This window comes from Mycobacterium barrassiae, from assembly GCF_025822765.1.
Classification (GTDB): Bacteria; Actinomycetota; Actinomycetes; order Mycobacteriales; family Mycobacteriaceae; genus Mycobacterium; species Mycobacterium barrassiae.
Map to the genome: position 1 here is coordinate 1 of NZ_JACKUK010000016.1, position 56,942 is coordinate 56,942.

A 56,942-nucleotide genomic window follows, 5' to 3' on the forward strand; every position below is an offset into this window, starting at 1 on the left:
TTGGTGTAGTGGTGTGTTCTGGACCCGAAGCGGAGTGATCTACCCATGGCCAGGGTGAAGCGCGGGTAAGACCGCGTGGAGGCCCGAACCCACTTAGGTTGAAGACTGAGGGGATGAGTTGTGGGTAGGGGTGAAAGGCCAATCAAACTCCGTGATAGCTGGTTCTCCCCGAAATGCATTTAGGTGCAGCGTCGCATTTTTCTTGTTGGAGGTAGAGCTACTGGATGGCCGATGGGCCCTACTAGGTTACTGACGTCAGCCAAACTCCGAATGCCGANAAGACAGACAGTGNGGCAGTGAGACGGCGGGGGATAAGCTCCGTGCGTCGAGAGGGAAACAGCCCAGATCGCCGGCTAAGGCCCCTAAGCGTGTGCTAAGTGGAAAAGGATGTGCAGTCGCGAAGACAACCAGGAGGTTGGCTTAGAAGCAGCCACCCTTGAAAGAGTGCGTAATAGCTCACTGGTCAAGTGATTGTGCGCCGATAATGTAGCGGGGCTCAAGCACACCGCCGAAGCCGCGGCAGCCNAGACAACCAGGAGGTTGGCTTAGAAGCAGCCACCCTTGAAAGAGTGCGTAATAGCTCACTGGTCAAGTGATTGTGCGCCGATAATGTAGCGGGGCTCAAGCACACCGCCGAAGCCGCGGCAGCCAATTTGGCTGGGTAGGGGAGCGTCCTGCATCCGGTGAAGCCACAGAGTGATCTCGTGGTGGAGGGTGTGGGAGTGAGAATGCAGGCATGAGTAGCGATAAGGCAAGTGAGAACCTTGCCCGCCGGAAGACCAAGGGTTCCTGGGCCAGGCCAGTCCGCCCAGGGTGAGTCGGGACCTAAGGCGAGGCCGACAGGCGTAGTCGATGGACAACGGGTTGATATTCCCGTACCCGTGTATGAGCGTCCCTGATGAATCAGTGGTACTAACCACCCAAAACCGGTTCGACGGATCCCTTCGGGGTGATGCGGACTGGGGCTGCGTGGGACCTTCACTGGTAGTAGTCAAGCGATGGGGTGACGCAGGAAGGCAGCCGTACCAGTCAGTGGTAATACTGGGGCAAACCTGTAGGACGAGACATAGGCAAATCCGTGTCTCATATGTCTGAGAGGTGATGCATAGCCGAGTGAGGCGAATTCGGTGATCCTATGCTGTCGAGAAAAGCCTCTAGCGAGCGCATACACGGCCCGTACCCCAAACCAACACAGGTGGTCAGGTAGAGAATACCGAGGCGTACGAGTGAACTATGGTTAAGGAACTCGGCAAAATGCCCCCGTAACTTCGGGAGAAGGGGGACCCCCATACCGTCAACACCCTTGCGGTGGGTAGCGGGAGGGGGTGGCACAAACCAGTGAGAAGCGACTGTTTACTAAAAACACAGGTCCGTGCGAAGTCGCAAGACGATGTATACGGACTGACGCCTGCCCGGTGCTGGAAGGTTAAGAGGACCCNAGCGGGAGGGGGTGGCACAAACCAGTGAGAAGCGACTGTTTACTAAAAACACAGGTCCGTGCGAAGTCGCAAGACGATGTATACGGACTGACGCCTGCCCGGTGCTGGAAGGTTAAGAGGACCCGTTAACCCTTCGGGGTGAAGCGGAGAATTTAAGCCCCAGTAAACGGCGGTGGTAACTATAACCATCCTAAGGTAGCGAAATTCCTTGTCGGGTAAGTTCCGACCTGCACGAATGGCGTAACGACTTCTCAGCTGTCTCAACCATAGACTCGGCGAAATTGCATTACGAGTAAAGATGCTCGTTACGCGCGGCAGGACGAAAAGACCCCGGGACCTTCACTACAACTTGGTATTGGTGCTCGATACGGTTGTGGAGTCGTTGTTGAAATACCACTCTGATCGTATTGGGCCTCTAACCTCGAACCGTTTATCCGGTTCAGGGACAGTGCCTGGCGGGTAGTTTAACTGGGGCGGTTGCCTCCTAAAAAGTAACGGAGGCGCCCAAAGGTTCCCTCAACCTGGACGGCAATCAGGTGTTGAGTGTAAGTGCACAAGGGAGCTTGACTGCGAGACGGACATGTCAAGCAGGGACGAAAGTCGGGACTAGTGATCCGGCACCCCCGAGTGGAAGGGGTGTCGCTCAACGGATAAAAGGTACCCCGGGGATAACAGGCTGATCTTCCCCAAGAGTCCATATCGACGGGATGGTTTGGCACCTCGATGTCGGCTCGTCGCATCCTGGGGCTGGAGCAGGTCCCAAGGGTTGGGCTGTTCGCCCATTAAAGCGGCACGCGAGCTGGGTTTAGAACGTCGTGAGACAGTTCGGTCTCTATCCGCCGCGCGCGTCAGAAGCTTGAGGAAACCTGTCCCTAGTACGAGAGGACCGGGACGGACGAACCTCTGGTCCACCAGTTGTCCCACCAGGGGCACCGCTGGATAGCCACGTTCGGACAGGATAACCGCTGAAAGCATCTAAGCGGGAAACCCCCTCCAAGACCAGGCTTCTCACCCATTNGGACGAACCTCTGGTCCACCAGTTGTCCCACCAGGGGCACCGCTGGATAGCCACGTTCGGACAGGATAACCGCTGAAAGCATCTAAGCGGGAAACCCCCTCCAAGACCAGGCTTCTCACCCATTAAGTGGGATAAGGCCCCCCGCAGACCACGGGATCGATAGACCAGACCTACACGCACCGCAAGGTGTTCAGGGAACTGGCACTAACCGGCCGAAAACTTACACACAACCCACCTCGCAACCACACACACATCCACAAACATCACGACACCCACCCCACCACCAAAAACACCCACGGGGCAATGCTCAAAAGGATTCCCACCCAGCGTGGGTCACTTTGACAAGTGAATAACGTTACGGCGGTCCATAGCGGCAGGGAAACGCCCGGACCCATCCCGAACCCGGAAGCTAAGCCTGCCAGCGCCGATGATACTACCCAACACGGGTGGAAAAGTAGGACACCGCCGAACACAAATTTGTTGGGGGGCACAGGCATTCGTGGGGCTGTTCCGTCCTAGAACAAGGTCGGAGCAGCGCCGACTCGCTTCTTCTCCATGTCGAGAAGCGCCCGTTTACGATCGAGTCCACCGCCGTATCCGGTGAGGCTTCCGTTGGAACCGATCACCCGATGGCACGGCACGATGATGCCGATCGGGTTGTGACCGTTGGCCAGTCCGACCGCGCGAAACGCACCAGGCGATCCGATCTGCCTGGCGATCTCACCATATGAGCGCGTCTCCCCGTAGGGGATCGTCAGCAGGGCGGCCCATACCCGACGCTGAAAGTCGGTACCGACCAGATCGAGAGCGAGGTCGAAATCGGTTCGCGCCCCAGCGAAATAGGCCTCGAGCTGTTCGACGGCATCGGGAAACGCATCGTCATCGACCTTCCAACCGTCGCGGCTCGGCTCGTAGGTCTGGTCGACCATCCGCAAGTGCCGCAACCGCCCGTTCTTGCCGGCCAAGGTGAGCAGACCGACCGGGCTGTCGACAGCGCGAAATTGCAGAGTTTCCATCATTTCTCCTTTGGCGGCCACTCGTTGACCGCGTGATCCAAAGCTGTCCACAGATGTTGGGTCGCATATGACCGCCATGGCCGCCACCGCATGCTGTGCTCAGTGAGTGGCCGCGGCTCGGCCGGCAAGCCACGCTGCTGCGCCGCCACGCGCACTCCAAGATCGCTGGCGGGGAACGCATCTGGATCACCGAGCCCGCGCATCGCGATCACCTCGGCCGTCCACGGTCCGACCCCGGGCAGCTCCATCAGCTGCGTGCGGGCGCGGTCCCAGTCGCATCCGGCGTCCAGCACCACATCACCGTTGGCCAGCGCCCTGATCATGGCGATCAGCGACCGCTGGCGGGACTTCGGAAAAGCAAGATGCACGGGATCGATCTCAGCAAGGTCTTCCACCGCGGGGAACACGTGTGTGAGACCACCATCGACATCGGAGACCGGCTGACCGTAGGCAGTGACGATGCGGTGGGCGTGGGTACGGGCTGCCTTCATCGACACCTGCTGCCCGAGCACAACCCGCAGTGCCAGTTCCTGTTCGTCGACGGTCCGCGGTATCCGCTGCCCCGGTGCCTTGGCCACCAACACGCTGAGGTCGGTGTCGGCACTGAGCGCGTCAACGACCGCCTCGGGATCGGCGTCGAGGTCGAGCAGGCGCCGGCAGCGTGCGATCGCCGCGGCCAGATCGCGGAAGTCGTCCAGCACGATCTCGCATCGCACGTGGTCGGGTTGTGGTGTGAGACTAACGATTCCGTTGCCATTGGCCAGCCTCACGGTCCGTCGATAGCTGCCGTCGCGTACCTCTTCGACACCGGGTACCGCGCTGGCCGCCAGATGGCCGAACAAGCCCTCGTAGGCGAACGGCGTGCGCACCGGCAGTCGTAGGGACAGCGTTCCCGGCGCACCGTCACTGCGGCTGAACTTCGCGCGCGCACGTTGGCGCAACGCGGTCGGAGTCAGATCACATACCGCTCGGACCGTGTCGTTGAACTGCCGGATGCTGGAGAACCCGGCAGCGAACGCAACGTCGCTGAACGGCAACTCGGTCGTTTCGATGAGCACGCGGGCGGTCTGCGTGCGCTGCGCTCGCGCCAGCGTGAGCGGATTCGCCCCGACCTCAGCCTGCAGCAGACGCTCGAGTTGGCGTGTGGTGTATCCGACGCGCGCAGCGAGGCCGGTGACACCTTCACGGTCGACGGTGCCGTCGGTGATGAGTCGCATCGCCCTGGCGACCACGTCGCCGCGCATGTTCCACTCCGGTGATCCGGGGGAGGCGTCCGGTCGGCACCGCTTGCAGGCGCGGAAACCGGCCTTCTGTGCGGCGGCGGCGGTGGGGTAAAACCGCATGTTGCGTGCGTAGGGCGGGCGGACCGGGCAGCTGGGCCTGCAGTAGATCTTCGTGGTGAGCACGGCGGTGACAAACCAGCCGTCGAACCGGGCGTCCTTCGACTGGACGGCCCGGTAATAGCGGTCGAAATCCTCGTGCATGGCTCCCACAATTACACGCGCGCACCGACAACACTGGCGGAAAACCGACATGGTCGTCGTTGGGTGCGTCCGGTGCGAATCAGCCTGGTCGGGATCTCAATGCTTGACGACGGGTCAGCGTCGAACGTGGGCTACGCTGGGCCCCTTTGGACTGGCACGCTACCTGTCCGGAAACAGCCCAGACGCCTGAAACGGCGGGCCACCGGTCTCAAGGCCCTAACGATCTCGTCAATTGTCGGCATCGTCACTCGCACAATAGGACCCGCTGTGTTCTGGTGTATGGCGATGTCCACTCGTGTGCTGTCCATCCTTCGTTTGTCCGCCGCCGCCGCGGCATTCGCAGTGCTGGCCGGTGTCGAATGGGGCGCGGCCAATGCGGCGCCCACCGCCGACAATCAGGGATACGTCAACTCCACCGCGCGATGCGCCTCACCCAGCGAGACCGTCGTCTTCGGCAGCACGGAATCATCGCGGGTGGCGATATGCGAGGTCGACGGCGAGTACGTCTACCGCGGCGTCCGACTCCGTGACGGCGCAAAGTTGGTTATCCCCGCCACCAAGTCGGGCGATGGCTACACCGCCGAGAACAACGGCATCACGTACACCGTCACCGAGGATTCGTTGGTCGTCAGCACGGGCTCGCGGGTGATCCGTGAGGAAACGATGATCGACTTCCACACCGCGCAGATGACCGAGGTGGGTGCATCACCGCCAGAGGCCCAGACATCAACGCCCACAACGCCATTGCCGCCGCCTCTGCCCGCCGAAGTCGGCGGCGAAGCCAGCTGATCTGACTACCCGCGCAGTTCTCCCCGGAGATACTCGGCGCGGCATGCGCGACGGGCGAGCTTGCCGCTGGTCGTGCGCGGGATGGCGCCCGCGGGGACGAACCGGACATCGGCGACAGCGAGGCCGTGGACCTCGGCGACGGCCGCTCGGATCGCGACGGCGGCGGCGTCCGCGTCAGTGCGGCGGCTGCCCGACGCACGCTCAGCGACGATGACGACGCCTGCGTCGGTGGCGAACGCCGCGACGTAGCCCCGTCGCACGATCGGTGAGGCGGCCTCGGCGGTGCACTCGATGTCGTGCGGATAGTGCTGCAGGCCGTCGACCAGGATCACGTCCGCGCGGCGGCCGGTGATATACAGCTCGCCGTCGACATATACCCCGAGATCGCCGGTGCGCAGCCATGTTCCATCCGTCGACACGCCCTCGGTGTGACTTCCCGACTCCAACCGCGTACGAAGATTCGCGTCGAACGTCTGTCGTGACTCCTCGGGCCGCCCCCAGTACCGCCGCGCGGTGTTGTCGCCGTGCAGCCAGACCTCGCCAACCCTCCCATCGGGGAGTTCGGCGTGGGCGTCGGGATCCACGATGGCGGCCCACTGGCTTCGAGCGACCTGCCCGCAGGACACGTGTGGGACGGCCCCGACTGCATCTGCGGGAACACGGACCGCTCGGCCTTCAGCCAGCTGCCGTCGATCGAGGTAAGCGACCGTCGGGCGGGCCGACGGAGCGATGGTCGACACGAACAGGGTTGCCTCGGCGATCCCGTACGACGGTTTGATCGCTGTGGGCGGCAAGCCGTACGGAGCAAACGCGTCACTGAACGCGGTGATGGCATCGATGCTGACGGGTTCGGAGCCGACGATCATCACCACATTGCCGAGGTCGAGATCCTCGCCGGGCCCGGGTAACCCGCGCTGGGCGGTGTACTCGTAGGCGAAGTTCGGTGCCGCGGTGACAACCCGCCCATGCCGCGACCCGTCGGCAAGCGCACGAATCCAACGCTGCGGCCGGCGAATGAAGGCCGTCGGCGACATCAGCGTCGAATGACCGCCGTACACCGCCGGGAAGCCGATCATCGACAACCCCATGTCGTGGTACAGCGGTAACCAGCTGACGCCGTGGGTATTTCGGTCAAGCAGGTCGATCGAAAGGATCATCTGCAACAAGTTGGTCCCGACCGCGCGGTGGGTGATCTCCACACCGACCGGCGGACGCGTCGACCCGGAGGTGTACTGCAGATGCGAGACATCGTCCACCTCGAGGTCGACGGCGACGAACGCGTCGGCGGCGTCGTCTGGAACGTCGTCCACCGCGATGACGGGCAGTGAACGCGTGAATGCGAAGTGGGCGAGGAAGTCTCGTACCTTTTCGACCGACGCGCTCGCCGTCAGAATGGCCGTGGGCCGCGCATCGCGCAGCGCCGTTTCGAGGCGTTCGGCGTGGCCGTGAAGTTCCGGGGCGAACAACGGCACCGCGATCGTGCCCGCCTTCACGGCCGCGAAAAAGGCCGCGACGTACGCGAGGCCCTGCGGCGCCAGGATGGCCACCCGATCTCCCCTGGATGTCACCTGTTGCACCCGGGCGCCGACGGCACGCATCCGGCGGCCCAACTGGTTCCAGGTCAACTCGTCGGGCGCTCCACTGTCCGACACCGCGAAATCCAGGTACCGATAGGCGACCGCGTCGCCGACGTTGGCGATGTTGCGGTCGATGAGCGATATCAGCGTCACTCCGGGCGGCAGCACGATGCCACCGTCGGCATCGAGACAGTCCTCGATCTGCAGCAGGCCCTCGCCGGCCATCGAACCGCGCACGCCCCAATCTTAGTTAGCGTGACGGCAAGTATCACTTACCTGACAGGTCGATGTGACCAAGCGCGCACGGTCAGACGGGCAGCGCGAGCCGAGTCGGTTCGTCGTATCCGCGCAACGTCACCGAATCGCCGAGGGTCCAGTGCGCACGCTCTTCTTCGTCTGCATTCGAGACCGCCTCGGACGACGCCAGCAGGTGTCCGGGTACCTCTTTGGCGAGTTCGCAGAGTCGCGCGGCCTCGTTGACCGGGTCGCCGATCACGGTGTATTCGAAGCGTTCGTGCGCGCCCACGTTGCCGGCGACCGCCTCGCCGGCCGCGATGCCGATGCCGGCTTCGCATTCGGGTGCCTCGTCGCGGATCCGCCTGGCGATCGCCCGCCCCGCGGCCAGTGCCTCGCCTTCCGGATTGTCGAGATGATTGGGCGCACCGAACACGGCCAGCGCGGCATCACCCTCGAACTTGTTGACGAACCCGTGGTGGCGATCGACTTCGTCGACGATGACCGCGAAGAACCGGTTCAACAGGTCCACCACCTCGGTCGCGGGTCGACCGGTCACCAGCTGGGTGGACCCGATGATGTCGACGAAGATCACCGCGACGTGGCGCTCCTCGCCGCCCAACTTCGGGCGCTGCTGTTCCGCCGCCGCGGCCACCTCACGGCCGACATGACGACCGAACAGATCCCGAACACGCTCGCGCTCACGCAATCCCGCGACCATCGAGTTGAACCCTCGCTGCAGCTGGCCGAGTTCGGTGCCGTCGAACACGACCACGTTGGTGCGGAGGTCGCCTTCCTCGACGCGGGTGAGGGCGTCGCGGACCACGCGCACCGGAGTGACGGTGAGCCAGGACAGGATCCACATCAGAATCGCTCCGAAGAGCAACGCGAACAGCGCGAGAATCATGACGGCGACGGTGAACTGCTTCGGTGTGACGTTCTGCTGGAACAACGTGATCCCGGCAGCGAGGAAGATGCCGAGTACCGGTACGCCAGAGCCAAGAGCCCAGACCAGCATCGTGCGGCCCATCAGCCCTTCGGTGAGACGACGCGGCGGCTCACCCGCCTCGAGCGCCTGAGCGGCGACCGGCCGCAGGGCGAACTCGGTGAACAGGAAGCAACTGGCTGAGACGACGATGCCGGGGAAGCTGACGCCCAACAGCCATTTCGGGATGTAGTCGGTATCCACCTGCGCGTACAACGCGGTGAGCACGATGGTGCCGACGCCCCACAGGAACAGCAACACGCGGGTCAGCCGCCAAGGGGCGAGGAAGGTGTTGCGCTCGTCCTCGCGCGTCGGTTGTCGCTCCTCGATCGCCCAGCGCACATTGTTCATGACGCGAGTAGTCGCCCAGACCACCCCGACGATCAGCGCGGTCAAAACGTAGATCGGTACCGCGATGAACGTGATCCAGCGGACCTCCGGCTCGAACACGCTGGGCGTCGGAAAAGCGACGATGACGACCAGCGCCGCTACTGCGATTCCGATCAGATTCGCCGTGACGATGAAGACCGTCAAGATGATCTGGATGCGGACTCGTCGTCTGCGTTGACTCTCGGAGACCCGGCCCAGCACCCACGAGCCGTATTCGGGTGTCGAGGAAAGACGGCCGCCCTGCCGTGTCACCCGTTCCAGCAGGCGACCGAGCCGCTGCGGCACCGACTTGTTCACCGTCATCGTGCCCTCAGCGTAAGTTGCCGCGCCGCCGCCTAAGGTGGTTCGGGTGCGTCTCGTGATCGCCCAGTGCACTGTCGACTACGTCGGACGCTTGACGGCTCACCTGCCGTCCGCCCGGCGCCTGCTGCTCATCAAGGCCGACGGATCGGTCAGCGTCCACGCCGACGACCGCGCCTACAAGCCGCTGAACTGGATGTCTCCGCCCTGCTGGCTCACCGAAGAGTCCGAAGGACCCGTCCCGGTATGGGTGGTCGAGAACAAGGCGGGGGAGCAATTGCGCATCACCGTCGAGTCCATCGAGCACGACTCCAGCCACGAGCTCGGTGTCGACCCGGGGTTGGTCAAAGACGGCGTCGAAGCGCATCTGCAGGAGCTGCTGGCCGAGCACGTCGAGCTGCTCGGCACGGGCTACTCACTGGTGCGTCGCGAGTACATGACCGCGATCGGTCCCGTGGATCTGCTGTGTCGTGACGAGAACGGGCGCTCGGTCGCCGTCGAGATCAAACGGCGCGGCGAGATCGACGGCGTCGAACAACTCACGCGGTATCTCGAACTCCTCAACCGCGACACGCTGCTGGCTCCTGTCGCCGGCGTGTTCGCCGCCCAACAGATCAAGCCACAGGCGCGGACCTTGGCTACTGATCGTGGGATTCGTTGCGTGACTTTGGATTACGACAAGATGCGTGGCATGGACAACGACGAGTTCCGGCTCTTCTGAGCATGCCTCGGCGCCGGACACCGCCGCGCAAGCGACGAGCCGTGCCACCACTGCCCGCGAGCAGGCGGATCGAATCCGGCCCGGACGGCTACGACTATGAAGTGCACCCGGTCGCGGCCGCGCGTGCGACCAAGACCTACCGCTGCCCGGGGTGCGATCACGAAATACGTCCTGGGACCGCGCATTTGGTCGTGTGGCCAGCCGATCGCGGCGAGCAGGCGTCAGAGGACAGGCGACACTGGCACACCCCGTGCTGGGCGCATCGGGCTACCCGGGGTCCAACCAGGAAATGGTCTTGATGTAAGCGTCAGTGATCGGCGGCGGGCTCGACGAGTTCGATCAGCACACCGCCCGCATCCTTGGGATGGATGAAGTTGATCCGCGAGTTCGAGGTGCCGCGGCGCGGGGCGTCATAGAGAAGGCGAACGCCGTCTGCGCGCAGGCGCTCCGACAGGGCGTCGATGTCGCTGACCCGGTACGCAAGCTGCTGGAGCCCGGGGCCGCGCTTGTCGATGAACTTCGCAATGGTCGAGGTCTCGTCGAGCGGGGACATCAACTGGATCTGGGCGCTGCCGACGGGCGCGCCACGCACCGACAGCATGGCCTCGCGGACACCCTGCTCCTCGTTGACTTCCTCATGCAGGACGATCATGCCGAGGTTGTCGTGGTACCACTTGATGGCGACGTCGAGATCGGGGACTGCGATGCCGACATGGTCGAGCGCGGTCACCAACGCACTTGCGAGGATCGGACGGGCATCAACCTGCTCGGCAGTCATGAGCCAACGGTAACGTTTAATAGATCGGTTGCATATGCGTAATCGGTCACATCGGTCGGCAGGACCCCCGGAGGAAAAGAATGACGACGTCGGTAATTGTTGCTGGAGCTCGTACGCCGGTCGGCAAACTCATGGGGTCGCTCAAAGACTTCTCGGGTAGCGATCTGGGGGCCATCGCGATCGCCGGTGCGCTGGAAAAAGCCAAGGTCCCGGCCTCGGCCGTCGAATACGTCATCATGGGCCAGGTCCTCACCGCCGGAGCCGGGCAAATGCCAGCCAGGCAGGCGGCGGTCGGCGGAGGCATCGGCTGGGACGTGCCGTCGCTGACCATCAACAAGATGTGCCTGTCGGGTATCGACGCCATCGCACTGGCCGACCAGCTGATCCGGGCCGGCGAGTTCGACGTCGTGGTCGCGGGCGGCCAGGAATCGATGACCAAGGCGCCGCACCTGCTGATGGACAGCCGCGCCGGTTACAAGTACGGCGACGTCACCGTTCTCGACCACCTGGCCTACGACGGCCTGCACGACGTGTTCACCGATCAGCCGATGGGGGCTCTGACCGAGCAGCGCAACGAGGTTGACCAGTTCACCCGGGCCGAGCAGGACGAGTTTGCGGCGCGCTCGCACCAAAAGGCCGCTGCCGCATGGAAAGACGGCGTCTTCGCTGACGAGGTCGTACCGGTGAAGATCCCGCAGCGCAAGGGAGACCCGATCGAGTTCGCGGAAGACGAGGGCATCCGCGCCAACACCACCGCCGAGTCGCTGGCCGGGCTCAAGCCGGCGTTCCGCAAGGACGGCACCATCACCGCGGGATCGGCATCGCAGATCTCCGACGGGGCCGCCGCAGTGGTGGTGATGCGCAAGGAAAAGGCTCAGGAACTGGGGCTGACCTGGCTGTGCGAGATCGGTGCGCATGGCGTGGTGGCCGGTCCGGATTCCACGCTGCAGTCGCAGCCGGCGAATGCGATCAAGAAAGCCATTGCCCGCGAAGGCATTTCGGTTGATCAGTTGGACGTCATCGAAATCAACGAGGCGTTCTCGGCAGTGGCGTTGGCCTCGATGAAGGAGCTCGGCGTCGATCCGGAGAAGGTCAACGTCAACGGCGGTGCGATCGCCATCGGACATCCGATCGGCATGTCGGGTGCCCGGATCACCCTGCACGCCGCCCTTGAGCTGGCACGACGCGGTTCCGGCTATGCCGTCGCGGCGCTGTGCGGCGCCGGCGGCCAGGGCGACGCCCTGGTGCTACGGGCGGGCTAGAGACCTACGACACCGTGTAGTAATCCACGGGGTATTCCGGCACAATGGCGGCCATGACTGGCGCCTTTGATCTGCGGTCCGTTGCTGGGTGGTTCCGTCTGGTGGCGCTGCTCGAGGCCGTCAGCTGGGTCGGACTGCTGCTAGGCATGTATTTCAAGTACCTCGGTAGCCCCAGGACCGAGATCGGCGTCAAGATCTTCGGCATGGCGCACGGAGTGGTCTTCGTAGCCTTCGTGGTGGCGGGTTTACTGGCCGGAATCGCCTTCAGATGGGCGGTCGGAACGTGGTTGCTGGCGGTTCTTGCAAGCATCGTGCCACTCGGCAGTGTGATCTTCCTCATATGGGCCGACCGGACCGCGAAGTTCGGCGCCGGGGCCATGGCTGAACCGGGGCAGCCGGCCGTCGAAACGACGTGACAAACTTGTGGGCGTGACTCGTCCACGTCCTGTTGCTGCGTCCATGGCTGGTGCGATCGACCTTTCGGCGCTCAAACAACCGGCGTCTGCCGGGGGCGCCGGCGCGGCCGGCCCATCCGGTGGGGTCGAGGTCACCGAGGCCAATCTGGAGGCCGAGGTTCTCGTCCGCTCCACCCAGGTTCCCGTCGTCGTACTGCTGTGGTCACCGCGCAGCGACGCCAGTGTGCAGTTGGGTGAAGTGCTGGGGAGCCTCGCCGCGGCCGACGGCGGTAAGTGGGCGCTCGCGACGGTCAACGTCGACACCACCCCGAAGGTGGCGCAGATGTTCGGCGTGCAGGCCATCCCGACCGTCATCGCTCTGGGTGCCGGCCAACCGCTGTCGAGTTTTCAGGGAATGCAGCCGCCGGAGCAGCTGCGCGGCTGGATCGACTCTCTTCTGAAGGCGACCGCGGGGAAGCTCAGCGGCGGAGGCGAGGATTCCGAACAGGTCGACCCCCAGCTGGCCCAGGCGCGGGCGCATCTGGAGGCCGGTGACTTCGACGCCGCGCGAGAGGCGTATCAGGCGATCCTGGATGCCAGGCCCAACGATGCGGAGGCCAAGGGTGCGGTGCGTCAGATCGCGTTCCTGCAGCGGGCATCCGCGCACAGCCCCGATGCGGTGGCTACGGCCGATGCCGCCCCCGACGACATCGAGGCGGCGTTCGCCGCGGCCGACGTGGAAATCCTGCAGCAGAACATCGAGGCTGCGTTCGATCGCCTGATCGCATTGTTCAAGCGCACCAAGGACGACGACCGCACGCGGGTCCGCACCCGGCTGATCGAGCTGTTCGATCTCTTCGATCCTGCCGACCCCGAGGTCATCGCGGGCCGGCGCAAGTTGGCCAACGCGCTGTACTGAGCCCGCGGAGCACCCCGCCGAGCAGACGCGAAAACCCCTATTTCGCTGCGAAATGGGGGGTTTCGCGTCTAGCCGTGAGAGGAAAGTGACGCGCGCTAGTCGACGGGTTCGAACCACAGCGCCGCCAGCGGAGGCAACACCATGACCGCAGAGGCCGGCCGACCGTGCCACGGCTCGTCGGTCGCCTCGACCGCGCCGTAGTTGCCGATGCCCGACCCGTTGTAGATGTCGGCGTCGGAGTTGAGAACCTCCCGCCAGGTGCCCGCATGTGGCAGGCCGAGGCGATAGCGGCTGTGTTCTGAGCCCGAGAAGTTGAACACACACGCCAGTTTGGAGCCGTCATCGCCGAACCGCAGGAAGCTCAGCACGTTGTTGGCCGAGTCGTTGGCGTCGATCCACGAATAACCCTCCGGCTTCGTGTCCTGAGACCACAGTGCTCGCCTGGTGCGGTAGATCTCGTTCATGTCCTGCACGAACCGCTGCACGCCCGTGGAGAAACTGTTCTCGTCCAGCTGATACCAGTCGACGCCGCGCTCCTCCGACCACTCGGCACGCTGGCCGAACTCCTGCCCCATGAACAGCAACTGCTTGCCGGGGTGGGCCCACTGGTAGGCGAGCAGGCCGCGCAGTCCCGCGGCTTTGGTGTGGTCGTTGCCCGGCATGCGACCCCACAGCGTGCCCTTGCCGTGCACCACCTCGTCGTGACTGATGGGCAGCACGAAGTTCTCGCTGAACGCGTAGAGCATCGAGAACGTGATCTCGTGATGGTGGTAGCTGCGGTGAATGGGATCCCGCTTGATGAACTCCAGCGTGTCGTTCATCCAGCCCATGTTCCACTTCATCGAGAAGCCAAGGCCACCAAGGTTCGTCGCCCGCGTCACACCCGGCCATGACGTCGACTCCTCGGCGACTGTGACGATGCCCGGTGCGAGCTTATGCACCGTGGCGTTCATCTCCTGGAGGAACTGCACGGCCTCGAGGTTCTCCCGGCCGCCGTACACGTTCGGCGTCCAACCACCTTCGGGTCGCGAATAATCCAGGTAGAGCATCGACGCGACGGCATCGACGCGTAACCCGTCGATGTGATACTCCTGCAGCCAGTACAGCGCGTTGGCCACCAGGAAGTTGCGGACCTCGGCGCGACCGAAGTCGAATACGTAAGTGCCCCAGTCGAGTTGCTCGCCGCGGCGGGGGTCGGAGTGTTCGTAGAGCGCGGTGCCGTCGAAGCGGCCCAGCGCCCAGGCATCCTTGGGGAAGTGGGCGGGCACCCAGTCCATGATCACGCCGATGCCGGCCTGGTGCAGGGTGTCCACCACGTGGCGGAACTCGTCGGGGGTGCCCAATCGCGCCGTCGGCGCGTAGTAGGACGTCACCTGATAACCCCACGAACCGCCGAACGGATGCTCGGCGACGGGCATCAACTCGACGTGGGTGAACCCGTTGGACACCACGTATTCGGTGAGTTCAGTGGCCAATTCGCGGTAGCTCAGGCCCGGGCGCCACGACATCAGGTGCACCTCGTAGGTGCTCATCGGTTCGAAAACCGGATTCTCGCGGGCGCGACGCTCCATCCACTTGTCGTCCTGCCAGGTGTATTCGCTCTGCGTGACCTTCGACGCCGTCTGCGGCGGCACCTCGGTGGCGAACGCCATCGGGTCGGCGCGGTCGCTGACCGAACCGTCGGCGCCGTGCACCCGGAACTTGTACAGTCCGCCGATTTCGAAACCGGGCCAGAACAGCTCCCAGACCCCGGTCGAACCGAGCACGCGCAGCTGCGCCTCGTTGCCGTCCCAGTGGTTGAACTCGCCGATCAGGCTGACGCCCTTGGCATTTGGCGCCCACACCGCGAAGGATACGCCGTGGACCACGCCGTCGGGTGTGGTGAAACTGCGGGGATGCGCGCCGAGAATCTCCCAGAGGCGCTCGTGGCGACCCTCCGCGAACAGGTGCAGATCGATCTCCCCGAGGGTGGGCAGGAACCGGTACGCATCGGCGACGGTGTGTACGACCTGACCGTCGCCGCCGGGATAGGCGATCTCGAGCCGGTAGTCCATCAGGTTCGTCATCGGCAGCGCGACGGCGAAAAGCCCGCCCTCGATGTGCTGGAACGGATATCGCTCGCCGCCCACGAGGGCCGCCACCTCCACCGCGTGGGGTCGGTAGGCGCGGATGACCGTGTGGTCGCCGTATTCATGCGCACCCAGGATCGAGTGCGGGTCGTGGTGTTCGCCGGCAAGCAGACGGTTCAGATCGGCTGTGTGCGGGCGGAGGTTCGGGCTCGTGCGTTGGTTGGTCTGCGTCATCTCGTCACTCCCTACGCAGTAGGTTGAGTCGTTGGTCGGCCGGCACCTGGGGCATGTTCAGCACGTGCGCCACCGCCCTTGCCGGGTCGAGGCGGACGTAATTTGCTTGTCCCCACTGATATTCGTCGCCGGTGATTTCGTCGCGCACCCAGAAGCGGTCGTACGGTTCCATCCCCAACGCGCCCATGTCGAGCCAGAGTGTGGCCTCTTCGGGGCCGAACGGGTTGAGCGTCACCACCACCAGCACCTGATCGCCCGTCACCGGGTCGAACTTGCTGTAGGCCAACAAGCCGTCGTTGTCGACATGGTGGAACTTGATGGTGCGCAGCTGATGCAGCGCGGGGTGCACGCGGCGGATCTCGTTGAGCCGGGTCAGGAACGGCTCCAGCGATTCGCCGTCGGCCAGCGCGGCCTCGAAATCGCGCGGCCGCAGTTCGTACTTCTCGGAATTGAGGTACTCCTCGCTGCCCTCGCGTACGGCGCGGTGCTCGAAGAGCTCGTATCCCGAATACACACCCCATGCCGAACTCATCGTCGAGGCCAGCACCGCCCGGATCGCGAACATGCCGGGACCGCCGTGCTGCAGGCTCTCGTGGAGGATGTCCGGGGTGTTGACGAACAGGTTGGGACGCGCGTAGTCGGCGTGCTGCGCGATCTCTTGACCGAACTCGGTGATCTCCCACTTCGCCGTCCGCCACGTGAAGTACGTGTAGGACTGCGTGAATCCGAGTTTGGCCAGACCGTATAGCCGCGCCGGCCGGGTGAACGCCTCCGAGAGGAACAGGACGTCGGGATCGTCGTTCTTCACCTTGCCGATCAGCCACGCCCAGAAGTTCGGCGGTTTGGTGTGCGGATTGTCAACCCGAAACACCTTGACCCCGTGCGAGACCCAGAACCGCACCACCCGAAGGACTTCTGCGTATAGCCCGGCGGGGTCGTTGTCGAAGTTGATCGGATAGATGTCCTGATACTTCTTCGGCGGGTTCTCGGCATAGGCGATGGTGCCGTCCGGCAGCACCGTGAACCACTCCGGATGCTCCTTGGCCCACGGATGGTCCGGTGCGCACTGCAGTGCGAGGTCCAGCGCCACTTCCATCCCGAGATCGCGAGTGGCGGCGACGAAGTCGTCGAAATCATCGATGGTGCCCAGCTGAGGATGGACCGCGTCATGGCCGCCCTCGTCGCTGCCGATCGCCCACGGCGAGCCCACGTCGCCGGGTGCGGCGGTGACCGAGTTGTTGGGGCCTTTGCGATGGACCTTGCCGATCGGATGGATAGGTGGCAGATAGACGACGTCGAAGCCCATGGCTGCGATGCGGGGCAGCGCTTTGGTGGCGGTCGCGAACGTTCCGTGGACGGGCTTACCCTTCTTGTCCCAGCCGCCGGTCGACCTCGGGAACATCTCATACCAGCTGCCGAACCGCGCCAGGGGGCGATCCACCCAAATACCGTATTGCTCTCCGCGCGTGACCAATTCGCGTAGCGGATACTCGGCGAGCAGCGCCGCCACTTCGTCTGACAGCGCCGCACCGGCCCTGGCGAACGGGTCGCCGGGTTGGCGCAGCGCTTCGGCCGCCGCGATGATCGGGTCCCGCAGCTTACGAGGCACACCGGTCGAGGCGCGTTCGAGCAACCGCGCTCCGACGAGCAGATCGTTGGACAGTTCGACTTCGCCCTGGCCGGCATCCAGCTTGGCGGTGACGGCCTTGCGCCACGTCGTGATCGGATCACCCCACCCGTCCACGCGGAACGTCCACAGCCCGACGGAATCGGGCGTGAACTGCCCGTGAAACACGTCGGGCGTCGTACCCGGGGCCATCGGCAGGTGTTGTCGCTTGATGCGTTCCCGTGGTTTGACGACCTCTTCGATGGGCACCGGCTCCGCAGCGGGAGCGGTCACCCCCGCCGGCCCGTTGACCAGCTGTGGGTAGGCCGAACCGTGGTAGCGGACGACGAGGGTGGCCGCGACGGCGTCGTGGCCCTCGCGCCACACCGTCGCCCGGACCGGCACGACTTCGCCCACGACCGCCTTGGCCGGGAACTTTCCGCCGGATACGACGGGCGCGACGTCATCGATCCCGATCCGACCGACCACTTCCCACCACTCCTTCAGCTGCGTCGTCTGAGGTCATTGACTGTGATTGCGCACCCTCGTGAACCCACTTGGCCCTATACCCACCGTAATGCGCTGCCCAATCAAGCGGAGGTGAAGCGGTATCGGCGCCAAGCCTGCAGCCCCGCGAAATGTCAGTAAGGTTGGCTCGCGTGAAAGCTCTTCGCAGGTTCACCGTCCGCGCCCATCTTCCCGACCGGTTGGTCGCACTCGAGCGGCTGTCGATCAACCTGCGGTGGTCATGGGACAAGCCCACCCAGGACCTGTTCGCGACGATCGATCCGGAGCTCTGGAGTCAGGTCGGATGTGACCCGGTCGCGTTGCTGGGGCTGGTCAGCCCGACGCGGCTGGACGAATTGGCTGTCGATGAATCCTTTGTCCGCCGGCTCGACGAACTGGCCGCCGAGCTGGACGACTACCTGAGTCGGCCGCTGTGGTACCAGCAGCAGCTCGAACAGGGTGCCGAACTGCCCAACGGCATCGCCTACTTCTCGATGGAGTTCGGCGTCGCCGAGGTGCTGCCCAACTACTCCGGCGGGCTGGGCATTCTCGCCGGTGACCACTTGAAGTCCGCCTCGGATCTGGGTCTGCCGCTGATCGCCGTCGGCCTTCTCTACCGCTCCGGGTACTTCCGGCAGTCGCTGACCGCCGACGGCTGGCAACACGAGAGCTACCCGTCCATCGATCCGCAGGGCCTGCCGCTGCGGTTGCTCACCGACGCCGGCGACAACCCTGTGCTGGTGAGCGTCGCGATGCCCGAGGACACCGAGTTGCGTGCCCGCGTCTGGATCGCTCAGGTCGGCCGAATTCCGTTGCTGCTACTGGACTCCGACATCCCGGAGAACGATCACGACCTTCGTGGCGTGACCGATCGGCTGTACGGCGGCGACCAGGAACACCGGATCAAGCAGGAGATCCTCGCCGGTATCGGCGGCGTGCGCGCGATCCGCGCCTTCATCGAGGTCGAGGGTCTGGCGTCACCCGAGGTGTTCCACATGAACGAGGGGCATGCCGGCTTCCTCGGTGTCGAGCGGATCCGCGAACTGATCGACGCCGGGTTGGACTTCGACACCGCCCTGACCGTCGTGCGTTCGTCGACGGTGTTCACCACCCACACCCCTGTTCCAGCCGGTATCGACCGGTTCCCGGTGGACATGGTCAAGCGGTATTTCGGCGGCCCGGAAGGCGATCCGTCCGGCGCTGATTCGCGCCTGCTGCCCGGTGTCTCGCTGGATCGCGTCATCTGGTTCGGCGCCGAGGACGACCCGTCGAAGTTCAACATGGCGCATATGGGGCTGCGGCTCGCTCAGCGGGCGAACGGTGTCTCGCTGCTGCACGGCAAGGTCAGCCGCGGCATGTTCAACGAGCTGTGGCCGGGCTTCGACCCCGGCGAGGTGCCGATCGGCTCGATCACCAACGGTGTGCACGCGCCCACCTGGGCGGCCCCGGAATGGGTGGAGTTGGGCCGCGAACTGATCGGCAGCGCGGACCTCGGCGAGCTGAGGGAGCCCGAGGTGTGGGAGCGGCTGCACGAGGTCGATCCCGGACACATGTGGTGGATCCGCTCGCAGCTGCGCGAGAAGTTGGTCCACGACGTCCGGGCCCGGCTGCGTCGGTCCTGGCACGAGCGCGGCGCATCCGAGGCCGAATTGGGCTGGATCGCAACGGCATTCGATCCTGACGTGCTGACCATCGGCTTCGCGCGGCGTGTCCCGACGTACAAGCGGCTGACCCTGATGCTGCGTGATCCGGAGCGGCTGGAGAAGTTGCTGCTCGACGAGGAGCGGCCGGTCCAGCTGATCGTGGCGGGCAAGTCGCACCCGGCCGACGACGGCGGTAAGGCGTTGATCCAGCAGGTGGTCAAGTTCGCCGACCGTCCCGAGGTTCGCCACCGCATCGCGTTTCTGCCCGACTACGACATGTCGATGGCTCGCCAGTTGTACTGGGGGTGCGACGTCTGGCTGAACAATCCGTTGCGACCGCTGGAGGCGTGCGGCACGTCGGGCATGAAGAGTGCGCTCAACGGCGGGCTGAACCTGTCGATCCGCGACGGTTGGTGGGACGAGTGGTACGACGGCGAGAACGGCTGGGAGATACCCACCGCCGACGGCCTTGCGGACGAGGGGCGGCGCGACGACATCGAGGCCGCCGCGTTGTACGACCTGATCGAGCGGTCGGTGGCGCCGAAGTTCTACGACCGCAACGAGCACGGCGTCCCGATGCGGTGGGTGGAGATGGTGCGGCACACGCTGATCGCGCTCGGGCCGAAGGTGCTGGCGTCGCGGATGGTGCGTGACTACACCGAGAAGTACTACGCGCCCGCCGCGCAATCGCTGCGTAGGACCGTCGAGCCCGGCGCTGACGGGCAGCCGTTCGGTGCGGCCCGCGAATTGGCCGCCTACCGCGAGCGCGCCACCGAGGCGTGGCCCAAGATCCAGATCACCGACGTCGACAGCTACGGCCTTCCCGACACCCCGCTGCTCGGCTCCGAACTGACCCTGACCGCGACGGTCCACCTGGCCGGACTGACGGCCGAGGAGGTGTCGGTACAGGCGGTGCTGGGGCGCGTCGATGCGAGCGACGCGCTGGTGAACCCGGTCGCGGTGCCGATGCAGCACACCGGCACCGCCGACGGTGGAAACGAGGTCTTCACGACCACCACACCGCTGCCGGTCGCGGGGCCGGTCGGCTACACGGTGCGAGTGTTGCCGCACCACCCACTGCTGGCCGGCGACAACGAACTCGGCCTCGTCACGCTCGCGTGACGGCCGCCCTCAAGGTCGCGGTCGACGGCGGACCGTACGCGCTTGCGGCAGGCCCGGACGGCGCGCTGTGGGTGACGCTGGTGCACCGGGGTGCGATCGCGCGGGTGACGACGGGCGGCGACGTCGCGATCTATCCCGTCGCCGCTGCGTGCAGGCCGTCGATCATCACCGCGGCCCCAGACGGTGCACTGTGGTTCACCCGAAACGGCGACGACCGCATCGGGCGGATCACCACCACAGGGGAGCTGAGCGACGTCGACGTGGGGGAGGGGACCGCGCCGTACGGGATCGCCGTCGGAGCCGACGGTGCGCTGTGGTTCACGGCGATGACGACGGGCGAGGTCGGCCGGGTGTCCGTCGACGGCGAGCTCACCGATCGATATGCGGTCGGAGGTGCGCCGGCGATGATCGTCAGCGGACCCGACAACGCGCTGTGGTTCACCCTCAACCAACGCAGCGCGATCGGCCGACTGTCGTTGTCCGGAGAACTCACTGTGCGCGAATTACCCACTGCCGCAGCCGGTCCGGTGGGCGTAGCGGCCACCCACGACGACGCGATCTGGTTCACCGAGTTCCTTGCCGAGCGGCTCGGTCGGATCCCCATGGACGACGCCATCCAGGAGATGGATCTGCCAGGAAAGCCCCACGCCGTCGTCGCCGATCCCGACGACGGCGTTTGGGTGAGCCTGTGGGGTTCGAATCAGTTGGCCCGCGTCAGCGGCGACGGTGAGATCGTCACCATCGACCTCCCGCCGGGCAGTGAGCCGCACGGTCTGGCGATCGGTCCCGACGGCGCGCTGTGGGTCGCTTTGGAAGCCGGTTTCGTGCTGCGCATGCCGTCCTGACCGGGGCCGTTCGGAAGCCGATCAAACTATCTCGCCGACACCTGCCCGGCGCGCATCGCAGTCGGGGTAGGTTGCGTCAATTACTGCGACTCGTAGGAGGGGACTCGGCTGTGACGGTTGGGGATGTGCTGCGATGCGGCATCACGGTGTTTGCCGTGGGTGGATTGCTCGCTTGCCCATCAATCGGAGCCGCGTCCGCCCAGCCGGCGCCTGAGCCCACCCCGGTCATTGCGCCCGTGGCCTCGGCCGCGCCGGCGCCCGAAGGTGTGGCGCCACCTCCGCCCGTCGACGAAGGACGCGTCGAATCGACACCGCCTGCCGTCACGGAGACGCCCGACGGCTGGCAGCTCACCCTGTCGGCGAAGGACGAGACACAGGCGCCCATACCGCCGCTCACGACGGCGTTGTCGTCGCGCGAATACGTCGTCGGCGGAACCTACAGCGGCACACTGAGGGGACCGGACGACGGTGAAGAGCCGGGCGGCACCCTCGAGGTCGGCTACGAGATCGGCTGCGGTATCGACATGAGCACCTCCAACGGTGTCTCGCTGACCGGAACGATGGGCATCAGCCCGTCGATCGGGTTGCTCGGCATCGACGTCATCTCGCCGGGGATCGACGGCGTCCTGCCCTCTCTCGGCGGAAACCTCGGCGGCGGCATCACAGTCGGCCTCAAGCCCGGGCTGGTCAACGTGGTCCCGGTGACGAAGAAGGAGTACACCGGGGCCGACCCGTGGGTCATGGTCAGCAAGTTCCGCGTCAAGATCGACGGCTGCGTGGGCGAGTCGTTCATCCGCTCGTACGCATTCCTGACGAGGTCGACTGCCCAGTCCGAGGCCGTGCTCGCCTGGTACGGCGTGACCAAACAGATCTAGTCGAAGCGCTTGAAGCAGCGCTCCTGATCGCCGAGCACGCCGACGCGGAACGCGTCGATCCGGGAGAAGCCCGACGGCACCGACTCGCCGTTGACGTCGCTGGCGACCAGTCCGTTGGTGAGGATCCCGGACACCGCCTCGTCGACGTCGCCCGCGGTCAGTTGAATGGTGTTCCCGTCGGGAGTGGTGGCTTCCTTCGACAACTTCGCGGTGGCCACTCCGGTCAGGCATGCGGTGCGCAGCGCGGCCTCGGCGTTGTCGAGGGTTACGCCGCCGTGCTCATGCTGAATGGCCTGCATGTATCGCGAGACCAGTACGGAGTACGCGGTGTTGTCCCCGGTCGCCAGACTGACCTCTTCCTCGGAATCATCCTGTGCGCCAAGCGCTTCGAGCTCGGGTAGGTCGACGGAGATCGTGTTGGTCGCCGGACAGAAGGACACCGGCGGACTGGGCCGCGCATCGGGGCAGTCGACGGCCTCGAAGGTCAGTTCCGGCGGGTTCTTCGGGCTGAACAGGGTGTCCATCGCCGCCATGATGTCCTGCACGGACTTCTCGGTGATCGCCAGTTCGCCGGTGTGGTCCTCGGGGAGCAGCACGGGCAGGTCGCCGCGGCGCTGGCCGATCTCACGCATGTCTATCGACGCACAGGCCTGCACCCCGTCGGTGAATCCGAACTGGAACGCCGACACCCGTTCGAACGCCGAACCGTGTTCGTCCACGCCGACTTCCGGGTCGTCCTCGTTGAGCAGCGGATCGCGGAATCCGATGACGGCCGCCAGCACGTTGTTCAGGCCCTCTCCCGTCGAGAGGGTGAAGCGCGGTGAGTTGTCTTCGGCGACCCAGCGCATGTAGGCACCGGCCAGGCAGTCGGCCTGCTGCTCGGACACCAGTGTCTCGGTGTCTTCGTCGGACATCCCGGACTGGTACTGGATGGCGTGCCCGTATTCGTGCGCGAGCACCATCGTCACGCCCATGTCGCCGTGCGCCTGCTGCAGCGCGGGCAGCAGTTCACCGCGGTCCCATCCGATGGTGTGGTCGTCGAGGCAGTAGCCGGCGTTCACGATCCCGTACGTGCTGTCGCCGCAGAACTCGATGTCCTCGAAACCGTTGGCGTCCCAGGAGATCAGCTCCTCCACCGGGGTGAAGCCGCCGTCGAAGTACTCGCCGTAGTTGAGTTCCCAGAACTCCTCGATGTCGCTGATCGCCTGGCGGCCGAGTTCGTCCATATCGCCGTCGTCGGTGCCGAGCACGACCCGCGTCGGCCCCGCAGGATCGGATCGCATACCGGTCGGCCCATCGGTGGCGGGCATCCCCGCGACGCTGAACGGGTCGTCGAACACCGATACGGCGTGCCCTTGCAGCGTCGTGCTGCACGACGAGAGGACGAGTGCGGCAGAGACCGTGATCACCGCGCCCAACAGGTGTCGTCGGGGCATTGACGCCGCCTTTCGCGTCTGCAGGCGGCCAGGGCGACCCGCACGTGGAAGTAGCCGACAGGATAGTGAAATTAATCAGCTGCCGCGTAAACGTTCGAGCGCCTGTCGGACCCGGACCGGGTCGGTGGTCGCCCAAAACGGTGGCAGCGAGGCCCGCAGAAACCCGCTGTACCGGGCGGTGGCCATCCGCGAGTCCAGCACCGCGACGACGCCGCGGTCGTCGATGCGGCGCAGGAGCCGGCCGGCGCCCTGTGCCAGCAGCAGCGCCGCGTGGCTGGCCGCGACGGCCATGAAACCGTTGCCACCGCGAGCCGCCACCGCACGCTGGCGGGCCGTCAGCAGCGGGTCGTCGGGCCGTGGGAAGGGGATGCGGTCGATGAGTACCAGTGACAGTGACGGGCCGGGGACGTCGACGCCCTGCCACAGTGAGAGGGTCCCGAACAGCGACGTCTCGGCATCGTCGGCGAATCGCTTCACCAACGCCGACGTGGTGTCCTCGCCCTGACACAGGACCGGGGTGTCGAGGCGCTCCCGCATGATCTCGGCGGCGGACTTCGCCGCGCGCATCGAGGAGAACAGGCCGAGGGTGCGGCCGCCGGCGGCGGCGATGAGCGAAGCGATCTCGTCGAGCTGCTCGGCGGAGCCGGTGCCGTCGCGGCCGGGCGGCGGGAGGTGGGCGGCCACATAGAGGATGCCCGACTTCGCGTGCTCGAACGGCGATCCGACGTCGATGCCGCGCCACCGCACCTTGTCGTCACCGGCCAGCCCCCACGCGGACGCCATGGCGTCGAACGTGCCGCCGATTGTCAGCGTGGCCGAGGTGAGTACCGCCGTCGCACTCTCGAACAGCCTGGTGCGCAACAGACCCGACACCGACAGCGGCGCCACCCGCAACACCGCCCGGACGTTGCCCCTGTTGTCCTCGTGGTCCAGCCACACCACATCGGACCGGTCGGTGATGGCGGGGACGAAGGAGTCCAGGATGCGCGACGCCGTATCGCCGACGTCGGTCAGCGCGGTCACGGCCTCGGCACGCGCGGCAGCCGCCTTCGGATCGCTGGGGCTGGTGTCGATCGCCGACCGCACGCGGTGCGCGGCGTCCCGAAGAGCGGTCAGGTAGGTCGCCATCTCGTCGTCGAGGGTGTCGATGCGCCCGGGCGTCGCGTCGTGGATGACCGACGACAGAGTCGCGGTGGCCGCCTCGAGACGTTGCGCGAGTTCCTGGTCGACCAGGCGCGCGGAGCGGCGATGGGCAACACCCATGGACGTCGCCGACAGTTCGGCGGTGGCCACACCGGTGACCCGGTCCACGAGTTCGTGGGCTTCGTCGACCACCAGCAGGCGGTGTTCCGGGAGCACGGCGGCGTCGGACACGGCGTCGATGGCCAGCAGCGCGTGGTTGGTGACGACCACATCGGCCTGGCCGGCCTTGTCGCGCGCCTTCTCCGCGAAACAGTCGGTGCCGAACGGGCAGCGTGCCATCCCGATGCACTCCCGGGCCGAGACGCTGACCTGCGACCACGACCGGTCAGGCACACCCGGGGTCAGGTCGTCTCGATCGCCTGTCTCGGTCTCCGACGACCACGCGATGAGCCGCTGCACGTCGCGTCCCAGTGCCGACGTCGCGACCGGCTCGAACAGCTCCTCCTGCGACTGCTCATCGGGCTCTGTCGCCGCTCCATTGTGAATCTTGTTGAGACACAGGTAGTTTCCTCTACCCTTCAGCAGCGCGAATTTCGGGCTGCGCGGCAGGGCGTCGGTCAGCGATTCCGCCAGCCGGGGGAGGTCGCGGTCTACCAGCTGGCGCTGCAGCGCGATGGTCGCCGTCGATATGACGACGGGTTCCTCGGTGTCGACGGCCCGCGCGATGGCGGGCACGAGGTACGCCAGCGATTTGCCCGTCCCGGTACCCGCCTGCACGGCCAGGTGTTCGCCGGTGTCGAACGCATGCGCCACCGCCTCGGCCATCTCGATCTGGCCGGGGCGTTCTGCACCGCCGAGTGCCGTGACCGCCGTGGCCAGCAGTTCGGTGACGTTTCCGGTTTCGCCCGTGGCTGCTCCTAGTGACTCGCGGGGGCGATCATGCGGGTGGGTATCGCCGGTTCGCCCCGGGACAGTTTGAGGCCGTCCCACGGCAGGCTGTGCAGCCCCTCCTTGACGCGCTCGCGCGCGGCTTCGAGGCCGAGGCTGGCTTCCACGGGCTCACCCTGCTGAACCAGCGGCACGGTCAGCGGACGCTCGACCAGGGCGGGAGGCGCATCCGGTTTGGCACCGATGGGATGCACGATCTCTTCGACCACGGTGCCGGTGCGCTTGGCCAGACGCACTCCCTGCTTACGGCCGCCGTGGGACGTCTTGTGGAGGCTGCGTTTCTCCACGGGTATGCCGTCGACCTCGACCAGCTTGTAGACCATGGACGCCGTCGGTGCGCCCGAGCCTGTGACGACCGAGGTGCCCACACCGTAGATGTCGACGGGCTCGGCACGCAACGCGGCGATCGAGAACTCGTCGAGGTCGCCGGACACCACGATGCGGGTGTTGCGGGCACCGAGGCCGTCGAGTTGGTCGCGCACCTGGCGCGCGAGCACGCCCAGATCACCGGAGTCGATGCGGACCGCGCCGAGCTCCGGGCCCGCCACCTCGACGGCATTGGCCACACCCGCGGTGATGTCGTAGGTGTCCACGAGCAGCGTGGTGCCGACGCCCAACGCGTCGACCTGCGCCTTGAACGCCGCCTTCTCGTCGGATCCGTCGCGCGTGGTGTGCAACAGCGTGAACGCATGCGCACTCGTGCCGAGCGCGGGCACCCCGTAGGTGCGTTGAGCCTCGAGGTTCGACGAGCCCGCGAAACCCGCGATGTAGGCGGCGCGCGCGGCCGCGACGGCGGCCTGCTCATGTGTGCGACGCGAGCCCATCTCGATCAGCGCCCGGCCTTGTGCGGCGACGACCATCCGGGCCGCTGCCGATGCGATCGCGGTGTCGTGGTTGAAGATCGACAGCGCCAGCGTTTCCAGGACGACGCACTCCGCGAACGTGCCGTGGACGGCCAGCACGGGGGGGCCGGGGAAGTAGAGCTCGCCTTCGGCGTACCCGTCGACATCACCGCGGAACCGATAGTCGGCGAGATATGCCAGCGTCTCGCGGTCACAGAAGTCCGACAACGACACGAGTGCCTCGTCGTCGAACGTGAACTGTGCCAACGCTTCCACGAATCGCGCCGTCCCGGCCACCACACCGTAGCGACGACCGTCCGGCAGTCGGCGGGCGAACACCTCGAACGTGGTCCGTCGGTGCGCTGTGCCGTCGCCGAGTGCGGCCGAGAGCATCGTCAGCTCGTATTTGTCGGTGAGGAACGCTGGGGACATCCCCTTGGACTGCGGGACCACCTAGCAACCGTATCGGCTGATGGTCGACAAGCATCGACTCAAACAGCGGGGCATGCGTGTTGTGCCCTGGCCACGGCGCAGATCTGGCCGATCACCAGCGCGGGACTCTCGTTCTCGATGAAGTGATCGCTGTTAGTCGCAGTGATGTGGTTGGCGCTCAGGTAGGTGGAGAGCCTGGCGGCGGCGTCGAGCCACTGTGGCCAATACGTGTCGGCGTTGCCGATGCCGAGATAATCAAAGGGTTTGTCGGCACTGAGCACCGAGACGGGGATCGCAGGGACGGGTGGTGTCGCCGCGAGTTGGCCGACGCTCGAGGGATAGTTGGTCGACTCGATGCCGGGATTTTGGCGGCCGTGCTCGACGAGGCTTTCGATCCAATTCGCCCATACGTTGGTCGGCAATACCGTTGGTAAGAACTGCGAACTGGGGTCGACAAGCACGAGTCCGGACATTTCGGACGGGAAGGTTCGTGCGTAGGTCTGGGCGATGAGCCCTCCCCAGGAGTGGCCGACCAGAACGTACGGGCCGGCAAGCTGCGCAGCCGACACCAGCGCGTGCAGGTCGGCGGCCGCGCTCTGTGCCGTTGTCGGTTGGGCCACGGGTGTCGACCTGCTCGGCGCACCGTTCATCTGTTCGGTGCCGGGCCGGTCGTAGGCGCACACCCTGGTGAACGTTGCAACCGACGGATAGACCGCGTTTTCGGTGCGTTTCGCGACGTTCACGGAATCGTTCGGGTCGCCGGTGTAGCTCCAGTTGTCTGCGGCCACCCCGGCGCCCGAGATGAGTAGCACGGTGGGGGAACCCATCCCGCGGCATTCGAGGTAGATCACGCGACCGTCGCCGATGTCGACAAGCCCGGCGCTGTCGCCCATACCGGGAACGAAGGCATCCGGTTGGCCCAGTGCGGTGGAGGACCCGAGGCCCGCCCAGACGAGTACCAGACAGGTTGCTGCTGCGCACCTCGCGATATGTACCGCGAGCCTGGGGAATGTCATCGCACGAATCGTATGGGGGGTCGGCTTTGGATGCGCTGGAATGCGCTTCGCGGTGGGCATGAGGCGAAGCATCCGCTGCACGCGCTACTTCGCGGCCTCGCTATCCTTGTCCACATGGTTACGCCTGCGAAGACCCGACCGGGAACTCGCGAGGAACGGGATGTCGCAACCATCGATGCGACCGATAGCCCCTGGGTGACCCTGGTCTGGGACGATCCGGTCAACCTGATGACCTACGTGACGTACGTCTTCCAGAAACTCTTCGGCTACAGCGAGCCGCACGCGACCAAACTCATGCTGCAGGTGCACAACGAGGGCAAGGCCGTGGTGTCGGCGGGCAGCCGGGAGTCGATGGAGATCGACGTCTCCAAGCTCCACGCCGCGGGCTTGTGGGCAACCCTGCAGCAGGACCGCTGATCCGGCTGTGCGCAAATGGAAACGGGTCGATACCGCTGACGGCCCGCGCTTCCGCTCAGCGCTGGCCGCACACGAGGTGTCGCTGCTGCAGAACCTTGCGACGTCATTGGTCGGAATGCTCGACGACCGCCAATCATCGTCTCCCGCTGACGAACTGAAGGACATCACCGGTATGCGCACCGGTCACTCGTCACCGCCGGAGGACGAGACGATGAAACGTCTGCTGCCGGACTTCTTCCGCCCGCAAAACGATCACCCCGCCGGCTCGGGTACTGCCGAAAGCCTCAACAGCGCGCTTCGAAGTCTGCATGAGCCGGAAATCATCGACGCCAAACGTGAAGCAGCCCAACGGTTGTTGGACACAGTGCCGCCGAACGGCGGCAAGTTCGAGCTCACCGAGGACGACGCTCATGCATGGGCGGCGGCGGTCAACGATATGCGGCTGGCGTTGGGCACCATGCTCGGAGTCACCGCCGACGGCCCTCACGAATTGCCGCCCGACCATCCGATGGCGGGCCATCTGGACGTATATCAGTGGCTGACCGTGATGCAGGAGTATCTGGTGCTCGGAATGATGGGGAAGTCGTAAGCATGGGCGCGATCACCGACGTCGGCGGAATCCGCGTCGGCCACCACCATCGAATCGACCCCGACGCTGAGCTTGGTTCGGGGTGGGCCGCCGGTACGACGGTGGTGTTGACCCCGCCCGGTACGACCGGCGGCGTCGACTGCCGCGGTGGCGCACCTGGCACCCGGGAGACAGACCTCCTGGACCCGATCAACTCCGTGCGTCATGTCGACGCCGTTGTGCTGAGCGGGGGCAGCGCGTTCGGACTGGCCGCCGCACACGGCGTGATGGAGTGGCTAGAAGAACAGGGCCGCGGCGTCGCGCTCGACGACGGCATCCAAAAGGGTGTGGTGCCGATCGTTCCGTCCGCCGTGATTTTCGACCTCCCGGTCGGTGGGTGGCAGTGCCGGCCGGATGCGACGTTCGGCCGGGCCGCCGCCGAGAGCGCGGGTACCGATGTGGCGATCGGCACCGTGGGTGCAGGGGTCGGGGCGCGCGTCGGGGTACTGAAGGGTGGCGTCGGCACCGCATCGGTGACGCTGCCCTCCGGCGTGACGGTGGGGGCGCTCGTGGTCGTCAACGCCGCAGGTGACGCCGTGGATCCTGCGACGGGGTTGCCCTGGCTCGCCGACCAGATCGAGGAGTTCGGTCTGGTGCCGCCACCCGCTGATCAGATCGCCGCGTATGCCGACCGCCACACCGAGCTCAGTCCCCTGAACACCACCATCGCCGTCGTCGCCACCGACGCGGTGCTGAGCAAGGCCGCATGCCGACGGATGGCAGTCGCGGCGCAGGACGGACTGGCCCGCACCATCCGGCCGTGTCACACCCCGCTCGATGGCGATACGGTGTTCGCGCTGGCCACCGGAGCAGTCGAGGTGCCGCCGGACCCGACGACCCCGGCGTCGATGTCCCCGGAGGTGCCTCTGATCACCGCGCTGGGAGCCGCCGCGGCGGACTGTCTGGCACGTGCGGTGCTGGTGGGGGTGCTGGCCGCGGAGCCGGTAGCAGGAATACCGACGTACCGTGGCATGTTGCCGGGTGCGTTCGAGTGATCGCTCGCGGTCGCGGTTGAGTAGGAGGAACAGGCAGTGCTGGTGATCCGAGCGGACCTGGTCGACGCGATGGTCGCCCATGCCCGCGCCGACCACCCCGATGAGGCGTGCGGCGTGATCGCGGGACCAGAGGGCGCCGATCGCCCGGAGCGGTTCATCGCGATGACGAACGCCGAGCGTTCGCCGACCTTCTATCGGTTCGACTCCGGTGAGCAACTCAAGGTGTGGCGCGCGATGGACGAGGCGGACGAGGTGCCCGTCGTGATCTATCACTCGCATACCGCCACCGAGGCGTACCCCAGCCGCACCGACATCTCGTACGCGTCCGAGCCGGATGCCCACTACGTATTGGTGTCGACGCGTGACCCCGACGAGCACGAGCTACGCAGCTACCGCATCGTCGACGGCGTCGTCACCGAAGAGCCCGTCAAAATCGTCGAGCAGTATTAGAACTTTGGAAAGGAGTGGCCGACCATGTCTGTCACCGTGTCGATCCCGACCATCCTGCGCGTCCACACCGGCGGCGAGAAGCGCGTCGCCGCGGCGGGCGACACCCTTGGTGCGGTGATCAGCGATCTCGAAGCGAACTACTCCGGGATCTCCGAGCGCTTGATGGATAACGGCAAGCTGAACCGCTTCGTCAACATCTACGTCAACGACGAGGATGTGCGGTTCTCCGGAGGGCTGGACACCGCGGTCTCGGACGGGGATTCGGTGACCATCCTGCCCGCCGTCGCTGGTGGCTGAGTGACCCGATAGTGACCCGATACGACTCCCTCCTCCAGGCACTCGGCGATACGCCGCTGGTGGGCCTGCAGCGGTTGTCCCCGAAGTGGGACGACGAGCCGCACGTTCGGTTGTGGGCCAAGTTGGAGGACCGGAACCCGACCGGCTCGATCAAGGACCGGCCGGCGCTGCGGATGATCGAGGACGCCGAGCGGCGCGGTGTATTGCAGCCCGGCGCAACGATTCTCGAGCCGACGAGCGGCAACACCGGCATCTCGCTGGCCATGGCGGCATTGCTCAAGGGCTATCAGATGATCTGCGTGATGCCCGAGAACACCTCCATCGAGCGACGGCAGCTGTTGGAGCTCTACGGGGCGCGCATCATCTATTCGCCGGCCGAAGGCGGCTCTAACACCGCGGTGGCCCACGCGAAAGAGCTTGCGCTGCAGAACCCTTCGTGGGTCATGCTCTACCAGTACGGCAACGAGGCGAACTCCCTTGCGCATTACGAGGGCACCGGCCCGGAGCTGTTGGCCGACCTGCCGGAGATCACGCACTTCGTCGCGGGCCTCGGCACCACCGGCACGTTGATGGGCACCGGACGTTACCTGCGCGAGCACAAGCCCGACGTTCAGATCGTGGCGGCCGAGCCCCGTTACGGCGAAGGCGTCTATGCCCTGCGCAACATCGACGAGGGGTTCATCCCCGAGCTGTATGACCCCGACGTGCTGACCACCCGCTTCTCGGTCGGCTCCTACGACGCGGTCAAGCGCACCCGCGAACTCGTCCAGGTGGAAGGCATCTTCGCCGGTATCTCCACCGGCGCGGTGCTGCACGCGGCACTCGGTATGGCGGCCAAAGCGCTCAAGGCAGGGGAGCGGGCCGACATCGCTTTCGTCGTGGCCGACGCAGGTTGGAAGTATCTGTCGACCGGTGCGTACGCCGGTAGCCTGGATGACGCGGAGGACGCGTTGGAAGGGCAGCTATGGGCATGACAGGCCCGGGATATCCGGGCATGCCGGGGACACCGGCGACGCCGAAGAAGCGGCCCGCGTGGGTGGTCGGCGGTGTGACGATCATCAGCTTCGTCGTGCTGCTGTGGGTGATCGAACTGTGGGACTCGCTGACCCGCCATCGCCTGGACAACAACGGCATCCGGCCACTGGAGACCGACGGGCTCTGGGGCATCATCTGGGCGCCGCTGCTGCACTCGGACTGGAACCACTTGATCGCCAACACCGTTCCGGCGCTCATCCTCGGATTCCTGATGACGCTCGCGGGTATGTCGCGGTTCATCTTCGCCACCGCCATCGTCTGGATCCTGGGCGGTTTCGGCACCTGGCTGCTAGGCAACGTCGGCGCGCAGTGCCCGTACGTCGGCGTGCGCTGCGAGACCAACCACATCGGCGCCTCCGGCCTGATCTTCGGTTGGCTCGCTTTCCTGATCGTGTTCGGATTCTTCACCCGCAAGGTGTGGGAGATCGTCATCGGCGTCGTCGTCATGCTCGTCTACGGCAGCGTCTTGTTCGGCGTGCTGCCCGGTACGCCCGGGGTCTCGTGGCAGGGCCATCTGTGCGGCGCGATCGCCGGCGTCATCGCGGCCTATGTGCTCTCCGGGCCCGAACGCAAGGCGCGTGAGCGCCGCAAGGTCGCGCCGAAGAACCCGTATCTGACGTCGTGAGTTCTCCAACCGCGCCCGTCGGGATCTTTGACTCCGGGGTCGGCGGGCTGACGGTCGCCCGCGCGATCATCGACCAGCTACCCGACGAGGACATCATCTACGTCGGCGACACGGCCAACGGCCCATACGGTCCACTGACCATTCCGGAGATCCGCGCGCACGCGCTGGCGATCGGTGACGATCTCGTCTCGCGCGGTGTCAAAGCACTCGTGATCGCATGCAACACAGCGTCATCGGCCTGCCTGCGCGATGCTCGCGAGCGCTACGCACCCGTCCCCGTGGTCGAGGTGATCCTGCCCGCGGTCCGTCGCGCGGTGGCCGCCACCCGCAACGGCCGCATCGGGGTCATCGGCACCGAGGCGACCATCGCCTCGGGGGCGTATCACGACGCATTCGCGGCGGCGCGCGATACCGAGGTGATCGGGGTGGCGTGCCCTCGCTTCGTCGACTTCGTGGAGCGGGGAGTGACCAGCGGTCGGCAGGTGCTCGGTCTTGCGGAGGGATATCTCGAGCCGCTTCAGCGCGCCGAGGTCGACACGTTGGTTCTCGGGTGCACGCATTACCCGATGCTGTCGGGCCTGATCCAACTCGCCATGGGCGATCACGTCACGTTGGTGTCGAGCGCGGAGGAAACCGCCAAAGACTTACTCCGCGTGCTCACCGAACTGGATTTGCTGCATCCTCATCCCGAGGATCCGGGGTCCGCAGTTCGCCGCCGATTCGAGGCCACCGGTGACCCTGAGGCTTTCACCACATTGGCGGGCCGGTTCCTCGGTCCGACACTGGATGGGGTTCGCCCTGTTCAGCGCCACGTCGACGGGCAAAAGTGAATTCGCATGCGCAAACCGGCGATGTTTTCGTCAAGTCGCAGGTGGGCATGGCAAGCTAGTGAGTGTGCGAATCACCGTTCTCGGTTGCTCCGGCAGTGTTGTCGGGCCTGATTCGCCAGCTTCCGGTTATCTCGTAACGGCTCCCGAGACCCCACCGCTAGTCCTGGATTTCGGCGGCGGCGTTTTGGGCGCTCTTCAGCGTTACGCCGACCCGAACTCGGTGTACGTACTGCTCTCGCATCTGCATGCCGACCACTGTCTCGATCTGCCGGGCCTGTTCGTGTGGCGGCGATATCACCCCTCGCCCGCTCAGGCTCGCGGCGTGATGTACGGCCCGGCCAACACCTGGGCCCGGCTGGGTGCCGCGTCATCACCCGAGGGTGGGGAGATCGACGACTTCTCCGACATCTTCGAGATCCGGCACTGGGTCGACAACCACGCGGTGGAGATCGGGACACTGAGTGTGGTGCCGCGCCTCGTCTGCCACCCCACCGAGTCCTACGGCATGCGGATCACGGATCCGGACGGCGCCACACTGGTGTACAGCGGTGACACCGGCTACTGCGACGCGCTCATCGACCTCGCTCGCGGAGCCGACGTCTTCCTCTGCGAGTCGTCGTGGACGCATTCACCCGAGCGCCCGCCGAGACTGCACCTGTCGGGCACGGAGGCGGGCCGGGCCGCGGCCAATGCGGGTGTCGGTGAACTGCTGCTGACGCACATCCCGCCGTGGACGTCGCGCGAAGACGTCATCAGTGAGGCGAAGGCCGAGTTCGACGGTCCCGTGCACGCCGTGGTCTGCGGCGAGTCGTTCGAGGTCGAACGGTCCTGAGCTTCGGGCCCGATCGGCGGCTCGGCCGACCCGTCGGGCCCACCCGATAGGGTTGGCTCGTGTCCACACGAGAAGATGGCCGGCTCGACGACGAGCTGCGACCGGTTCGCATCACCCGCGGCTTCACCACTCATCCCGCCGGGTCGGTGCTTGTGGAGTTCGGCCAGACGCGGGTCATGTGCACGGCCAGCGTCACCGAAGGCGTGCCGCGCTGGCGTAAGGGGTCCGGGCAGGGCTGGTTGACCGCCGAGTACGCGATGCTGCCCGCCGCCACCCACGATCGCTCCGACCGCGAGTCGGTGAAGGGCCGCATCGGCGGCCGCACGCAGGAGATCAGCCGGCTGGTCGGCCGGTCGCTGCGTGCGTGCATCGATCTGGGGGCGCTGGGGGAGAACACCATCGCGGTCGACTGCGACGTGCTGCAGGCCGACGGCGGTACGCGAACCGCCGCGATCACAGGTGCGTATGTGGCGCTGGCCGACGCGGTCACGTATCTGGGCGCCGCCGGCAAGCTGTCGGATCCGCGCCCGTTGTCGTGCGCGATCGCCGCGGTCAGCGTCGGTGTGGTCGACGGCCGGGTCCGCGTCGACCTGCCCTACAGCGAGGACTCGCGGGCCGAGGTCGACATGAACGTCGTCGCCACCGATACCGGCACGCTGGTCGAGATCCAGGGCACCGGGGAAGGCGCCACGTTCCCGCGGTCGACATTGGACAAGATGCTCGACGCCGCGATGGCGGCATGCGATCAGCTCTTCGTGATCCAGCGCGAGGCGTTGGAGTTGCCCTATCCCGGCGAACTGCCGGAATCGACGGAACCACCGAAGAAAGCGTTCGGAAGCTGACCGATCTGCTCGTCGCCAGCCGCAACCGCAAGAAGTTGGCCGAGTTGCATCGTGTGCTCGACGCGGCGGGCATCTCGGGTCTGACGCTGTTGTCGCTTGATGACGTCGCGGCGTTCGACGAAGCGCCGGAGACCGGCGCGACGTTCGAGGAGAACGCGTTGGCCAAGGCGCGGGACGCGTACCGCGCGACGGGGCTGCCCTCGGTGGCCGACGACTCCGGCCTCGAGGTGGCGGCGTTGAACGGGATGCCCGGCGTGCTGTCAGCGCGGTGGTCAGGCGTGACCGGCGACGCCGCGGACAACGACAGAGCGAACACCGCGCTTTTGTTGGCGCAACTCGAAGATGTGCCGGATTCGCGGCGAAATGCCGCATTCGTATCGGCGTGCGCGTTGGTGTCGGCGGCGGGCGAGGTGGTGGTGCGCGGGGAGTGGCCGGGCGCCATCGTGCGAGAACCGCGCGGGGACGGTGGATTTGGCTACGATCCGGTCTTCCTGCCGACGGGATCGGACCGTACGGCCGCTGAGCTCAGCCCCGCCGAGAAGGATGCGGTATCGCATCGCGGCCGAGCGCTGACGCTGTTGGTGCCCGCGCTGCGCGAGTTGGCGGATTAGGTGCGCGCGTCGACGAGATAGCCGTCGATGAAGTCATGCAGCGCGGGCGCGAGCGCATCCACACCGGAGTCGTTGAGCTTGGCCAGCAGGATGATGCCCTGATATTGCGCCAGCAGTGCGTGAGCGAGCCGGTCCGGGTCGGTGCCCGCGCGTAATACCCCGGCCGCCGCCGCGTCGTGACATACCGCAGCGAGGTGGCGTTCCATGGCCGCGAGCACGACGGCCAGGTGGGTGCGCACGTCGTCGTCGGTGGTCGACAGTTCGGCGGCGAAATTTCCGAACGGGCATCCGACGGCGCGCCCGAACTGTGCCTCGAGTGCGGTCTGGATGGCTCCGATCGCATCGGGGATCGCGTGCAGTCGTTGCGCCGGCGTCGCTGCGGAGGATCCGGACAGCCGTCGCGCGAAGACCTCGGCGTGCAGGTCGATCACGGCCTTGGCGAGTTCCGACTTAGAGGGGAAGTAGTGGTAGAAGCTGCCCTTCCGGACGTCGGCGGCGCGGCACAGTTCGTCGACGCCGACGTCCTGATAGCTGCGTTCGAGAAATAGGCGTGCAGCCATCGTGACGATCCGCTCGCGGGCGTCCGACGTGCGTGGCATGTGTCGATCCTACGATAGTTGACCGGTCGGTCAAATTATGGCTAGGTTGTCTTTATGACTGATGAGGTCTTCCGGACACCGGATGAACGCTTCGAGAACCTGCCGGGCTACGACTTCGCGCCCAACTATGTCGATGTCGACGGCCTGCGAATGCACTACGTCGACGAGGGGCCGCGCGGCGGCAGGCCGATCGTGTGCTTTCACGGCGAGCCGACTTGGGCGTACCTCTACCGCAAGATGGTCGGCCCGCTCGTGGAGGCGGGCAATCGCGTGGTGGTCCCGGACTATGCGGGGTTCGGGCGGTCGGACAAGCCGACCGACCGCGGGTGGTACAGCTATGACCGCCACGCCGAGCTGACGTCTCGTGTGCTCGCGGGGCTCGATCTGCGCGACGCCATCGTGGTGGTGCAGGACTGGGGTGGTGCGATCGGACTGCGGTGGGCCGTCGAGAACGCCGACCGTGTCGGAGCGCTGGCGATTCTCAACACCGGACTGTTCACCGGACGCGTTTCGAAGGGCTTCATGGCCTGGCGCGACTTCGCCGAGCGGAACCCCGACTTGCCGGTGGGCTTTGTCATCCAGAGTGCGACGACGACCGAACTGGCCGACGACGTGATGGCCGCCTACGACGCGCCGTTCCCCACTGTCGGGTCGAAGGCCGGTGCGGCGCAGTTCCCGCTGCTCGTACCGATCGCCGAGGACGCACCCGGCGCGCGTGAGATGAGTGCGGTGGCCGACGAGTTGTCGCGGTGGCAGAAGCCGGCATTGATCGCGTTCTCCGATCAGGATCCGATCTTTCCGTATCCCAAAGCTGGGCAAGCCTTCTGCGATCTGATTCCCGCCGCGACCGAACAGGTCAGGATCGAGGGAGCGGCGCATTTCCTGCAGGAGGACCGCGGTGAGCGGCTGGCCGAGGAAATCCTCAAGCACCTGACGTGACGACTAGAGCTCGTACTTCTGCTTGATGTCCCTGGTCTGGATCTGCTCGGCGATGATGCCGACCAGCGGGATGGTGCCGGCCAACAGGATTCCGATGGTCTTGGCGATGGGCCAGCGCACCTTGACCGCGAGGTTGGCGGTGAAGAGCAGGTACACGAAGTAGACCCAGCCGTGGACGACGGCGATCCAGTTCAGGCCTTCCACTCCGAAGCCGTACTTCATCACCATCTCGTAGCAGAGCGCGATGAGCCAGATGCCGGTGATCCAGGCGGTGACGCGGTAGCCGAGCAGCGCCTTGCGGATGGCTTCAACGGGGGTTCCGGTTGTCTCCGTCATGTCGTGGGTCGTTCCTTGTCTTCCTTGGCGAGGTCGGCGAGGTAGGCGTTGTACTCGCTCAACGCGGGGTCGTCATCGATGGGTTGTGTCGCGGCTGTCGGTCGTTCCGGAAGCAGGCCCGCAGGTATCTCGGTGACCTCATCCTGCCGCCTGGGCTCCGGTGGCGCGTCCTCGTAGCGCACGAACTTGTAGTAGGCGTAGACGACGAAACCGGCGAACAGTGGCCACTGCAGTGCGTAGCCGAGGTTCTGGAACGTGCCCGATGCGGACTCGAAGCGGGTCCACTGCCACCAGGCGAGGGCGAGGCAGCCGGCGGCTCCGATGATCGCCAAAAGGATGAGCGCCGGTCTCCTACGACGCGTAGTGGACACCTTCCAACGGTACCGCGCGGGTCTTCGGCCCGACGAATTCGTCCAGACGAGCCGTATCAATGAGGCGCTGCGCAGCGTTGAACTCCTCGGCAGATCGCATGACCTGCCCCTTTAGTCAGGCTTGCTATCAAGTTAAACCTGTCGTCCGACAAGTTCGTGGAGACGGTTGGGTACGATCAACCACGCCGCGGGCGTGGCGCAACTGGCTGACGCGCCGGCTTTAGGTGCCGGTGTTCGAAAGAACGTGTGGGTTCGAGTCCCACCGCCCGCACATCAAACACACTCGTGTGCCAGGCGCCGTCATCAACTGATGACGGCGCTTTGTCGAAATATCCACCGGGGTGAGCCGCGCCCAAGTATCAGATCTTTGGTCTGCGATCACTCCAGGGCTTCGCCTGCTCGAGCTGACTCGCAATGCGAATCAAGACGTCCTCGCGTCCATACGCCGCGACCAGCTGCACGCCGACCGGCAGGCCCTCCGGCGTCCACTCCAACGGAAGGCTGATCGCCGGTTGCCCGCTCGTATTGATCGGGGGAGTGAAGGGGACGAAGTCCCCGGAGCGACGAATCGGTGCCATCGGGTTGTCGGGGTCGTTGACGATCGTGCCGAGTTTCAGCGGCAGTTCCGCGAGTGTCGGCGTGAGCAGCAGATCCCAACCCTGGTACCACCACGAGTGCATCGCCCGACGGAACTGCGCGACACCGGAGAGCGCGACTGCGAAATCGATTGCCGTGAAGTGCTTGGCGAAGTCGGCCTGGGCGCGGTTCATAGGTTCGAGCTCGTGACTCTCGAGCGGCCGGCCGAGCGCTTCCTCGAAACGACGCTGCGCGAGCCCCACGTTTGCGCTCCACATCGCACCGAACTTGGAGCCGAGCGTCTCGTCCTCCAACGCCTTCGGCCATGCTTCCTCGACGTGGTGGCCTAACGACTCGAGCAGCCGACCAACGGACTGGGTCGCCTCAGTGACTTCAGGATCGACTCGCCCGCCCTGCGCGTGGTGGTCGAGGATGCCGATGCGCAGTCGCCCCGGGTCTGCGCCCAGCTCTTCGACGTAGGGACGTGCGGGCGGTGGTGCGATCACGGTGTCACCGATCGCCGGGCCGCGGGTCGCATCGAGCAGCGCCGCCGAATCGCGGACGGTGCGACTGACGCAGTGTTCGACCGCAAGACCGCTTTCGTCGCGCACCGGGCCGAGCGTGATCCGACCCTGGCTCGGCTTGAGACCGACCAGCCCACAACACGAGGCGGGGATACGAATCGATCCGCCGCCGTCGCTGGCATGGGCGAACGGCACCATCCCCGACGCCACCGCAGCGGCCGCACCACCGCTGGACCCGCCGGGCGTGCGGGTCGTGTCCCACGGGTTGTGCGTCGCGCCCCACGCGACAGGCTCGGTGGTCGGCACGCTGCCCAGCTCGGGGCTGTTCGTGCGACCGGCGATCACCAGCCCCGCCGCGCGGTAGCGACTGACGAGCGTCGTATCGGCTGGGGCGATGAAGTTCGCCTCTTTCAATGCCACGTTGCCGTTGCTGATGCGCTGTCCGGCGTAGTCGGCGAACAGATCCTTGATGAGGAACGGCACTCCGCGGAACGGGCCGCTGGGAAGACCGGGACTTGCCGCGACCTCCCGGGCGTGATCGAACCAGCGGATCACCACGGCGTTGAGCGCAGGGTCGATGCGGTCGATGCGCTCGATCGCCGCGTCCAGTAGCTCCACCGGCGACACGTCGCCCGATGCGACGAGCGCCGCTTGATCCGTCGCCGTCATCCAACGGGTTTGGTCCGCAAGTGAACTCACGATGCGGCGACCTAGCTCCGCTCCGCGAAGTACTTCTGACCGCCTGCCGGTATCCGCCCGAAGCCGGCCTTCAGCAGCGGCGCCAGCAGCTTGACCGGCAGGGCGAACGCCGGCTTCGGTTCCACCGCCAGCGTCCAGGTGAACAGCGTCTCGGTTCCGGCCGGTTCGACGAGGTAGTGCTCGGCGAAGCGCTTGAACACCGGCAGCGCGGACTCGTAGACGTAGAACGACTTGCTGTGTCCGTCCTCCCACTGGAAAAAGCGCTCCCGCATCACGGATCCGCCGGGAGCCGTGACGTCACGCGTGGTGCCCACTCCGAACGGACGGGGCGAGGTCCATGTGACGTCCTTGATCATCGGCCCCCAGGCAGCGAGCGACTCGTCGGAAACGAGTGATTCCCATACCTTTTCGGGCGGCGCGGCATATCGCTTGTGATAGCGGAAGATGTGCGGTGCCGTGGCCAGGAAATCACTGTCAGCGGGTTCGAGCGCATACGAACGTGTCATGGCTGACCATCCTTGCATTCGCCGCGCTAGCCCGTCTTTCGTACTGGATATCCGTTCTGCTCGGCCAACGACCGCAGCTGCTTCAGTGCGAATCGTCGTGCACGTCCTCCTTCAGGTATCAGGATGCCGGCCCACACCCCTTCGGCCCCCGGCGTCAAGCACGCTTCCTGAGCGCAGCGCCACCGAAGCGGGCAGGTTCGGCACAGGGCCTTCGCGCCTTCGTCGACCGTCGTCGTCCACCGATCGGGGTCCTGCGTGCAGACCCCGATCGGTGACCCCTCGATGACAGCAGGGGCCTCGGACACATCCACTGCGCGCAGATGTGCGCCTGCCCTTGGTCGTGCCTGGTTTCGCATTGCTCTGTCCTCCCCGAATGCCAGCCCCCCCAGCAATACGTTTGTATGGTAGACACAATACGTCTGTATTGTCTAATCTAAGCCTGTGATCACCGAAGTAGCTGCCCGATGACGGCAGTGACGAACCGCGAGCACGTCGGCGGCGACGAACTAAAGAAGCTCGAGCGGATCCGTCGGGCGGCGTTGAAGAGCTTCGCGACCAAGGGTGCGGCGGCAACGTCGCTGCGTTCTGTCGCGGCCGACGCCGGTGTTTCGCTCGGCCTCGTCCAGCATCATTTCCAGACGAAGGCGGGTCTGATCAAAGCCGTCGACGACTACGTCCTGGGAGTGGTGATCGACGTTGTGGCGCAGCAGCCGGCCTCGGTGCAGCCGCGGGATTCCATCGCCGACATGGGCAGCCGCGTCACCACGCTGCTCCTCGAGCATCCCCACGTCGTGGACTACTTCGGTCGCGCGCTCATCGACGGCAGCCAGTTGGGCAACACGATTTGGGACACCCTCTATGCGTTCGGGACGGCCCGGTGGGCGGCGCGGAAAGAGCGCGGCGAAGCTCGCGACGACATCGACGTGACGTGGGCGTCGGTGAACTCGCTGGTGCTGGCGGTTGGCACTCTCATCGTGCGCGGCCATATCGAGCGGCAGATGCCGGACGCCTTTACGACGCCTGAACAACTGGACCGGTGGCAGAACTCCGTCAATACGCTGCTGCGAGAGGGACTTTATCCGCGACCGAGCGACATCTAAGTCAAACCGCTTCGCCCGCAACCCTTTTGCGATAGGAGCTCGGAGTCTCGCCGCAAAACTGTGTGAATGCCCTAGTGAACGAGCTGAGGCTCTCGAAGCCGACCGCCGACGCCGCACCTTGCACCGACTGTCCCGGCCCGGCCAGCAGCGCCATCGCCCGCAACATGCGCGCATGCAAAAGATATGTCCGCCAAGATAATCCGAGTGTCTCCTGAAACAGACGGCGCAGTGTTCGTTCTGACACCGATACCGCCCGGGCCACCTCCTCGGCGCTGACCGAGTCCAGATGCTCCTTCGTGAAGGCCATTGCCGCTGCCACGATCGGATGGTCACACGTCGGCAAGGACAGCGGAGCCTCATGGTCCAAGGCCTCGGTGACCAGATTGGCCAATGTGCGGAAGAAGCTGTCGGACTCGGCATCGCCGTTGGGGCGGTCTATCTGCCATCGCAGTGCGTAGACCATCATCTCCCGGATCAACGGCGACACCGCGAGGATGCGGGCGCGATCACCCGGCGCCGCCACGAGCGCCGGATCGAACATCACCGCGACCGTCTTCACATCCGGATTCATCACCGCCTGATGCTCGAGGCCGGCCGGTATCCAGGCCGCCTGCTGGGGTGGCAGCAGATAGTGCGCGGAGTCGGTCTCGACTTCGACCACGCCGTGCAGGGCGTACTCGATCTGGTGCACCTCGTGGGAATGCCAGCCGGTGATCAGGCCGTCGCCCTCGTACAGGTAGCTGCCCCCGAGCGCGCGCCCACCGCGACGCAGTTCGATCACGCGCCGGGGAACTCTGGCCGTTTCGGCCAAATCCCTGTCCGATAGCGCAGAGACGGTCATGAAGCTAGACGGTACTATTTAAGTCATGAGCCCAGACGACCTGATCCTGGTGAGCATCGACGACCACGTCGTCGAGCCGCCCGACATGTTCCTCAACCACGTGCCGGAGAAGTACAAGGAGGAGGCCCCGATCGTCGTCACCGACGACAAGGGAGTCGATCAGTGGATGTATCAGGGTCGGCCGCAGGGCGTCAGCGGGCTGAACGCGGTGGTGTCCTGGCCGGCCGAGGAGTGGGGCCGCGACCCCGCCGGTTTCGCCGAGATGCGGCCCGGCGTGTACGACGTGCACGAGCGGGTCCGGGACATGAACCGCAACGGCATCCTGGCGTCGATGTGCTTCCCGACATTCACGGGCTTCTCCGCAAGGCACCTCAACATGACGCGCGAGAACGTCACCTTGGTGATGGTGTCGGCCTACAACGACTGGCATATCGACGAATGGGCCGGGTCCTACCCGGATCGCTTCATTCCGATCGCGATCCTGCCGACGTGGAATCCGGAGGCGATGTGCGCCGAGATCCGCCGCGTCGCCGCGAAGGGCTGCCGGGCGGTCACGATGCCGGAATTGCCACATCTGGAAGGCCTTCCGAGTTATCACGACGAGGACTACTGGGGCCCGGTGTTCACCACCCTCTCAGAGGAGAACGTGGTGATGTGCCTGCACATCGGCACCGGGTTCGGCGCGATCAGCATGGCGCCGAACGCACCGATCGACAATCTCATCATTCTGGCCACCCAGGTGTCGGCGATGTGTGCGCAAGATCTGCTGTGGGGTCCTGCGATGCGCAATTACCCGGATCTGAAGTTCGCCTTCTCCGAGGGCGGAATCGGTTGGATTCCTTTCTATTTGGATCGCAGCGACCGGCACTACACGAACCAGAAGTGGCTGCGCCGCGACTTCGGTGACAAGCTGCCGTCCGACGTGTTCCGCGAGCATTCCCTGGCCTGCTACGTCACCGACAAGACGTCGCTGAAACTGCGCCACGAGATCGGTATCGACATCATCGCCTGGGAGTGCGACTACCCGCACTCGGACTGCTTCTGGCCCGATGCGCCCGAGCAGGTGCTGGCCGAGCTGACCGCCGCGGGCGCCGACGACAGCGACATCAACAAGATCACGTGGCAGAACGCGTGCAACTTCTTCACGTGGGATCCGTTCAAGCTGACGCCGCGCGAGCAGGCGACGGTAAAAGCTCTGCGCGCCAAGGCAGCCGACGTCGATGTGTCGATCCGGCCGCGCGCCGAGTGGGCACGGCTCTACCACGAGAAGCAGCTCGCGAAGGCGTAAGCGTCAGTCGAGCACTGCGACGAGGCGGCCGACGACATCGCCGGTCGTGAGTCGTTCGATGGCGTCGGGTATGTCGTCGAAGCCGATCTCGGATGTGTGGATTGCCAAGTCGCCTTTGGCGATGAGGTCAAGCACCGTTTCCAGATCCTGTACGCGTCCGCCGCGGGCGCCGCGGAGCGTGACGGCCTTGAGCACCAACTCCGCGGTGGAGATCGTCGCCTCGTTGCGCCCGAGCCCCACCTGGATGACACGCCCGCCCGGCCGTACCGCCGAAATGGCGCCGGCGGTGGTGGTGCGCGCCACCAGTTGCCATGTCTTCACGAGGACACCGCACGTGTGTTGCCCTCGGGAAGGAACCACGCCGACACCGCGGAGATGACCGACACCACAACGAGATAGGCGACGATCGAGTTGCTCGTCTTCGTCGCGGCGTACAGCGCTGCCGCGATCGTCGGCGCGAAAGCGGAACCGAGCACCTGCGACAGCGTGTAGCCGATCGATACGCCGCTGTACCGAACGTCGGGGTCGAACGCGAGGCTGAACAGCGAACCCGTCACCCCCGCGGCGGGTGCCATCGCAAACCCGAACACCAGCAGCAGAGCCGCCAGGAACAGCAGCGGCTTACCGGTATTGATCAACGCAAATGCCGGTGCGATCGAAAGGCCCATCAGCACGACGCCCGACAGAAAGACCGGCTTGCGGCCGTAGGTGTCCGACAGTGCGCCGAAGATCGGGTAGGTCACCACCGCCACCACGGCGGCGACAAACACGCCAAAGAGTGCCTGTGTCCGGTCGATTCCGGCGACGGTCGTGCCGTACGACACGAGATACGCCACACAGATGTACGCGAACACGCCCTGTGACAGGTATGCGCCGGCGACGAGCAGAATCTGCTTCCAATGCTTGCGGAACGCATCGGCGATCGGCACTCGAGCGACGGCCGATCGTTTCGTCAGCGCATCGAAGTCCGGACTCTCGGACAGCGAAAGGCGGATCACCAGGCCGATGGCGATCAGAACGGCGCTCGCGAGGAACGGTATCCGCCATCCCCACGCCATGAACTGCTCGTCGGGAAGCAGGGAGATGGTGTAGAAGGCCAGTGTCGCGGTCGCAGTACCGGCGGGAGCGCCCATCTGCGGAAACGCCCCGTACAGGCCCTTGCGTTCTGCCGACGCGTGTTCGACGGCCATGAGCGTCGCCCCACCCCATTCGCCACCGACCGCGAACCCCTGCGCAAGACGCAACAGCGTCAACAGGATCGGGGCGGCGAGGCCGATGTGGGAGAAGGTGGGCAGTAGCCCCATCAGCACCGTGGCGGTGCCCATGATGAGCAGCGAATAGACGAGCATGCGCTTGCGCCCCACGCGATCACCGAAGTGGCCGAAAACGATTCCGCCCAGCGGCCTGGCGACAAAGCCGACCCCGAACGTCGCGAACGACAGCAACAGCCCCGATGCCGGTGAGACGTTGGGGAAGAACAGTTTCGGGAAGACCAGTGCCGCGGCGGTGCCGTAGATGAGGAAGTCGTAGAACTCGACCGTGGTGCCGATGAAGCTCGCCAGTGCCACCCGCAGCGGAGAGGTGGCCCGTTTCGGTGTCGACATGTCCGGTCCCTTAGATCAGTCGCGATCCTTGGCCGCTGCGCGCGCGTCCCTCATCGCGGGCAAGCATAGGCAGAACGGCAATCCTGCGACGGACTACCGAGCTATCTCGCGTGCGCTATGTGCGCACCGTATGCCGCAGCGGCTGAGCGGCCGTCTCCCGCATGGTCATCACGGTGGCGAGGGTGATGATCGCCGCGGCGATGACGTAGTAGGCGGGTGCGGTCACGTTGCCGGTCCGGTCCACCAGCCAGGTCGCCACGTACGGTGCGGTGCCGCCGAACACGGCGACGGACACGTTGTAACCGATCGAATAGCCGCTGGAGCGCACCCGGGTCGCGAACAGTTCCGCTCCTGCCGCCAACGACGCGGATACGAAGACCGCCTCGATGGCGGCCAGGCATGCGTGCGCCGCGATCGCCGCGGCCAGTGACCCGGTGTTGAGCAACATGAACAGCGGATAGGCGAATACCGCGAATCCGACCGCGCCCGCGATCAGCAGAGGTTTGCGGCCGACGCGGTCCGACAGCGCACCCAGCGGCGGGATGAGGATGATCGCGACGATGCTGGCGATGGTGATCGAGACGAAGGCATTGGTCTTGGTGAACTCAAGCGTCTTGGTGAAATACGTTGGCAGGTAGGTGAAGACGACATAGAACCCGACGTTGTGAATAACCACCAGACCGGCGATCTGCAGGATCGGTCGCCACGACGTCGTGAGCGCCTCGCGCAGCGGCGAGGACGCGACCTCGCCTTCGTCGCGCAGGGTCTCGAACTCGGGGGTGTCCCCGAGTCGCAGCCGGATGTAGAGGCCGACCACGCCCAACACGCCGGCGATGAGGAAGGGGATCCGCCAACCGTAGGACTCCATTGCCGTTGCGGGCAGTAGTGTTTCCAGCCCGGTGACGGTCAGCGAGCCCAGCAGGAAGCCGACGACGACCGACCAAACCAGGAAGGACACCACGAACCCTCGGTGCCTATCGGGTGCGAACTCCGCAAGATAGCACGCGCCGCTGCCGTATTCGCCGCCCGCCGAAAAGCCCTGCACGCAGCGGAGTAACAACAGCAGCAGGGGCGCGGCGACGCCGATGGACTCGTAGCTCGGCACCAGGCCGATGATGAATGTCGACCCCGACATCAGGATGATGACAAGTGCCAGCACCCGTTGCCGGCCGATCCGGTCGCCGAGTGGGCCGAAGAAGAATCCGCCGAGCGGTCGCATGAAGAAGGCGGCGGCGAAGACGGCGAAGGTGCTGAGGAGTGCCGCTGTCTCGTCGCCGGAGGGGAAGAACTTGTCGGCGATGTATGTCGCGAGAGTGCTGTAGATCGCGAAGTCGTACCACTCGACCGTGTTGCCGATTGCGGCACCGCGCACCGCTTTTCGGACCATCTTGGGGTCGCTGTCGCGTCGGCGGTGGGGCGCCTCATGGATGGTCATGACCCTCCTTGATGTCGAAGTCGAGGTGGCGTCGATCAGTGACGAACATGTGGCCGGGTGCGTGAAAGATCGCCAGTGGCGGCCGTGCCTCGATGGCGACGGCCTGCGGGGTTACGCCGCAAGCCCAGAAGACAGGCACTTCATCAGCACCGACTCGTACCGCGTCGCCGAAGTCCGGTTTCGCCAGGTCGTCGATGCCGATTTCGGTCGGGTCGCCGATATGTACCGGGGCGCCGTGCATGGCGGGAAACCGGGCGGAGATCTCGACGACGCGGGGGATGGCGTCGGGCGGGAACGGTCGCATCGACACCACCAGCGGACCGTCGAACGCACCCGCGGGACTGCAGCGCCGGTCGGTGACGTACATCGGTACGTTCACACCCTGTACCTGGTGTGCGATCGGCAGACCGGCGGCGGCCAGCGCCCATTCGAACGTGAACGAGCACCCGAGCAGGAACGCCACCAGATCCGTCCGCCAGTGCTCGGTGATGTCGGTCGGCTCGCAGATCAGCTGACCATTCCGGAATACCCGGTAGCGGGGCAGGTCGGTCCGCAGATCGGCGTCGGGGGCGAGAGCCCTCGGGTGCGGTGACCCGGTGTCGGGCACCTCGAGCAGCGGACACGGTTTCGGGTTGCGAACACAGAACCGGAGGAAGTCGAGTGCTTCGTCAGCAGGCAGGATCACGAGGTTGGCCTGCGCGAAACCCGGCGCGAGCCCACTCGTGGGGCCGGTGTGCTCGCCGGCCCGAATGCGGAGGCGATCAGCGGCAGGGGTCTGCGCAGCCCGCAAGGTCATACACGTGCATTCCCCTTCGCGCGGGAGACCTAACCTGCAGGTGCGGAGATCTCCGTCGGGACCGAACGCCCGCGCAGGATCTCAGAACCGTGCGGCGCCCAGTGCGCGCGTTCCGCTTCGGCTGCCTGCTCGATCGCGGCGCCGGAACACAGCACCCTGCCGACATGGTCCTTGGCGAGGTCGGCAAGCCGCGCGGCCTCGTTGACGGCGTCGCCGACGACGGTGTATTCGTAGCGGTTCTCCGCGCCGATATTGCCGGCGAACACCGGGCCTGCTGAGACACCGATGCCGAAATCAACAGGGAGTCTGCGGAGTTCGACAGCGAGGTTGCGGGCGGTTGCCAGTGCCGCCGACGCTGGATCGTCCGTCCGCAGCGGCGCGCCGAAAACGGCGAGCACCGCGTCACCCTGGAACTTGTTGACCAGTCCGTTGTTTGCATCGACCTGGTCGACGACCATCCGAAAGAATTCGTTGAGCACGGCCGCGACCTCGTGTGGTTCACGCGACGCCGCGAGTTGTGTCGAGCCGACCAGATCGATGAACAGAATCGCGACGTTTCGCTCGTCGCCGGACACCGATTCGTTCTCGTCGATGGCGCGGCGCACCACCTCTTCGCCGACATGGCGGCCGAACAGATCCCGTAGCCGTTCGCGTTCCCGCAATCCGGCGACCATTCGGTTGAATCCGGTTTGCAGCCGCCCGATTTCGGACCATTCGTAGACATCCAACGTCCGGTCGATCTCGCCGCGCTCCACCTCGGCCATGGCGTCAACGACCTCACGCAGCGGATCCGAGATCGAGATGGACACCAGAATCATCGCCCGAAGTCCGAGCACCACGGCGACGAGGGCCAGCACCAGCAGTGCGAGCTCTATCTGCGTGGTCTTCTGGATGATCCATCCGTTTGCCCGCATCGTCAGCAGCGAGGCGATGGCCACGCCGGGCAGAGCCGTGCACACGGCCCACATGATCAGCATCCTGGCCCGTACGCCAGGGGCCGTGCTCGGAGTGATGTCGCTGAAATCCCGTGTCAGACCTGCGAGTAGCGGGCGCAGGGTGCGCAGGGTGAACAGGAAGCCGGTGCAGACTGTGGCGATGGCGCCGAACAGGATGGCCGAGGCGATCACGACTTGTAGCTCGGCTGGCGCACGGAGGTTCAACGGCACCATGACCGCGGCACCGACGATCCACGGCGCGACCGTGATCGCCGATTGCCAGCGCATGATTTTCAGCGCGGACCTTCGCTCGGCATCCGTGGGATCTCGCACCCCGAGCCACCGCAGCGTCGGCGCGATGATGAGGACGGCCCCCACCGCGACGATCACGGTTCCGACGATGATCACCGCCACGGCGGCGAAGGCGATCGTCGGCGTGGCCCTGCCGCGACCGGTGAGCGAGATGACCAGCGCGGCGACTTCTGCCGTCGTCAGTAGATACGCGAACGTGAGCCCGGCGGCATACCGAATGAGCAGCCTGCGGGGCTTCACATGGCCGAAGGTATCAGTCGCTCGCGGGCAGCGGCTTGGCTTCCTTGAGTGACAGTGGAGTCGTGCCGACGGACAGCGTGCCCGCGCCGGCCTTGGTCACCAGCACCTCGGCGCCGGACTCGTCGACGTAGCGCTTGCCCATCGCATTGCCGTCGGAGAACGCCGGATCGATCGTGGCGTCGGCAGACTTCTCCGGATCTTTCTGACTGTCGAGCGGCACCATCGGAACCCCGCCCGCGCGCAGGTCGTCGAGGCTGTCGCTGCTGCGCACGACGATCACCTGGGTGTCGCAGACCTGGCTCTGCAGTCGCGTGCCGTTCTTGATCATGTTCGGCTCCTTGTTAATTCGAGGCTGTCAGTTCCTGAACCAGTTCGCGACGCAGCACCTTGCCGGTCGCGTTGGTCGGTAGTTCGTTCCGGAATACCACGCGGTCGGGAGTACGCGAACCCCGCAGGTGAGCGCGCACGTGCTCGCGGAGTTCATCGGGGTCAGGTGTGGAGTCGCCGTCGGGCACCACCACCGCGACGATGATCTGGCCCCACTGGGGATCCTCGGGTCCGACGACCGCGCAGTCGCGCACCAGCGGATGTTCGACGAGGACGTCCTCGATCTCGGCCGGCGCGATGTTCTCGCCGCCGCGGATGATCGTGTCGTCGGAGCGGCCACCGATGAACAGGTACCCCTCCTCGTCGAGCATGGCGATGTCCTTGGTGGGGAACCACCCCTCGGCGTCGAGTACGGACCCGATCTCGGCGTAGCGGCCCGACACCTGTTCGCCGCGCACGAAAAGCTCACCCGTTTCGCCGGGGCCGAGGACTTCGCCGGCCTCACTGCGGATCTGCACCTCGACCCCGGGGACCGGTTGGCCGACGGAGCCCAGTCGCCGGATGACCGAATCGTCGGAGGAGGCCAAGGCTGCGCGGTGATCGTCGGGGCCGAGTACGGCGATCGTCGAACTCGTCTCGGTAAGGCCGTAGGCATTGGCGAAGCCGACATCGGGCAACAGCCCAAGTGCTTTGCGCACCAACGGAAGTGCGACCTTCGACCCGCCGTATGCCAGGTTGCGCAGAGTGGGCAACTCGACCGGATCTGCTTCCAGCGCCGATACGATGCGATCCAGCATCGTCGGTACGACGGTCGCTGAGGTGACGCCTTCGTCGCGGACCAGACGCACCCATTCCGCCGCGTCGAACTGCGGCAGGTACACCATCTTTCGGCCGGCATACAGATTCGACAGCGCGGCGCTGACCCCTGCGATGTGGTACGGCGGCACACAGATCAACGCCGCATCGGCGGGCTCGGCGCCGTCGAACTCGACCGTCCCGGTGATATAGCTGGTCAGGTTGTTGTGAGTGAGCTCAACGGCTTTGGGGCGCGATGTGGTGCCCGACGTGAACAGCACCACCCCGACGTCGTCGGGGTCGGCGAACTCGGCGGCCGGTTCGGCGGTGCGGGCCGCCGCGATGAACTCGTCAGAGCTGATCACCTGCTTGCCTGCTCCCGCGACGACGTCGAGATACTCCGCGTCCGCGACCACCAGCGGTTGCGGGAGGCGGTCGATCAGTTCGCGCAGGCCGTCGGCGCTCAGCCGGTAGTTGAGCGGTGTGACGGCTGCGCCCGCGCGCGCCGAGGAGAACAGCAGCAGAGGCAACATCGCGCCGCCGAGTCCGACGTAGGCCACGTGAGAGGTGCCGGCAGCCGTGATGACACCCGCGCCGCCGTCGGCGAGCTGGCTCAGTTCGGCTGTGGTGAGCCGCATCTCGCCGGACACCAGTGCCGTCCGGTCCGGGTTTGTGGAGGCTGCCATCTCCAGCAGCAATGAGATGCTCATGGTTTGTCGACGAAGATATCAAGGATGGGGTCATCGCCACCGCCGTAGCTGGACAAATCAGTGATACCCGCCGATGCGAGGGCCTCGACATCGATGAAGCATTTTCCGTTGACCTCCGCAGCAGGGCGGGTCAGGATCGCCACCGCCGCGTCGCCCATGATCTGGGGATCGCGTGACCGGGCCAGCATCTCCTTGAAGCCGGGCGCGTTGGCGACCGCGGCCGTAGCGATGTACGTCTCGGGCCAGAGGCAGCTGAATCCGATGTCGGAATCGGCATACTCCGCCGCCCAGCCCAGCGACAGCAACGTCATCCCGTACTTGGACAAGGTGTAGGACGGATGTGCACCCAGCCAGTGCGGGTTCATGTTCAGCGGGGGCGCCAGCGTGATGACGTGTGCGTTCGGGGACTTCCGCAGGTGGGGGAGCGCCGCCTTGGTCAGGAGGAACGTCCCGCGCACGTTGATGTCCATCATCAGATCGAACTTCTTGGCGGCCAGTTCCTCGGTCGGTTCGGTGGCGATGGCGCTGGCGTTGTTGATGACGATGTCTATGCCGCCGAAGTGCTCGACGGCCGCCTCCACCGCGCGCTGTACATCCTCTTCCTTGCGCACGTCGCCGACGACCGCGACGCCCTTTCCGCCCGCGGCCTCCACGTCGGCCACGGCGGTGTGCACGGTGCCGGGCAGCTTGGGGTGGGGTTCGGACGTTTTCGCCAGAAGAACGACGTTCGCACCCTGCTTTGCCGCGCCCAGAGCGATCGCCAGTCCGATGCCGCGGCTGCCGCCAGAGACCACGAGCGTGCGATCGGTGAACGGTGCTGGGCTCGTCATGGGCCTCCTCGGGATGCGCGGTGCTTGGATTCTACTTGGACTCTAAAGGACCGGTAGTGGCGTTCTCATTCTAGGCAAGTGCCATAATCGCTGTTTACTGGGCCTTCGATCGCGTTCTGGATGCTGCCGCGGGTCCTGCTGACTGCACATTTGCGGCGTGCGGTATTGGCATTCTCATTTTTTGCAAGTACGTTATCGAGTGATGAGCGAGCCTGTACAGACCCCCTCCGGCATCCCGCTCCAGCCCGTGTATGGACCGGACGACCTACGCGGTGAGCCGCCGGCACCTGGTACCTACCCCTTCACGCGGGGCAACTTCGCGAGCGGTTATCGCGGGAAGCTGTGGACGTTCCGCCAATATTCGGGATTCGGCACCGCCGAGGAGTCCAACCGTCGCTACCGTTACCTGCTGGACCAGGGCGGTACGGGGTTGTCGGTGGCGCTCGATCTGCCCACGCAATGCGGCTATGACTCCGACGACGCCGAGTACGGCGAGGAGGTCGGCCGCGTGGGGGTCGCAGTCGACACGCTGGCCGATGCCGAGATTCTGTTCGACGGGATTCCGCTGGACAAGATCAGCACCAGCTTCACCATCAACGGCACCGCCGCGATCCTGTTGGCCTTCTATGTCGCGGCCGCGGAGAAGAAGGGTGTGCCCCGGGAGAAACTGACCGGCACCATCCAGAACGACATCCTCAAGGAGTACGCGTCGCGGGGTACCTGGATCTGGCCGCCGGAGCCGTCGCTGCGACTCATCGCCGACACCATCGAGTTCTGCGCCGCAGAGGTCCCGCGATTCAACGCGATCTCGGTCGCCGGCGCGCACTTCCGCGACGCCGGCGCCAACGCCGTTCAGGAGATGGCGTTCACCCTCGCCGACGGAGTCACCTACTGCGACACCGTCGTTGAGCGCGGCCGGATGACCATCGACAAGTTCGCCCCGCAGATCTCGTTCTTCTTCTATACCCATGGCGACTTCTTCGAGGAGATCGCCAAGTACCGGGCGGGTCGTCGCCGCTGGGCCACCATCGTGCGCGAACGCTATGGCGCGAGCAGCGAGAAGGCGTCGATGTTCCGGTTCGGCTGCGTCTCCGGCGGGGCGTCCCTGTACGCGCCGCAGGCGCAGAACAACCTAGTCCGCGTCGCCTACGAGGCGCTGGCCTCGGTGCTCGGCGGCGTGCAGTCGATGTTCACCGCCGCGTGGGACGAGCCGTTCGCGTTGCCCAGTGAGGAGTCGGCGACGCTGGCGCTGCGCACCCAGCAGATCCTGGCGTACGAGACCGGAGTCGCGAAAGTGGCCGATCCGCTGGGTGGGTCGTATTTCGTCGAGGCACTCACGGACGCCACCGAGGAGAAGATCATCGAGATCATGCACGATCTCGAGCAGCACGGCGGCATGGTGCGCTGCATCGAGGACGGTTATCTGCAGGGCCTGATCGCCGACGAGGCGTTCAAGATTCATCAGGAAGTCGAGTCCGGCGAACGGCCGGTGGTCGGGGTCAACAAGTTCGTCGTCGACGAGCCGCCGCCGGAGATCGCCACCTACGAACTCGACGCCGAGGGGCGCGATCTGCAGCTGAAGCGGCTGGCTAAGGTCAAGGCCGAGCGGGACGGAGTCGCCGTCAAGGAAACGCTGGCGGCGCTGTCACGTGCCGCGGAGGGGGATGACAACCTCATGCACAAGCTGATCGACTGTGCCAACGCCTACTGCACCGTCGGCGAGATGGTGTCGACGCTGAAGTCGGTGTGGGGCGAGTTTCAGCAGCCGGTGGTGTTCTAGTGTCTGATTCCGTTACCGCCCAAGGGAGTCCGGCGCGTGTCCTGGTCGCCAAGCCGGGTCTGGACGGTCACGACCGCGGAGCCAAGATCGTGGCACGCACGCTGCGCGATGCCGGCTTCGAGGTCATCTACACCGGCATCCGTCAGCGCATCGAGGACATCGTGTCCATCGCGCTACAGGAAGACGTTGCGCTGGTGGGGCTTTCGATCCTGTCTGGTGCGCACATAGCGCTGACGAAGCGAACGGTCGACGCGTTGCGTGCCGCCGACGCAGGCGACATCGCCGTCGTGGTCGGCGGGACGATCCCGGAGGCCGACGTACCCAAACTCCTGGAATCCGGTGCGGCCGCGGTCTTTCCGACCGGAACACCGCTGGACACGCTCGTCGGCGAGGTCCGCAAGCTGACCGAGAAGGCGGAGAAGTGACCCATTCGCCGAACGTGCGCTGGCTGCGAAATTCCCGGGCATATTTCGCCGTGAGCGCACATTCGGCGCTGACGTTACAGAAGGCGGATCCGTCATGAGACTGGGCGTGATGATCGGGGCCGAGCGCGGGGATATGGCGCGCAAGGTCAAGAAGCTGCTCGAGGACATCGAGTGGGCGGAAGCGGCGGGTATGGACACCGCGTGGATGCCGCAGGTGCCCAACGATTTCGACTGCCTGACCATGGTCTCCCTGATGGGTTCGCGCACGTCGCGAATCGAGCTGGGCACCGCCGTCGTGCCGCTGCAGGCGCAGCATCCGATCGCGTTGGCGCGCCAGGCGTTGTCCGTTCATGCGGGCACGGGAGGACGGCTGGCGCTCGGCGTCGGTCCGTCGCACCATTGGATCGTGCGCGACATGCTCGGCATCCCCTACGAGAAGCCGGCGGCCTACACCCGCGACTATCTCGAGGTGCTCAACGCCGCGATCGCCGGCCCCGGCGACGTCGACGTGGAGAACGACACGTTCACCGTGCACAACCCGACCGTCCTCGCCGCCGACCCGCCGATGCCGGTGCTGGTGTCCGCGCTCGGACCCGTGATGCTGCAGATCGCAGGGGAACTCGCCGACGGCACGGTGCTGTGGATGGCCGACGAGCGCGCAATCGGTGAGCACATCGCGCCGCGCATCACCAAAGCCGCAGACAATGCGGGGCGCCCGGCCCCACGGATCGTCGCGGGCATCCCGGTGTGCTTGTGCGCCAACTCAGAGATCGAGGCCGCCAAGGAGCGTGCCAACCGCATCCTGGCCGAGGCGGAGACGTCGCCGAACTATCAGCGGTTGCTGGATCGCGGCGACGCGCGCGACGTCGGCGACCTGACCGCGGCGGGTGACGAGGAGGCAATCCTCGCGCGCTTCCGCCAGTTCGCGGACGCCGGGGTGACCGACCTGTCGGTCCGCCTGCTGCCGATCGGCGAGAACCGCGACGAACTGATCGCCTCGAAATACCGCACCCGCGAGGTGATCGCCGAACTCGCCAAGGCCGTGCGGTGAGCCAAGCCGGACCACTGGCGGGCATCCGGATCCTCGAGGTCGGAGTGATGCTCGCGGGCCCGTACGCGACCATGCTGCTGGCCGATCTCGGTGCCGAGGTCATCAAGATCGAACCGCCTGGTGGCGAGATCTCGCGCCAGGTCAGTGACAGCTACTTCGCGAGCCTCAACCGCAACAAGCAGAGCATCGTCCTGGATCTGCGCTCAGATGAAGGGCGTCAGCGCCTCGGTGAACTCGTCGCGAATTCGCATGCGCTGCTGGTGAATATGAAGCCCTCAGCGATCAAGCGGCTGGGACTCACTTACGAGGCACTGCGACAGTTCAACGACCGGATCGTGTGCGTCGCGCTGACCGGGTTCGGGTTGAACGGCGGTGACAATCCCGCGTTCGACTACGTCATCCAGGCGGCGACGGGCGTGGCGGCGATGACGGGCAATCCCGACGATCCGCCGACCCTGCCGGGCTATTCATCGGCCGACAACTCGACCGGGCTCACGGCGGCGCTCGGCCTGCTCGCGCAGATCGTCTCGGGACGTGGGGGACAGGTCGATGTCTCACTGCGGGACGTGATGCTGTCTCAACTGAACTACCGCGCCTCGGCCTATCTGAACGACGGCGTGGCGCCGCAGCGGTACCCCTACGGCGCCCACTCGTATTACGTTCCGGCGCAGCTCTTCTCGACCGCCGACGGTTTCCTCGCGTTGTTCATCACGCACGACGCATTCTGGAAGTCGTTCGCCGCGGAGGCGCGGATCGAGGGGTTCACGACGATGGCCGAACGAGCGGCCCGCCGTGAGGAGGTGCTCGCCGTCGTCGCCGCCGCCCTTGCCGCGGACACCGCGAAGCACTGGGAGGCCAGGTTACGGCCGCTGGGGATTCCGGCCGCCGCCGTGCGAACGCTGCCTGAAGCGCTGGAGGCGACGCCTGAAGTCATCGTCACCGCAGGGGATTTCCGGTTGGTCGGCAGTCCGATCCACATCGACGGGTATGACCCCGAATACCGTCCGGCGCCGCGCATCGACGAACATGCCGAGCCGACGTCACCTCAGTCGTCGTAGGTGAAGCTGATCGAATCCGTGTCCGGAACCGCTTGGCAGGTCAGGATGTATCCCTCTTCGACCTCGTCCTCGTCCAGCGCGTCGTTGACACGCATGGTTGCTTTGCCTTCGACGAGCTTGCCCATGCAGGTGCCGCAGTTGCCGGCTTCGCACGAGAACGGGGGAGCGAGGCCAGCGCGCCGTGCGCTTTCCAGGAGAGTCTCGTTGGGGACCCGCCGCACCGATACCGTCTTTCGGTCGAGCACGATGGTCACTTGCCCGTCGTCGGCGGGTGAGCTCGGCGCCGGTTCTGCCGTCACAAGCCTCTCTCCTGGCACATTGGTTCTGTCAATTAGAGAATACCATTCTCGTTAAATGATACGCTATTCTCAAATTCGCGTCATGACGGACGGCAGCGGCGAGTGAGGACAGGCTGTGGGTGAGGCGATCGCGCTCGCTTTCGAGGAGCGTGAGTACACGCTGTCCGAACTCGACGCGCTGGCCGGCGGCATGGCCGGCACCCTCGAGCAACACGGCGTCGGGCAAGGCGACCGGGTCGCGCTGATGTCGTCGAATCGGCCCGAATTCGTCATCGCGCTGCGGGCCGTCTGGCAGCTGGGCGCATCGGCGGTCCTGCTCAGCCCGGCGTGGAAGCGCACCGAGGTCGAGCATGCCCTCATCCTGACCAGGCCGACATATGCGGTCGGTGACCATCCGGTGCTCGCCGAGTTGATGTCGATGCTGTCGTTGGATCAGCCGATCACGCCCGGCCATCGGGCCGTCGAACCGCAGGCGCCCGAGTCCGATGCGCTCTTCGTCTTCAGTTCGGGCACCACCGGTATGCCCAAGGCGGTGCGCCATACGCACGGCTCGTTCGCGGTGGCGGTGCGGCACTGGCGCGATGCGCTGGGCCTGTCCGCGGCGGATCGTATGCAGATCATGACGCCGCCCTCGCACATCCTCGGGCTGCTCAACATCGCGATGGCGCTCGACACGGGCACCTGGATCCGGTTGCACAGCCGCTTCGACATCGACCAGATGCTGCGGCACATCGAGTCCGACCGGATCACCATCGAGATGGCCGTGGCACCGATCGCCTTGGCGCTGGCAGCACATCCCAACCTCGAGAAGTACGACCTGTCCTCACTGCGGTATGTGATGTGGTGTGCCACCCCGGTCACCGAGAGCGTCGCCGACGTCGTCACGCGCCGGACGGGGGTGAACTGGGTGACCGCATACGGCGCCAGTGAGCTGCCGGTGATCTCGTGCAATGAGTTGACCGGCGCCCGCCTCGACACC

The 56,942-nt window shown here is 65.7% G+C and carries 55 protein-coding genes, 1 tRNA gene and 2 rRNA genes (1 of these 58 running past the window's edge); 31 read left to right on the forward strand and 27 right to left on the reverse strand.

Annotation, left to right across the window (positions count from 1 at the left end; genetic code table 11):
* A 23S ribosomal RNA gene (locus tag H7J93_RS05840) occupies positions 1 to 2,685 on the forward strand; the annotation flags it as partial.
* A 128-nt stretch (positions 2,686 to 2,813) separates the two neighbouring features.
* Positions 2,814 to 2,928: ribosomal RNA gene (rrf, locus tag H7J93_RS05845) — 5S ribosomal RNA — on the forward strand.
* 44 nt (positions 2,929 to 2,972) lie between these two features.
* On the opposite strand, the gene H7J93_RS05850 is transcribed toward rrf, so the two are convergent.
* Both H7J93_RS05850 and H7J93_RS05855 read right to left on the reverse strand, forming a co-directional pair.
* Positions 2,973 to 3,473, reverse strand: coding sequence for a methylated-DNA--[protein]-cysteine S-methyltransferase (locus tag H7J93_RS05850; protein ID WP_267305357.1), 501 nt, complete (start codon positions 3,471 to 3,473; stop codon positions 2,973 to 2,975).
* The gene (locus H7J93_RS05855; RefSeq protein WP_267305358.1) at positions 3,473 to 4,957 is read right to left on the reverse strand and encodes a DNA-3-methyladenine glycosylase 2 family protein; all 1,485 of its coding nucleotides are present in this window, start codon (positions 4,955 to 4,957) and stop codon (positions 3,473 to 3,475) included. The genes H7J93_RS05850 and H7J93_RS05855 overlap by 1 nt, the downstream gene beginning before the upstream one ends.
* 285 nt (positions 4,958 to 5,242) lie before the next feature.
* Between H7J93_RS05855 and H7J93_RS05860 the strand changes: the two genes are divergently transcribed.
* Complete coding sequence (locus H7J93_RS05860; protein ID WP_267305359.1) at positions 5,243 to 5,746, forward strand: hypothetical protein; 504 nt, start codon at positions 5,243 to 5,245, stop codon at positions 5,744 to 5,746.
* A 5-nt stretch (positions 5,747 to 5,751) separates the two neighbouring features.
* Here the strand turns inward: H7J93_RS05860 and H7J93_RS05865 are convergent, their stop codons facing one another.
* Both H7J93_RS05865 and H7J93_RS05870 read right to left on the reverse strand, forming a co-directional pair.
* Positions 5,752 to 7,548 carry a fatty acyl-AMP ligase gene (locus H7J93_RS05865; RefSeq protein ID WP_267305931.1) on the reverse strand — a complete coding sequence of 599 codons (1,797 nt, stop codon included), beginning with the start codon at positions 7,546 to 7,548 and terminating at the stop codon, positions 5,752 to 5,754.
* A gap of 82 nt (positions 7,549 to 7,630) precedes the next feature.
* Positions 7,631 to 9,235, reverse strand: a complete 1,605-nt coding sequence (locus H7J93_RS05870) for an adenylate/guanylate cyclase domain-containing protein (protein ID WP_267305360.1) — start codon at positions 9,233 to 9,235, stop codon at positions 7,631 to 7,633.
* A gap of 46 nt (positions 9,236 to 9,281) precedes the next feature.
* Between H7J93_RS05870 and nucS the strand changes: the two genes are divergently transcribed.
* Both nucS and H7J93_RS05880 read left to right on the forward strand, forming a co-directional pair.
* Positions 9,282 to 9,953 carry an endonuclease NucS gene (nucS, locus tag H7J93_RS05875; RefSeq protein WP_267305361.1) on the forward strand — a complete coding sequence of 224 codons (672 nt, stop codon included), beginning with the start codon at positions 9,282 to 9,284 and terminating at the stop codon, positions 9,951 to 9,953.
* A gap of 2 nt (positions 9,954 to 9,955) precedes the next feature.
* Positions 9,956 to 10,252: an Rv1322 family protein gene (locus H7J93_RS05880; protein ID WP_267305362.1), complete on the forward strand. Its 297-nt coding sequence runs from the start codon at positions 9,956 to 9,958 to the stop codon at positions 10,250 to 10,252.
* Positions 10,253 to 10,260: 8 nt separating this feature from the next.
* On the opposite strand, the gene mce is transcribed toward H7J93_RS05880, so the two are convergent.
* A complete protein-coding gene (gene mce, locus H7J93_RS05885) occupies positions 10,261 to 10,731 on the reverse strand; it encodes a methylmalonyl-CoA epimerase (protein ID WP_267305363.1) in 471 nt (156 codons plus the stop codon).
* An 80-nt stretch (positions 10,732 to 10,811) separates the two neighbouring features.
* On the opposite strand from mce, the gene H7J93_RS05890 reads away from it, so the two are divergent.
* From H7J93_RS05890 to H7J93_RS05900, 3 genes are read left to right on the forward strand one after another with little or no spacing between them, the layout of a single operon-like run.
* Entirely contained in the window at positions 10,812 to 11,993 is a 1,182-nt protein-coding gene (locus H7J93_RS05890; protein ID WP_267305364.1) for an acetyl-CoA C-acetyltransferase, read from the forward strand.
* Positions 11,994 to 12,037: 44 nt separating this feature from the next.
* Entirely contained in the window at positions 12,038 to 12,409 is a 372-nt protein-coding gene (locus H7J93_RS05895; protein WP_267305365.1) for a DUF3817 domain-containing protein, read from the forward strand.
* Between the two features lie 13 nt (positions 12,410 to 12,422).
* Entirely contained in the window at positions 12,423 to 13,307 is an 885-nt protein-coding gene (locus H7J93_RS05900) for a tetratricopeptide repeat protein (protein ID WP_267305366.1), read from the forward strand.
* 95 nt (positions 13,308 to 13,402) lie between these two features.
* On the opposite strand, the gene glgB is transcribed toward H7J93_RS05900, so the two are convergent.
* Entirely contained in the window at positions 13,403 to 15,610 is a 2,208-nt protein-coding gene (glgB, locus tag H7J93_RS05905; protein WP_267305367.1) for a 1,4-alpha-glucan branching protein GlgB, read from the reverse strand.
* Between the two features lie 4 nt (positions 15,611 to 15,614).
* Positions 15,615 to 17,705 (reverse strand): alpha-1,4-glucan--maltose-1-phosphate maltosyltransferase, encoded by a 2,091-nt coding sequence (locus tag H7J93_RS05910; protein WP_267305368.1) that lies wholly within the window; start codon positions 17,703 to 17,705, stop codon positions 15,615 to 15,617.
* 170 nt (positions 17,706 to 17,875) lie between these two features.
* Between H7J93_RS05910 and H7J93_RS05915 the strand changes: the two genes are divergently transcribed.
* From H7J93_RS05915 to H7J93_RS05925, 3 genes are all read left to right on the forward strand, one after another.
* The gene (locus H7J93_RS05915; protein ID WP_267305369.1) at positions 17,876 to 20,488 is read left to right on the forward strand and encodes a glycosyltransferase family 1 protein; all 2,613 of its coding nucleotides are present in this window, start codon (positions 17,876 to 17,878) and stop codon (positions 20,486 to 20,488) included.
* Positions 20,485 to 21,333 (forward strand): virginiamycin B lyase family protein, encoded by an 849-nt coding sequence (locus tag H7J93_RS05920; RefSeq protein ID WP_267305370.1) that lies wholly within the window; start codon positions 20,485 to 20,487, stop codon positions 21,331 to 21,333. Before H7J93_RS05915 ends, H7J93_RS05920 begins: the two co-directional genes overlap by 4 nt.
* Before the next feature lie 110 nt (positions 21,334 to 21,443).
* Entirely contained in the window at positions 21,444 to 22,208 is a 765-nt protein-coding gene (locus H7J93_RS05925) for an MspA family porin (RefSeq protein WP_267305371.1), read from the forward strand.
* Here H7J93_RS05925 and H7J93_RS05930 read toward each other — a convergent pair.
* The 4 genes from H7J93_RS05930 to H7J93_RS05945 form a co-directional block, all read right to left on the reverse strand.
* A complete protein-coding gene (locus H7J93_RS05930; protein WP_267305372.1) occupies positions 22,205 to 23,644 on the reverse strand; it encodes a neutral zinc metallopeptidase in 1,440 nt (479 codons plus the stop codon). The two genes, H7J93_RS05925 and H7J93_RS05930, sit on opposite strands and share 4 nt — an antisense overlap.
* A 75-nt stretch (positions 23,645 to 23,719) precedes the next feature.
* Positions 23,720 to 25,669: an ATP-dependent DNA helicase gene (locus H7J93_RS05935; RefSeq protein ID WP_267305932.1), complete on the reverse strand. Its 1,950-nt coding sequence runs from the start codon at positions 25,667 to 25,669 to the stop codon at positions 23,720 to 23,722.
* 35 nt (positions 25,670 to 25,704) lie between these two features.
* Positions 25,705 to 27,009: a nicotinate phosphoribosyltransferase gene (locus H7J93_RS05940; RefSeq protein WP_267305933.1), complete on the reverse strand. Its 1,305-nt coding sequence runs from the start codon at positions 27,007 to 27,009 to the stop codon at positions 25,705 to 25,707.
* 59 nt (positions 27,010 to 27,068) lie between these two features.
* Entirely contained in the window at positions 27,069 to 28,025 is a 957-nt protein-coding gene (locus H7J93_RS05945; protein ID WP_267305373.1) for an alpha/beta fold hydrolase, read from the reverse strand.
* A gap of 114 nt (positions 28,026 to 28,139) precedes the next feature.
* Between H7J93_RS05945 and clpS the strand changes: the two genes are divergently transcribed.
* The 11 genes from clpS to rdgB are packed head-to-tail and all read left to right on the forward strand — an operon-like array spanning position 28,140 to position 35,587.
* Positions 28,140 to 28,442, forward strand: a complete 303-nt coding sequence (gene clpS, locus H7J93_RS05950) for an ATP-dependent Clp protease adapter ClpS (RefSeq protein ID WP_267305374.1) — start codon at positions 28,140 to 28,142, stop codon at positions 28,440 to 28,442.
* Positions 28,443 to 28,449: 7 nt separating this feature from the next.
* Positions 28,450 to 29,031, forward strand: a complete 582-nt coding sequence (gene aosR / locus H7J93_RS05955) for an oxidative stress transcriptional regulator AosR (RefSeq protein ID WP_267305375.1) — start codon at positions 28,450 to 28,452, stop codon at positions 29,029 to 29,031.
* 2 nt (positions 29,032 to 29,033) lie between these two features.
* Complete coding sequence (locus H7J93_RS05960; RefSeq protein ID WP_267305376.1) at positions 29,034 to 30,065, forward strand: P1 family peptidase; 1,032 nt, start codon at positions 29,034 to 29,036, stop codon at positions 30,063 to 30,065.
* 36 nt (positions 30,066 to 30,101) lie between these two features.
* Entirely contained in the window at positions 30,102 to 30,515 is a 414-nt protein-coding gene (locus H7J93_RS05965; protein ID WP_267305377.1) for a M67 family metallopeptidase, read from the forward strand.
* 24 nt (positions 30,516 to 30,539) lie between these two features.
* Positions 30,540 to 30,812, forward strand: a complete 273-nt coding sequence (locus tag H7J93_RS05970; RefSeq protein WP_267305378.1) for a MoaD/ThiS family protein — start codon at positions 30,540 to 30,542, stop codon at positions 30,810 to 30,812.
* An 11-nt stretch (positions 30,813 to 30,823) separates the two neighbouring features.
* The gene (locus H7J93_RS05975; RefSeq protein WP_267305379.1) at positions 30,824 to 31,786 is read left to right on the forward strand and encodes a cysteine synthase; all 963 of its coding nucleotides are present in this window, start codon (positions 30,824 to 30,826) and stop codon (positions 31,784 to 31,786) included.
* Positions 31,777 to 32,472, forward strand: coding sequence for a rhomboid family intramembrane serine protease (locus H7J93_RS05980; RefSeq protein WP_267305380.1), 696 nt, complete (start codon positions 31,777 to 31,779; stop codon positions 32,470 to 32,472). The genes H7J93_RS05975 and H7J93_RS05980 overlap by 10 nt, the downstream gene beginning before the upstream one ends.
* A complete protein-coding gene (murI, locus tag H7J93_RS05985) occupies positions 32,469 to 33,302 on the forward strand; it encodes a glutamate racemase (RefSeq protein ID WP_267305381.1) in 834 nt (277 codons plus the stop codon). Before H7J93_RS05980 ends, murI begins: the two co-directional genes overlap by 4 nt.
* A 58-nt stretch (positions 33,303 to 33,360) precedes the next feature.
* The gene (locus tag H7J93_RS05990) at positions 33,361 to 34,134 is read left to right on the forward strand and encodes a cyclic nucleotide-degrading phosphodiesterase (RefSeq protein WP_267305382.1); all 774 of its coding nucleotides are present in this window, start codon (positions 33,361 to 33,363) and stop codon (positions 34,132 to 34,134) included.
* A 59-nt stretch (positions 34,135 to 34,193) separates the two neighbouring features.
* Positions 34,194 to 34,976, forward strand: a complete 783-nt coding sequence (gene rph, locus H7J93_RS05995) for a ribonuclease PH (protein WP_267305383.1) — start codon at positions 34,194 to 34,196, stop codon at positions 34,974 to 34,976.
* Positions 34,973 to 35,587 carry an RdgB/HAM1 family non-canonical purine NTP pyrophosphatase gene (rdgB, locus tag H7J93_RS06000; RefSeq protein WP_276021482.1) on the forward strand — a complete coding sequence of 205 codons (615 nt, stop codon included), beginning with the start codon at positions 34,973 to 34,975 and terminating at the stop codon, positions 35,585 to 35,587. The genes rph and rdgB overlap by 4 nt, the downstream gene beginning before the upstream one ends.
* Here the strand turns inward: rdgB and H7J93_RS06005 are convergent.
* Positions 35,584 to 36,186, reverse strand: coding sequence for a TetR/AcrR family transcriptional regulator (locus H7J93_RS06005; RefSeq protein WP_267305384.1), 603 nt, complete (start codon positions 36,184 to 36,186; stop codon positions 35,584 to 35,586). The genes rdgB and H7J93_RS06005 overlap by 4 nt on opposite strands.
* 54 nt (positions 36,187 to 36,240) lie before the next feature.
* Here H7J93_RS06005 and H7J93_RS06010 point away from each other — a divergent pair, with 54 nt between their 5' ends.
* Positions 36,241 to 37,125, forward strand: a complete 885-nt coding sequence (locus H7J93_RS06010; protein WP_267305385.1) for a haloalkane dehalogenase — start codon at positions 36,241 to 36,243, stop codon at positions 37,123 to 37,125.
* Positions 37,126 to 37,128: 3 nt separating this feature from the next.
* Here H7J93_RS06010 and H7J93_RS06015 read toward each other — a convergent pair whose 3' ends face one another.
* Positions 37,129 to 37,461 carry a DUF3817 domain-containing protein gene (locus H7J93_RS06015; protein WP_267305386.1) on the reverse strand — a complete coding sequence of 111 codons (333 nt, stop codon included), beginning with the start codon at positions 37,459 to 37,461 and terminating at the stop codon, positions 37,129 to 37,131.
* Complete coding sequence (locus H7J93_RS06020) at positions 37,458 to 37,832, reverse strand: hypothetical protein (RefSeq protein WP_267305387.1); 375 nt, start codon at positions 37,830 to 37,832, stop codon at positions 37,458 to 37,460. The genes H7J93_RS06015 and H7J93_RS06020 overlap by 4 nt, the downstream gene beginning before the upstream one ends.
* Before the next feature lie 187 nt (positions 37,833 to 38,019).
* On the opposite strand from H7J93_RS06020, the gene H7J93_RS06025 reads away from it, so the two are divergent.
* A tRNA-Leu gene (locus H7J93_RS06025) sits at positions 38,020 to 38,103 on the forward strand.
* Positions 38,104 to 38,191: 88 nt separating this feature from the next.
* Here the strand turns inward: H7J93_RS06025 and H7J93_RS06030 are convergent.
* Genes H7J93_RS06030 through H7J93_RS06040 form a run of 3 tightly spaced genes read right to left on the reverse strand, consistent with a single transcriptional unit; the run spans position 38,192 to position 40,421 of the window.
* Entirely contained in the window at positions 38,192 to 39,631 is a 1,440-nt protein-coding gene (locus H7J93_RS06030; protein WP_267305388.1) for an amidase, read from the reverse strand.
* Positions 39,632 to 39,642: 11 nt separating this feature from the next.
* Positions 39,643 to 40,137, reverse strand: a complete 495-nt coding sequence (locus H7J93_RS06035; RefSeq protein ID WP_267305389.1) for an SRPBCC family protein — start codon at positions 40,135 to 40,137, stop codon at positions 39,643 to 39,645.
* Positions 40,138 to 40,163: 26 nt separating this feature from the next.
* Positions 40,164 to 40,421 carry a WhiB family transcriptional regulator gene (locus H7J93_RS06040; RefSeq protein WP_372507822.1) on the reverse strand — a complete coding sequence of 86 codons (258 nt, stop codon included), beginning with the start codon at positions 40,419 to 40,421 and terminating at the stop codon, positions 40,164 to 40,166.
* Positions 40,422 to 40,601: 180 nt separating this feature from the next.
* Here H7J93_RS06040 and H7J93_RS06045 point away from each other — a divergent pair, with 180 nt between their 5' ends.
* Complete coding sequence (locus H7J93_RS06045; RefSeq protein WP_267305391.1) at positions 40,602 to 41,237, forward strand: TetR/AcrR family transcriptional regulator; 636 nt, start codon at positions 40,602 to 40,604, stop codon at positions 41,235 to 41,237.
* Between the two features lies 1 nt (position 41,238).
* Here H7J93_RS06045 and H7J93_RS06050 read toward each other — a convergent pair whose 3' ends face one another.
* Positions 41,239 to 42,078 carry an AraC family transcriptional regulator gene (locus H7J93_RS06050; RefSeq protein WP_267305392.1) on the reverse strand — a complete coding sequence of 280 codons (840 nt, stop codon included), beginning with the start codon at positions 42,076 to 42,078 and terminating at the stop codon, positions 41,239 to 41,241.
* Positions 42,079 to 42,103: 25 nt separating this feature from the next.
* Here H7J93_RS06050 and H7J93_RS06055 point away from each other — a divergent pair, with 25 nt between their 5' ends.
* Positions 42,104 to 43,366, forward strand: coding sequence for an amidohydrolase family protein (locus H7J93_RS06055; RefSeq protein ID WP_267305393.1), 1,263 nt, complete (start codon positions 42,104 to 42,106; stop codon positions 43,364 to 43,366).
* A gap of 3 nt (positions 43,367 to 43,369) precedes the next feature.
* Here the strand turns inward: H7J93_RS06055 and H7J93_RS06060 are convergent, their stop codons facing one another.
* The 8 genes from H7J93_RS06060 to H7J93_RS06095 form a co-directional block, all read right to left on the reverse strand.
* On the reverse strand, positions 43,370 to 43,687 hold the full coding sequence (locus tag H7J93_RS06060) for a zinc-binding dehydrogenase (RefSeq protein WP_267305394.1): 318 nt from the start codon (positions 43,685 to 43,687) through the stop codon (positions 43,370 to 43,372).
* A complete protein-coding gene (locus tag H7J93_RS06065; RefSeq protein ID WP_267305395.1) occupies positions 43,684 to 44,970 on the reverse strand; it encodes an MFS transporter in 1,287 nt (428 codons plus the stop codon). The genes H7J93_RS06060 and H7J93_RS06065 overlap by 4 nt, the downstream gene beginning before the upstream one ends.
* Before the next feature lie 115 nt (positions 44,971 to 45,085).
* Positions 45,086 to 46,405, reverse strand: a complete 1,320-nt coding sequence (locus H7J93_RS06070) for an MFS transporter (protein WP_267305396.1) — start codon at positions 46,403 to 46,405, stop codon at positions 45,086 to 45,088.
* Complete coding sequence (locus H7J93_RS06075; RefSeq protein ID WP_267305397.1) at positions 46,392 to 47,201, reverse strand: putative hydro-lyase; 810 nt, start codon at positions 47,199 to 47,201, stop codon at positions 46,392 to 46,394. Before H7J93_RS06075 ends, H7J93_RS06070 begins: the two co-directional genes overlap by 14 nt.
* 29 nt (positions 47,202 to 47,230) lie before the next feature.
* Positions 47,231 to 48,688 (reverse strand): adenylate/guanylate cyclase domain-containing protein, encoded by a 1,458-nt coding sequence (locus H7J93_RS06080; RefSeq protein ID WP_267305398.1) that lies wholly within the window; start codon positions 48,686 to 48,688, stop codon positions 47,231 to 47,233.
* A gap of 13 nt (positions 48,689 to 48,701) precedes the next feature.
* Positions 48,702 to 49,016, reverse strand: coding sequence for a hypothetical protein (locus tag H7J93_RS06085; RefSeq protein ID WP_267305399.1), 315 nt, complete (start codon positions 49,014 to 49,016; stop codon positions 48,702 to 48,704).
* 13 nt (positions 49,017 to 49,029) lie between these two features.
* Positions 49,030 to 50,520 (reverse strand): class I adenylate-forming enzyme family protein, encoded by a 1,491-nt coding sequence (locus H7J93_RS06090; protein ID WP_267305400.1) that lies wholly within the window; start codon positions 50,518 to 50,520, stop codon positions 49,030 to 49,032.
* Positions 50,517 to 51,350, reverse strand: coding sequence for an SDR family oxidoreductase (locus H7J93_RS06095; protein ID WP_267305401.1), 834 nt, complete (start codon positions 51,348 to 51,350; stop codon positions 50,517 to 50,519). The genes H7J93_RS06090 and H7J93_RS06095 overlap by 4 nt, the downstream gene beginning before the upstream one ends.
* 202 nt (positions 51,351 to 51,552) lie before the next feature.
* On the opposite strand from H7J93_RS06095, the gene H7J93_RS06100 reads away from it, so the two are divergent.
* From H7J93_RS06100 to H7J93_RS06115, 4 genes are all read left to right on the forward strand, one after another.
* On the forward strand, positions 51,553 to 53,130 hold the full coding sequence (locus tag H7J93_RS06100) for a methylmalonyl-CoA mutase family protein (RefSeq protein WP_267305402.1): 1,578 nt from the start codon (positions 51,553 to 51,555) through the stop codon (positions 53,128 to 53,130).
* Positions 53,130 to 53,555 carry a cobalamin B12-binding domain-containing protein gene (locus H7J93_RS06105; protein WP_267305403.1) on the forward strand — a complete coding sequence of 142 codons (426 nt, stop codon included), beginning with the start codon at positions 53,130 to 53,132 and terminating at the stop codon, positions 53,553 to 53,555. The genes H7J93_RS06100 and H7J93_RS06105 overlap by 1 nt, the downstream gene beginning before the upstream one ends.
* A 94-nt stretch (positions 53,556 to 53,649) precedes the next feature.
* Entirely contained in the window at positions 53,650 to 54,606 is a 957-nt protein-coding gene (locus tag H7J93_RS06110; protein ID WP_267305404.1) for an LLM class F420-dependent oxidoreductase, read from the forward strand.
* Positions 54,603 to 55,664, forward strand: coding sequence for a CaiB/BaiF CoA transferase family protein (locus tag H7J93_RS06115; protein WP_267305405.1), 1,062 nt, complete (start codon positions 54,603 to 54,605; stop codon positions 55,662 to 55,664). Before H7J93_RS06110 ends, H7J93_RS06115 begins: the two co-directional genes overlap by 4 nt.
* On the opposite strand, the gene H7J93_RS06120 is transcribed toward H7J93_RS06115, so the two are convergent.
* Entirely contained in the window at positions 55,652 to 55,963 is a 312-nt protein-coding gene (locus H7J93_RS06120) for a 2Fe-2S iron-sulfur cluster-binding protein (protein ID WP_083154565.1), read from the reverse strand. The two genes, H7J93_RS06115 and H7J93_RS06120, sit on opposite strands and share 13 nt — an antisense overlap.
* A 115-nt stretch (positions 55,964 to 56,078) precedes the next feature.
* On the opposite strand from H7J93_RS06120, the gene H7J93_RS06125 reads away from it, so the two are divergent.
* Positions 56,079 to 56,942, forward strand: the 5' portion of a protein-coding gene (locus tag H7J93_RS06125) for a class I adenylate-forming enzyme family protein (RefSeq protein WP_267305406.1). It continues 534 nt past the right edge of the window; 864 of the gene's 1,398 nt are visible here — the first part of the coding sequence; its start codon is at positions 56,079 to 56,081; its stop codon lies beyond the right edge, outside the window.

Coding starts and splice junctions, on each gene's coding strand:
- H7J93_RS05850 (WP_267305357.1), bottom strand. CDS start 3,473: ATGGAAACTCTGCAATTTCGCGCTGTCGACAGCCCGGTCGGTCTGCTC.
- H7J93_RS05855 (WP_267305358.1), bottom strand. CDS start 4,957: ATGCACGAGGATTTCGACCGCTATTACCGGGCCGTCCAGTCGAAGGAC.
- H7J93_RS05860 (WP_267305359.1), top strand. CDS start 5,243: ATGTCCACTCGTGTGCTGTCCATCCTTCGTTTGTCCGCCGCCGCCGCG.
- H7J93_RS05865 (WP_267305931.1), bottom strand. CDS start 7,548: ATGGCCGGCGAGGGCCTGCTGCAGATCGAGGACTGTCTCGATGCCGAC.
- H7J93_RS05870 (WP_267305360.1), bottom strand. CDS start 9,235: ATGACGGTGAACAAGTCGGTGCCGCAGCGGCTCGGTCGCCTGCTGGAA.
- H7J93_RS05880 (WP_267305362.1), top strand. CDS start 9,956: ATGCCTCGGCGCCGGACACCGCCGCGCAAGCGACGAGCCGTGCCACCA.
- mce (WP_267305363.1), bottom strand. CDS start 10,731: ATGACTGCCGAGCAGGTTGATGCCCGTCCGATCCTCGCAAGTGCGTTG.
- H7J93_RS05890 (WP_267305364.1), top strand. CDS start 10,812: ATGACGACGTCGGTAATTGTTGCTGGAGCTCGTACGCCGGTCGGCAAA.
- H7J93_RS05895 (WP_267305365.1), top strand. CDS start 12,038: ATGGCGGCCATGACTGGCGCCTTTGATCTGCGGTCCGTTGCTGGGTGG.
- glgB (WP_267305367.1), bottom strand. CDS start 15,610: ATGACGCAGACCAACCAACGCACGAGCCCGAACCTCCGCCCGCACACA.
- H7J93_RS05930 (WP_267305372.1), bottom strand. CDS start 23,644: ATGCCCCGACGACACCTGTTGGGCGCGGTGATCACGGTCTCTGCCGCA.
- H7J93_RS05940 (WP_267305933.1), bottom strand. CDS start 27,009: ATGTCCCCAGCGTTCCTCACCGACAAATACGAGCTGACGATGCTCTCG.
- H7J93_RS05945 (WP_267305373.1), bottom strand. CDS start 28,025: ATGACATTCCCCAGGCTCGCGGTACATATCGCGAGGTGCGCAGCAGCA.
- clpS (WP_267305374.1), top strand. CDS start 28,140: ATGGTTACGCCTGCGAAGACCCGACCGGGAACTCGCGAGGAACGGGAT.
- H7J93_RS05960 (WP_267305376.1), top strand. CDS start 29,034: ATGGGCGCGATCACCGACGTCGGCGGAATCCGCGTCGGCCACCACCAT.
- H7J93_RS05970 (WP_267305378.1), top strand. CDS start 30,540: ATGTCTGTCACCGTGTCGATCCCGACCATCCTGCGCGTCCACACCGGC.
- H7J93_RS05980 (WP_267305380.1), top strand. CDS start 31,777: ATGGGCATGACAGGCCCGGGATATCCGGGCATGCCGGGGACACCGGCG.
- H7J93_RS06005 (WP_267305384.1), bottom strand. CDS start 36,186: ATGCCACGCACGTCGGACGCCCGCGAGCGGATCGTCACGATGGCTGCA.
- H7J93_RS06010 (WP_267305385.1), top strand. CDS start 36,241: ATGACTGATGAGGTCTTCCGGACACCGGATGAACGCTTCGAGAACCTG.
- H7J93_RS06015 (WP_267305386.1), bottom strand. CDS start 37,461: ATGACGGAGACAACCGGAACCCCCGTTGAAGCCATCCGCAAGGCGCTG.
- H7J93_RS06035 (WP_267305389.1), bottom strand. CDS start 40,137: ATGACACGTTCGTATGCGCTCGAACCCGCTGACAGTGATTTCCTGGCC.
- H7J93_RS06045 (WP_267305391.1), top strand. CDS start 40,602: ATGACGGCAGTGACGAACCGCGAGCACGTCGGCGGCGACGAACTAAAG.
- H7J93_RS06050 (WP_267305392.1), bottom strand. CDS start 42,078: ATGACCGTCTCTGCGCTATCGGACAGGGATTTGGCCGAAACGGCCAGA.
- H7J93_RS06055 (WP_267305393.1), top strand. CDS start 42,104: ATGAGCCCAGACGACCTGATCCTGGTGAGCATCGACGACCACGTCGTC.
- H7J93_RS06065 (WP_267305395.1), bottom strand. CDS start 44,970: ATGTCGACACCGAAACGGGCCACCTCTCCGCTGCGGGTGGCACTGGCG.
- H7J93_RS06070 (WP_267305396.1), bottom strand. CDS start 46,405: ATGACCATCCATGAGGCGCCCCACCGCCGACGCGACAGCGACCCCAAG.
- H7J93_RS06075 (WP_267305397.1), bottom strand. CDS start 47,201: ATGACCTTGCGGGCTGCGCAGACCCCTGCCGCTGATCGCCTCCGCATT.
- H7J93_RS06085 (WP_267305399.1), bottom strand. CDS start 49,016: ATGATCAAGAACGGCACGCGACTGCAGAGCCAGGTCTGCGACACCCAG.
- H7J93_RS06090 (WP_267305400.1), bottom strand. CDS start 50,520: ATGAGCATCTCATTGCTGCTGGAGATGGCAGCCTCCACAAACCCGGAC.
- H7J93_RS06095 (WP_267305401.1), bottom strand. CDS start 51,350: ATGACGAGCCCAGCACCGTTCACCGATCGCACGCTCGTGGTCTCTGGC.
- H7J93_RS06100 (WP_267305402.1), top strand. CDS start 51,553: ATGAGCGAGCCTGTACAGACCCCCTCCGGCATCCCGCTCCAGCCCGTG.
- H7J93_RS06110 (WP_267305404.1), top strand. CDS start 53,650: ATGAGACTGGGCGTGATGATCGGGGCCGAGCGCGGGGATATGGCGCGC.